Below are 56,769 nucleotides of genomic sequence, written 5' to 3' on the forward strand. Positions count from 1 at the left end.
CCTTGGCCTTGTCCAACTGCCCCTCGGCACAGGCCAGCATCAGATCCAACGCCTGCGCGCCCAACCGCATCATCAACACCTGACATTCCGGATCGCCGAAACGGGCGTTGTATTCCACCAAACGCGCTTGCCCGTCCTTGATCATGAACCCCGCATACAGAACGCCCTGATAGGGTGTGCCGCGCTTGGCCATTTCGGTCACGGTCGGCTCGATGATCTCGCGCATGGCACGGGCGGCAATTTCGTCCGTCAGAACCGGGGCAGGGGAATAGGCGCCCATGCCGCCGGTGTTCAGCCCGGTGTCACCATCCCCCACACGTTTGTGGTCCTGCGCTGTGCCAATAGGCAAGGCCGTCTTGCCGTCGCAAAGGATGAAGTATGATGCCTCTTCGCCCTCCATGAATTCTTCGATCACGACTTCCGCGCCAGCCCCACCAAACACGCCGCCGAACATGTCGTCTATGGCGTCGAGCGCGGTCTGAACGTCCATCGCGACAATCACGCCTTTACCAGCAGCCAGCCCATCGGCCTTGACCACAATTGGGGCACCTTGCTCGCGGATGTAAGCCTTGGCGGCCTCGGCGTCGGTGAAATGCCCGTAGGCCGCTGTCGGCGCGCCCGCCGCGTCGCAGACCGCTTTGGTGAAGGATTTCGAGGCTTCCAGTTTGGCGGCCTCGGCAGAAGGGCCGAAAACCTTGATCCCGGCCTCACGCAAACGATCCGCGACACCTTTTGCCAACGGGGCTTCCGGGCCGACGATCACAAAATCTATGGTGTTTTCCTGTGCGAACGTCACAACCGCGTCACCATCTTCAATATCCAGTTTCGCACAATCCGCGATCTGGGCCATTCCGGCATTTCCCGGCGCAACAATCAAACGGTCGCATTTCGGGTTCTGCATCACCGCCCATGCCAGCGCATGTTCACGCCCACCGCTGCCCAGAATAAGGATGTTCATGGATATTCCCCCGCTTGGCCTTCCGTCACCGGCGTTCTAAGGTCGGGGCGCTGAAATCACAAGGAAAGAGACACCGGCCCCATGTCCGACCTGATCGACGATCCACAGCCCGGCGAAAATGCGCCAGAGTTCACCGTCTCGGAAATCTCCGGCGCGCTGAAGAAAACCATCGAGGGCGCGTTTGGTCGCGTTCGCGTGCGGGGCGAGGTTGGGCGTGTGATGCTGGCACGGTCGGGGCATCTTTACTTCGATGTGAAAGATGATCGGTCTGTTCTGGCCGCTGTCAGCTGGAAGGGGCAGGTCAGCCGCCTGTCGATCAAGCCTGAAGAAGGGATGGAGGTGATCGTCACCGGCAAGCTGACAACCTTTGGCAGTCAGTCGAAGTATCAGTTGAACGTTGATGACGTTGTCGTGGCCGGAGAAGGCGCGTTGATGGCGATGTTGGAAAAGCGAAAGAAAGTGCTGGCCGCCGAGGGACTCTTCGCGCCCGAACGCAAGAAAAAGCTGCCTTTCCTTCCCGAGGTGATCGGCGTCGTGACGTCCCCGTCCGGTGCCGTGATCCGCGATATCCTGCACCGTCTGCGCGACCGGTTCCCGCGCAAGGTGTTGATCTGGCCTGTCGCCGTGCAGGGCGAGGCCTGTGCACCACAGGTCGCCGCCGCAATCGAAGGCTTCAACCGCATGCAACCGGGTGGTGCACTGACGCGACCCGACCTGTTGATCGTTGCGCGCGGTGGTGGCTCGATCGAGGATCTGTGGGGGTTTAATGAGGAAATCGTCGCGCGCGCCGCCGCCGCGTCGGACATTCCCCTGATCTCGGCTGTGGGGCACGAGACGGATACAACTCTGATCGACTATGTCTCAGACCTGCGCGCGCCCACGCCGACGGCAGCTGCCGAACATGCGGTGCCTGTACGGTTGGAATTGCTCGCATGGACTGAGGAACAAGGCACCCGTCTGACCAGATCGCTGGAGCAGGCATTGACGCAACGCGGCCAGCGATTGCGCGATCTGGCGCGCGCCCTGCCACGGGTCGAGACCTTGTTGGACAACCCACGCCAACGGTTGGATACCGTCAGTCACAAACTGCCCGCAGCGCTGCGCAGCATGACCCAGACCCGGCGGGTGAAACTGACAGAAGCGTCAGCAGGTCTGCGCCCGCGTGTTCTGACGGCGCGATTGGCACCGATGCGGGATCGGCTTGGCATGGTGGCGTCGCGATTGGACCCGGATCGTATCACAGACGCCAACAAACGCCGGACGGTCGAGATAACGGGCCTGTCAGCGCGATTGGATCGTGCCTTTCTGGCGAATACGAAGCGGCACGTGGATCGGCTGTCCAGCCTTGAACGGATGCGCCAGACGCTGGGATACACCGAAACGCTGAAGCGCGGCTATGCGGTTGTGCGGGGCGACGGAGATGTGGTGACGACGCAGGTCGCGGCGGCGCAAGCCAAGTCGCTTGAGATCGAGTTTGCGGATGGTCGATTGGCGCTGGATAGGGCAGCGACATCGGCGGTGAAGCCGATCAAACCTGCAACAAAGCCCAAGCCCAAAAAGGACGCCCCCGATCAAGGATCGCTGTTCTAACCGGTAACCATGCTACTTGTTGCGTGAACCGGGACGACCCTGGGGCTTGCCGCCCGGGCCTTTGCCGCCAGGGCCTTTTACCGCCGGACGTTGACCGGGTTTCCCACCGGGCCGCCCACCTTTGAATGCAGGCTTGGCCCCCGGTTTGCTTCCATGCTTGCCGCGCGGGATCTCTTTGCGCGTCCGCATGGGCGCCGGCTTTGCATCTTCCAACCCAAGCTGGTCGCGCACAATGCGCTGGCGGATTTCCTCGACCTCGCCGGGTTTCAATTCGCCCAGTTGGAAGGGGCCGTAGCTGACGCGCAGAAGCCGGTTCACGGTCAGGCCGACCGCTTCCATGGCGCGGCGCACCTCGCGGTTCTTGCCTTCGCGCAGGGTCACGGTCAGCCACGCATTCGCGCCCTGTTGCCGGTCCAGCGACACGGCCATTGGTTGGAACCGCTCACCATCGATGGTCAATCCCTTGCGCACGGGCGCAAGCGTGTCTTCGGTCGGGCGTCCATTCACCCGCACGCGGTATTTGCGCGACCAACCGGTCGAGGGCAGCTCCAGCTTGCGCTTCACGTCGCCATCATTGGTCAGCAGCAGCAGGCCTTCAGAGTTAATGTCGAGCCGCCCAACGCTCATCACCCTTGGCATATCTTCAGGTAAGGCGGCGAAGACTGTATTGCGCCCTTTCTCGTCACGCTCGGTCGTCACAAGGCCGATGGGCTTGTAATACAGCCACATGCGCGGCGGTTCCGGGTCGGTCAAAGGGGCTTCGTCAAACAGGATAGTGTCCTTGGCCGTGACATTCAGGGCGGGGCTGTCGATCACCTTGCCGTTCACGGTCACACGGCCCGCTTCGATCATGCGCTCGGCCTCGCGGCGGCTGGCGATACCGGCACGCGCCAGAACCTTGGCAATGCGGTCGCCTTTCGACGGATCAGCCGTCGCGGCGTCCGGCTTTTTCGGTGCAGGCTTGCGGGCCGGTCTGGGAACGGGGGGGCGTTTCTTGTCAGTCATGCCCCCGCATAGCGCGAGGCGGCGCAAAGGGGAAGCCTTGGCAAGCGTTCCGGTCCGGGGCAAAAGGGGGCATGAGTAGGTTCACAAGCCATATGGATACCGCGCTGGCTGAGGCCCGCGCCGCCGCCAAACGTGGCGAGGTGCCCGTCGGCGCAGTCCTGGTGTCGCCGGAAGGCAAGGTGATCGCGGCGGCGGGCAACCGGACACGCGAGTTGAACGACCCCACGGCCCATGCCGAAATCCTTGCGATCCGCGAAGGCTGTGCGCAGGCCGGATCAGAGCGTCTGCCCGATCACGACCTTTACGTAACGCTAGAGCCTTGCGCGATGTGCGCAACCGCCATGTCGGCGGCGCGCATCCGCCGGGTCTATTACGGTGCGGCGGACCCGAAATCAGGCGGCGTCGCACATGGCGCGCGCATCTTCACACATCCGCAGTGTCACCATATCCCCGAGGTCTATGACGACATCGGCGCGGACGAGGCCGAGCAGATATTGAAGGATTTCTTCGCGTCCCGGCGTTGATCCTCAGATCGTGATCGGCTTCAGAACCTCTGGTTCCACCACATTCACGTCCGGCAGGGCGGCAATCAATTCATCAGCGGATTGTGCCAGGACGGGGAAGGTCTTGTAGTGGCAGGGAATTACGGTCTGGAAATCGAAATACCGTTTCGCCGCATAGGCCACGCGCGCCATATCCATCGTGTAATGCCCCCCGGCGCACAGAATGCCGATATCGGGTTTGTGCAGGTCGCCCATCCACTCCATATCCGCCATGATGTCGGTGTCGCCGGACAGATAGATCACGTGCCCTTCGCCTGCGATCATAAACCCGACCTCGGCACCTGCGCAGAGGGGCCGATCGCCGCCCAGATAATCGAAGCTGGCGGAATGTGATGCGTTCACCATCGTCACCTTGGCTCCGTTCAGGTCGATGGTGCCGCCCTTGCCGAACCCCAGCGTATCGACCTCGCCTTCATTGCCCCAGAAGGTGGCAAGCTCATGGATCGCCGCAATCGGAATGCCTTTCTCGCGTGCAATGGCTAGGGTTGAGGAAGCGTGGTCGCCGTGCCCGTGGGTGATCAGGATGTGAGTCGCGCCAGCGGTGGCCTGGTCCCGGCGATCCTCGGGAAACATCGGGTTACCATCCAGCCATGGATCAACCAGTAAAACCGCGTCTTCAATCTCGATCCGAAAACCGGAATGTCCAAGGAATGTGATTTGCATGGAAAGCCTCCCTTCTCATCGTTTGGGGTCAGAGTAGCACCAAAACCGCCCCTGTCACCTGTGGGACAGCGCCGCAAGCCGTTCACATGGCTTGCGGGCGGGACGGGCGCGCGCTAAACGAACTGGCGAAACACAGACGGGAGCACCCCATGTCGATCGACATCGAAACCGCGCGCAAGGTTGCGCATCTGGCCCGCATCAAGGTCGAAGACGACCGCTTGCCGGAGCTTGCCGAAAACTTCAACGCGATCCTCGGCTTTATCGAGCAGTTGAACGAGGTGGACGTGGACGGGATCGAACCGATGACCTCAGTCACGCCGATGCGTCTGAAGCGGCGCGAAGACGTGGTGACGGATGGCAGCATGCAGGACAAGATACTGTCAAACGCGCCTGACGCACGTGAAGGCTTCTTTGCGGTTCCGAAGGTGGTGGAATAATGGCTGACCTGAACAAACTGACGATTGCGGATGCCCGCGATGCGATGCGCAGGGGCGATCTGACATCTGTCGAACTGACCGAGGCGTGTCTGACCGAGATCGAAGGCGCAGGCGCGCTGGGCGCGTTTGTCCACAAAACGCCCGAACTTGCGCGCGAACAGGCCAAAGCGGCGGACGACCGCATCAAGGCGGGCGATGCGCCTGACATGTGCGGCATCCCGCTGGGGATCAAAGACTTGTTCTGCACCAAGGGCGTGGCGTCACAAGCGGGTAGCCGCATTCTTGAAGGCTTCATCCCGGAATACGAATCGACTGTCAGTCAAAACCTTCTGGACAATGGCACCGTCATGTTGGGCAAGCTCAACATGGATGAATTCGCGATGGGTTCGTCGAACGAGACGAGCGTGTATGGCAATGCAGTGAATCCGTGGAAAATCGACGACCGCAAGCTGACACCGGGCGGAAGTTCGGGCGGGTCGGCGTCGGCTGTGGCCGCTGACCTTTGCCTTGCCGCGACCGGCACCGACACAGGCGGGTCAATCCGCCAGCCTGCCGCCTTTACTGGCATTACCGGGATCAAGCCGACCTATGGGCGATGCTCGCGCTGGGGTGTTGTGGCGTTCGCATCTTCGTTGGATCAGGCTGGTCCGATGACCAAATCGGTGCGCGACGCTGCGATCATGCTGGAAGCGATGTGCAGCCATGATGCGAAAGATTCCACCAGTGCAGACCTGCCAGTGCCGAATTTCGAGGCCATGCTGACCGGTAACATCAAGGGCAAGAAGATCGGTATTCCCAAGGAATATCGCATGGACGGTATGCCGGACGAGATTGAAGCGTTGTGGGCCAAAGGTGCCGACATGCTGCGCGACGCGGGGGCCGAGATTGTTGATATCTCGCTGCCTCACACGAAATATGCTCTGCCCGCCTATTATGTGATTGCACCAGCAGAGGCGTCGTCGAACCTCGCCCGATATGACGGCGTGCGTTATGGCCACCGTGCCAAGCTGGGGCAGGGCGATGGCATTACCGAGATGTATGAGAAAACCCGCGCCGAAGGGTTCGGGGCCGAAGTGCAACGCCGCGTCATGGTTGGCACCTATGTGTTGTCGGCGGGCTTCTATGACGCCTATTACAATCGTGCCCGCAAGGTGCGCGCGCTGATCAAGAAAGACTTCGAAGATGTGTTCGCGCAAGGCATCGACGCAATCCTGACACCCGCGACGCCGTCTGCCGCCTTTGGGCTGGGCGAGATGGAAAACGCCGATCCGGTCAAGATGTATCTGAACGACGTGTTCACCGTGACGGTGAACCTTGCCGGGTTGCCGGGTATTTCGGTACCCGCCGGGCTGGACGCGCAGGGCTTGCCGCTGGGTCTGCAACTGATCGGGCGCCCGTGGGAAGAAGGCGATCTGCTGAATATCGCTCACGAGGTAGAGCAACGTGCCGGATTTGTGGCAAAGCCCCGGAAATGGTGGTAACTCCTGCAAATTATTAACTCCTTGCTGCGAGAAAGAGGGTTCTATGCGGTATATTTTGGGTCTCGTCGCCGTTGCTTCGGTTTCAGCTTGCGCCAGCAATGCCCCTGACAGCCGGTCGCCTGCGAATGTGACACCTGCTGTCGATCCGGTGTCGGGTGCGCCTTTGTCGGCGATGATCGAAGGGAGCTCTGTCACCAGTCAGTCGATTGATGGCAATCAGAATGCCGCTGTCGCGCCCGGCATTTCCGACGAACAGGATTTCAGTGCCGTCGCGGCCCGCGAAAGTATTGAAAGTGACGCCCAGCGTATCGAAAGCTATCAGGCCGCCTATCAACAGGCCGAGGTGGTCGCCGTCCCTGAACGCCCCGAAGGCAGTTCGGTTTCGGTGGTGGAATATGCGTTGTCGACCACCAATACGGTGGGGCAGTCGATCTATTCCCGCTCGGCATTGTCGGGCGACGCGCGGGCAGAACGCAATTGCGCGCGCTATACTTCCGCCGATTTTGCACAAATCGCGTTTCTTGAGGCCGGTGGCCCCAAGCGAGACAGACATGGGTTGGACCCCGATGGTGACGGATTTGCCTGCGGTTGGAACCCGGCCCCCTTCCGCTCCGCCCGTGGTGCGGTCGAGGATACGGCAGTGGTCGAAGATTCTGGCATCAGCAAAGCGGACCTGGAAGCCGTGGGCATCACGACTGATGATACGAGTGATCTTGCCGACCCGGCACCGCTTCCGGGTGAAACCCTTAACATCTCGGGCGAAACCGTCGCGAGCGAATAGGTGCAGATCACATCCCGTCCGTCCCCGAATTTCGGCCCGCGACGGGATGGCCTCGCACCTTCGTTGATCGTTCTTCATTATACCGCCATGGCTGATCCGGCCGAGGCGTTGGATCGTCTTTGCGCGCCTGAACACGAAGTGTCTGCCCATTACCTGATCCACCGCGACGGGCGGGTGTTTCAGTTGGTGGATGAAGATATGCGCGCGTGGCACGCGGGGGCAGGCACGTGGCGCGGGATGGATGACATCAATTCCCGCTCGATCGGGATCGAGATCGACAATGATGGGGTATCCCCGTTCAGCGAACCGCAGTTGGCACAGCTTGAAAAATTGTTGCCCCTGATCATGGAGCGATGGTCGATTCCCATAGAAGGTGTGATCGGGCATAGCGACATGGCACCGGACCGCAAATCCGATCCCGGTCGGCGGTTCCCGTGGTCCCGGCTTGCACGACAAGAGTTGGCCATCTGGCCTGATGGTTCCGAAACCACGCCGGATGAGGCGGAGTTTCTTCAACAGGCGGCTGTTTTCGGTTATCCATCGAATGCCGGGTGCACCGCTGTGCTTGATGCTTTGCGCCAACGCTTCCGCCCGTGGGCTGTTGGGCCGTTGGATAGGCGCGACATGGGAATTGTCGCTGACCTTTCCAAACGCTTCCCCGTTGACGCGCCCACACCCAACGCTTAAGTCGCTTTATGCGCGGATGGCTGGATGACCGCGGGTGACTGTGGGGGCGTGCTCCTGCGTGACGCGAGGAAAGTCCGGACTCCACAAGGCAATGGTGCCGGGTAATGCCCGGCCGGGGAAACCCGAGGGAAAGCGCCACAGAGAACAGACGGCCTGCGCCTGTCGCGGGTCACGGTGAAACGGTGGGGTAAGAGCCCACCGCGCGCTTGGCAACAAGGGCGGCACGGCAAGCCCCACCAGGAGCAATGCCAAATAGGGACCGCACGGGGCTTGCCCCAAAGCCGCCTTGGCTTTTGCAGGTCCGGGTTGGCAGCTTGAGGTGTCTGGTAACAGGCATCCTAGAGGAATGGTCATCCACGGTGGCAACACCTGGACAGAATCCGGCTTACAGGCCGTCCGCGCAATATTTCACGCCGATTGGGCGCCGTCATGCGCGTCGTTTCGGAACGCGCGCGAATTTCCCGATTGCCTGTTGACTCGGGGGCCAATGACGCTAAAAGGCGGGTTCCAGAGATTTACCCGGGCGGGGTGCGCCCACCCGATGAGGAGCTGACGACATGGCGAAGCCGACCACTATCAAAATCCGCCTGAACTCGACCGCGGATACCGGCCACTTCTATGTGACCAAGAAGAATGCTCGCACCATGACCGAAAAAATGGTTGTGAAGAAATACGACCCGGTTGTGCGCAAGCATGTTGAATATAAGGAAGGTAAGATCAAGTAATCTTGATCCCTTTCGATGTTGAATGGGCCGTGCCGGTGGGCGCGGCCTTTTCGTTTATCAGCTTTGGATCTGTCGATACAGCGTGTCGGCAAAGTGGCGATAGGCCGTGGGTCCGGGGTGAAAGCCGTCCGCCGCCATCGTTGCGGGATCCAGCGACATGTTGAATGGCAGATATTCGATACCCAGCGTCTCGGCTTGCTGAGCCAGGGCCGTATCGAACCGCCTTGCCTGCTGTCCCAGAACAAAACGAAGTGGACCGGGCAGCAGGGGAAACTGATCCAGCGGCGGGACACCCGTGACCAGAATGCGCTGGGCGTGATGGCGTTGGCGTAGCCGGGCGTATAGCTGCTCGCGGTGCTTTAACAATCGGCGCAGCGGGGTTTGTCGGGTGATGTCGTTCACGCCCAACACCACGATGGCAATGTCGACTTCGCCCAGATCGTCAGGCCATTCTTCCAGCGTGGAACGTGTTGTTGCGCCGGTTCTGGCGTGCAGCGACCATGTCAGACGGTAATGCGCGGCAAGTTTGTCTGTCAAACGACCCGACAAGGCTTCGCCTTGATGGGACGCACCGACACCGGCGGCTGAAGAATCTCCGATAATAGCAAGACGCAGCGAAGAACCATCGCCAGTCTGTCCCGTGCGAGGCCCCGCAGGTTCCGGCAGGCTGGCCGCTGTTTTGCGAACAAGCAGCGCTTGCGCGATCAGAAGGGGAGCAAGGGCAAGTTTCAGAACTCTGTCAGACATGGGCCTGTTCCAAGCAAAAAGGGCCGGTCCCTCAAGACCGGCCCTTTGTTCGTTTGTTACGCCTGCTTATTCACGGTTGCCCAGGAATTGCAGCAGGAACATGAACAGGTTGATGAAGTCCAGATACAGGTTCAGTGCACCCATGATTGCGGATTTCGCCAGCCATTCGCTGTCCATAGCCTGCGCGTGCGCAATGTAATCCGTCTTGATCTTCTGCGTGTCATAAGCTGTCAGGCCAGCAAAGATCAGAACACCGATTACCGAGATCGCAAAATGAAGCATCGAGCTTCCGATGAAGATGTTGACGATCGACGCCACGATCAGACCAATCAGACCCATGATCAGGAATGCCCCCAATGCGCTTAGGTCGCGCTTGGTGGTGTAGCCATAAAGGCTTAGACCCGCGAAGGCGATTGCGGTGATCAAGAAGGTTTGCACGATCGACACGCCGGTGAAAACAAGGAAGATCGAGCTGATCGACAGCCCCATCAGCGCGGCAAACGCATAGAAGAACAGTTGCGCACCTGACGCGGACAAGCGGTTAATGGCGGCGCCGAAGGCAAACACCATAGCCAGCGGAGCGAACATAACGACCCATTTCAGCGGCGACATATAGATCGCCTGACCCAATCCGGTCAGGTATTTACCTTCGCTTATCGCAGCGGTCGCACCTGTCGGATCGGTGGTTACCGCAAGGCCAGCGATGGCCCAGCTTGCCAAGGCAGTGATCAGAAGACCCACGGACATCAGCCCATAGACCTTGTTCATATGGGCGCGAAGCCCTTCGTCGATTGCGGCGCGGGTGCCTACGCCTGCGCGAACCGTATCATATTGAGCCATTTAGATAGACCTCCAGAAAAACACAACTGGCGAGCCCCAAACGGAAACCGCCCTTGGCCTTAATATCGGCAAGGGCGGACTGTATTTCAAGAGGAATAGGATAACTTGATCGGAAAGATCAGATGTTAGTTCCAGTGCGCCGGAATATCCCAAATGGGGCGGTTCGCTTCGCGATACGCAGCGTCTGGTGTCAGACCGATATCTTTCAACCGGATCGCGTCCAAATTTGCCAGTGCATGACGTTCGCGATGGACCTCCCAGGCGTGGACCAGCCAAGCCAGCGGTGAGAACGCGCGCTTTACGGTAGGGGCATTGGTGCAGATAACAGCAGACATCTCGTCTCTCCTTCTCAGAGGTAAATGGTTGATAGGCGTTGCATCAACGTTCTTGATGTTTATGCTGATCTAGGTTTGATAAGTAAAATGAATGTTTTTGCTATTATGCATCAAGAGGTGTGATATGCCCCGAAATCTTGACCTGACGGCTTTGCGCAGTTTTGTAACCGTTGCGGACGCGGGCGGAGTGACACGTGCGGCGGGGCTTTTGCATCTGACCCAGTCCGCCGTGTCGATGCAGTTGAAACGGCTTGAGGAAAGTTTGGGTCGTCCTTTGTTGGATCGTTCGGGGCGGGGGGTGTCGCTGACTGCCGACGGCGAACAATTGCTGGGATATGCGCGCCGCATGATGCGCCTGAATGACGAGGTTTATGCGCGCCTTACGGATCACGCGTATGAGGGTGAGATCGTCTTGGGGGTTCCCTCCGATGTGGTCTATCCGGCGATCCCCACGGTGTTGAAGCAGTTTCACGCCGAATATCCGAGGATGCGCGTCCACTTGATCTCGTCCTATACAAGCCGTCTGAAATCCATGTTCGCGCGTGGCGAATGTGACATCACCCTGACCACAGAAGAAGAAAAGGACGCCGGTGCCGAAACCCTGGCCGCGCTTCCGCTGGTCTGGGTCGGGGCGCCGAACGGTCAGGCATGGCGTTCAAGACCGCTGCGGCTTGCTTTTGAGCGTAACTGCATTTTCCGCAAGGGCGTTCAAAAAGCCCTGAATGCGGCGAATATTCAGTGGGAGATGGGGGTTGACGGTGATTCTACCCGCACGATCGAGGCATCGTTGTCAGCAGATCTGGCCGTGCACGCCGTGATCGATGGCACCGTTCAGCCGTTTCTAGAGCAGATCGACCACGGAGGAGCATTGCCGGATCTTGCTGTCACCCGGGTGAACATGTATGCGGCGAGCAATTCGGGCGGCCAGGCCATGCAGGACTTGCTGTCGATGATCCGCCGGGCATTTGCCGAACTCTAGGGCGATGGCGGCATGGTGACGACCACCTTGCCCGTCGATTTGCGCTGCCTCAGCAGGTCCAAGGCCTCGCCCGCGCGGTCAAGCGGTAGCGTGTGGCTGACATGGGGTTTGATTCTGCCTTCGCCATACCAGGTCAGCAACTGACGCAGGCTGTCGGTCAAGGGGTCGGGTCGGAACTTCAGATACCCGCCCCAGTAAAAGCCGATCAGAGTGATGTTCTTGACCAGCATGTGATTTGGCCGCACCTCGGGCAGATCGCCACTGGCAAAACCGATCAACAGGATCCGGGCTTCCGGGTTGCAGGCGCGGAAGGCCGCGTTGAACTGGTCGCCGCCGATCGCGTCATAGACCACATCTGCTCCGCCCAACGCCTTGACCTCGTCTCGGATGTCCTGTGTGTCCGTGTCGATCAGATGATCGGCGCCGGCGCGACGGCAGACCTCCAGTTTCTCGGCCCCGCGCGCGCAAGCGACGACCCGCGCACCCATGACCTTGCCAATTTCCACTGCGGTCAGCCCGACCCCACCGGCTGCGCCCAGAACGACCAGTGTTTCGCCCGGTTGCAGCCGTGCTTTGTAGTCCAGCGCCATGTGGCTTGTGCCATAGGCGATCTGGAACGCGGCGGCGTCTTGGAAGCTCATGTTGTCGGGCAGGGGCAGGCATCGGGTCGCATCGAACACACCCTGTTCGGCCAGACCATCGCGGCCAGAAAAGACCACAACCCGTGTCCCTGGCTTGGGACCGTCAGCATCCGGGCCAAGGGCGGTGACGATCCCGGCCGGTTCCATCCCCAGCGAAAAGGGTGGCCGTGGCGTGTCCTGGTATTTACCTTTCGACATCAGCAGATCGGCGAAATTCAAACCACAAGCGCGGATGTCCACCAATGCTTGTCCGGATTGGGGAGTTGGCGTGGCGACGTCAACCAGCTGTGCCGGATGGTCGAAATCTGTGACGAGAAAGGTTTTCATGCGGGCTCCTTTTGGCAACTCCATAGGTGTTTCCGAGCGGAAAATCGAGCAAGATAGTAGAGAATCATCTGCTCGCCTCAGCGTTGTGTAGTTGCAAAATGCAAAACTTGTTGCTAATCTCCTTTTGCGTGTGCTTCCATGTTGACGACTTTCGCTGTGGTGGAGGCGCAAAAAATGCGAATGAATACGTATATCGTATTGGTATTAATAAGTTTTTCATTATTGACGTCGAAGCTGACCAAAAAGACAGGTTGAGTGAACGCGTCGACACATGGTCAGTGGTTGCGTAATTCAATCTAGTAACGAGGAGTGGTTCAATGAAACATCCGGTGGATGTCCATGTTGGTAAACGCGTCCGTCACCGCCGTTGGATGGTGGGGATGACGCAGCAGCAGTTGGCTGAAAAAGTAGGGATCAAATTCCAACAGATCCAGAAATACGAAACCGGCATGAACCGCGTCTCTGCGTCTCGGCTTTGGGATATCGCGGCAGCACTTTCGGTGCCGGTCAGCTTTTTCTTTGAAGGGCTGGAAAGCAAACCCGATGCCGATACCGAAGGTGCCCTGCCGGGCGACATCCTGGCGGATAAAGAAGCTCTGGAACTGGTGCGCAGCTATTACGCCATTCCTGACAATCAACGTCGTCGCCTGTTTGAACTGGCGCGTGTCCTGTCAGACGTGGCCTGAGCTTGACGCCAGACCGGTTGCCCTGTTACCGCGCGGTCAACAAACTGCCGGGGTGACATGGTGACCGATCTGACGTCAGAGACCAAACAGGAATTGCTGCGCGTTGCTGAGGCTTTGGCCGATGCGGCGCGCAAAGCCATCCTGCCCTATTTCCGCGCCGATGGCCTGACTGCTGACAACAAGCTCAGCGAAGGGTTTGATCCGGTCACCGAAGGCGACCGCGCAGCAGAACGCGCGATGCGCGACCTTTTGGCAGTCCTGCGCCCAAAGGATACCGTTCTGGGCGAGGAATTCGGCCTGACCGCAGGGGAAAGCGGTCTGACATGGGTGCTTGACCCGATTGATGGTACCCGCGCCTTTCTGTCGGGCACACCCACATGGGGTGTGTTGATCGCAGTCGGCGATGACAACGGCCCCCAGCTTGGCGTTATTGATCAGCCTTATATTGGGGAACGCTTCATCGGCGGTTTCGGCGAAGCCCGTGTTGACGGGCCGCACGGAACACGCCGTTTGCAGACACGCGCGCCGCGCGATCTGGCGGATGCGATTCTGTTCACGACATTCCCGGAAGTTGGCACGCCGCAGGAAGGCCAAGCGTTTCAACGGCTGTCAAACGAGGTCAAGCTGACGCGGTTCGGTCTGGATTGCTATGCCTATGGGCTGGTGGCCGCAGGACAAATCGACCTTGTGGTCGAGGCCGGCTTGCAGGCGTATGACATCCAAGGCCCGATGGCGGTGATCGAAGCGGCAGGTGGTATTGTCACGAACTGGGAAGGCGGACCCGTGCATCAAGGCGGGCGCGTGGTGGCAGCGGCCAATCGGCAGATCCACGCTGCGGCGCTGGCGTTTCTGTCCTGCCCCTGAACGGCTGATCAAGGGTATTGTAGGGGACCGCCTGTGCGTGGCAAAATGCCCAAGCGCGCGAGTCCTTTGCCCTTTCTGTCGCCGCCAGAGTTGTCTCACCGAAATGGGCGGGAGGAGACAACATGGACTATCTGATCCGCAATGCACGAACCATTTTGACGATGGATGATGACAGCCGCGAGCTATCATCCACCGACATTCGCATTTCGAATGGTGTTATCACCGCCATTGGGCCCCAGCTTGAACAGGATTGCGAAGTGCTGGACGCAAGCCGCGCCGTTGTGACGCCGGGCCTCGTGAACACCCATCATCATCTGTATCAAACCCTGACGCGGGCAGTGCCTGGCGGACAGGACGCGCTTTTGTTTGGCTGGTTGCAAACCCTCTACCCGATTTGGTCGCGCTTCGGCCCGGATGAGATGCGCGTGTCGGCCATGGTGGGTCTGGCCGAACTGGCCTTGTCGGGTTGCACGATGAGCTCGGATCACCTCTATCTCTATCCCGGCGGTGCGCGGCTTGAGGATACGATCGACGGCGCGCGCGAAGTCGGTCTGCGCTTTCATCCCACGCGTGGCGCGATGTCGATCGGGGAAAGCGATGGCGGCCTGCCGCCCGACATGCTGGTCGAGCGCGAAAGCGCAATTCTTGAAGATTGCATCCGGGTGATTGATGCCTTTCACGATCCGTCCGACGGCGCGATGTTGCGGGTGGGCGTGGCACCGTGTTCGCCCTTTTCGGTCAGTCGTGAGTTGATGCGGGACGCGGCCCTTCTGGCGCGTGACAAAGGCGTGATGCTGCACACCCATCTGGCAGAAAACGACGAGGACATCGCCTATAGCCAGGCGCAGTTTGGCTGTCGGCCGGGTCAATATGCCGAAGAACTGGGTTGGGTCGGGGATGATGTCTGGCACGCTCATTGTGTCAAGCTGGACAGCACCGAGATTGACCTGTTCGCCCACACGCGCACCGGGGTCGCGCATTGCCCCTGCTCCAACTGCCGACTTGGATCGGGAATCGCGCCTGTGCGCCAGATGCGCGACGCGGGCGTCAAGGTTGGCTTGGGGGTGGATGGTTCTGCCTCCAACGATCAGGGCAACCTGATGGAGGAAGCGCGTCAAGCCATGCTTTTGCAACGCGTGGCCTTCGGCGCCGACAAGATGAGCGCCCGCGAGGTGTTGCGCATCGCCACCCGCGGCGGGGCCGAGGTTCTTGGGCGTCACGATTGCGGCCAGATCGCCGTGGGCAAGCGTGCGGATATAGCGATCTGGGATGTGTCCGGGCTGGAAAGCGCAGGCAGCTGGGATCCGGCGGCGCTGGTCTTGGCAGGCCCACGTCAGGTCCGCGACCTGTTTGTCGAAGGGCGGCAGATCGTGCGGGATGGGCGGATCACAACGCTTGACCTGCCGCGATTGATCGAAGATCAAAATCGCCTCGCTGCACGGCTTGGTGCGTGACAGGCTGAACTTGCAATTTTGCGATCAGTTCTTTTTCTGTTAAGATCAGCGGTATTTTAATATTTCTCTCACGCGGATATTGCCGCAGAAAGGATGGGCTCACCATGCTTTCCGTAATGAGTGACAAGACATTTTTAGCACTGGCCGCTGCCCTTGGTTACGGGGTCTCGACCATTTTGATGAAGCATTTTTCCTATGGTTACGCATTGTTGCCACTTGCGTTGCTTGTCGCCGTTTTGGCGGGCACCGTAGTTTCTGAAGTTCTGTTGCTTCGTCAAGTTGAACTCGGTCTTGCCTATATCGCGATCATCGCCACCGAATCCCTGCTTGTGCTGACCTATGCCTTTGTCATTGGCGAAGGGCTGTCGCGGCAGGAAATGGCCGGGGCGGCATTTGTTCTGGTCGGGGTAGCTCTGGTCAGCTTCTAAGGCATGTGCCATTGGCCCAGACTGCTTTGATCGCGCGGTCATCCCCCATCATGATGGTGGGAAAGATCGCTTGCCATATATCCTCGGCGCGCGCTGCGCGCTGGGCGATGGCTGGTGTCGAGGCCAAGTCGATTACGGCCAGATCTGCCTCGGACCCCGGTGCGAGCGTGCCGATCTTGTCGGCCATTCGCAGCGCATGTGCAGATCCTTCGGTCGCCAGCCACCAAAGCTGCGCGGGGTGTAGCGGATGGCCACGAAGCTGAGCCACCTCGTAGGCAGCCGCCATTGTGCGCAACATCGAAAAGGACGACCCGCCGCCCGTATCGGTGGCCAACCCGATCCGGTGCCCCTGTTCCATTAGCGAGTTCATATCGAACAGGCCGGACCCGATGAACATGTTTGAGGTTGGGCAATGGATCAGGCTTGCATCGACCTCGCGAATGCGGTCACGTTCGCGATCGGTCAAATGAATGGCATGCCCCAGAAGTGCGCCTGGCCCCAGCAGGCCGTGACGCTCATAGACATCGAGGTAATCCGTGGCGTCTGGAAACAAATCCGCAACCCATGCAATTTCTTCATGCTGTTCGCTGATATGGGTCTGCATCAGCACATCCGGGTTTTCCGCCCACAACCCGCCAAGTGCCGCCAGTTGGTCAGGCGTTGACGTGGGCGCAAACCGGGGCGTGATGACATAGGACAGCCGATCCTGCCCGTGCCAGCGGTTCAGCAATGCCTTGCTGTCGTCATAGGCGCTCTGTGGCGTGTCTTGCAGCGTCTCGGGGGCGTTCCGATCCATGCAGGTCTTGCCACCCAACACCCGCAATCCGCGCTTTTGGGCTGCGGTGAAATAAGCATCAACGCTTTCGGGATGAATGGTGCAATAACTGACTGTTGTTGTGGTGCCCGACGCGGTGACAAGATCGAAGTAAGACCCGGCAATCTCGGCGGCGTGGGCGGGATCGCCGAACCGGCTTTCTTCGGGAAAGGTATAACTGTTCAGCCAGTCAATCAGACGCTTTCCCCATGACGCAATAATTGCGGTTTGCGGGTAATGGACATGCGCATCGACAAAACCGGGTGAAATCAGGGCGTCGCCATAATCCGTCACCTTCGCCTGTGGATACTTCTGGCGCAACTCGTCCGCTGGCCCGGCCTCTTTGATCATGCCGCCTTCGATGGCGACCGCACCGCGTGGTTCGTGTGTCGTGCTATCGGTCAGAGGTGCCTTGAACGGGTCAGCGGTAAACCGGATGGTCTGTCCCAGAAGAAGCTGCATGTCGTGCCTTTCGTAAACGCCATCGGGCAGATTACGGTTGGAAATTTAACGTGGCAACGGGTTTCTTGCTGTTCCATTGCGCTCGACCATGTCCTATGTTCACGCTGACCAATCGGGAGGGCCTCGTGATGCTGGACGATCAACTTAGCGACGATGTGCTCGAAGAAGGGGATTACGAGCTGGACAAAGAGGTGTTCCAGCCGGTTCTGGCCGCGCTTGAAGCGGAAGATGCCGAAGCGTTGGTCCGGGCGCTTGAACCCGTTCACGCCGCCGACATCGCCGATATTATCGAGCAGTTGGGCCATGACGAGCGTGTCGCACTGGTGCGCCTGTATGGTGGCGAACTGGACGGCGAGATTCTGTCGGAACTGGACGAGGGTCTGCGCGAGGAAATCGTCGGCGCGATGTCTCCGACGGTTTTGGCGGATGCGGTTCGCGAACTTGAGACCGACGATGTCGTCGACCTGATCGAAGACCTTGATGAGCCGCAAACTGCGGCGGTTCTGCGCGCGCTTGATGACGATGATCGGGCCGTGGTCGAACAAAGCCTGTCCTATCCCGAGGAATCCGCGGGCCGCCTGATGCAGCGCGAGCTGGTGTTTGTGCCGGAACATTGGGATGTGGGGCAAACCATTGATTTTCTGCGCAATCAGGAAGATTTACCCGAACAATTCTATCACGTCATTCTGGTCGACCCGCGGATGCGCCCGACAGGTTATGTCACGCTGGGGCGTCTGATGGGCAGTGCCCGCAAGGTCAAGATGGTGGACATTGCCGAGGACAGCTTTCGCACCATACCGGTCATGCAGGACGAAGGCGAAGTGGCCTATGCGTTCAATCAGTACCACCTGATCTCGGCCCCGGTGGTCGATGCAGATGACCGCCTTGTGGGCGTGATCACCATCGATGATGCCATGGTCATTCTGGATGAAGAACATGAAGAAGACATCATGCGTCTGGCTGGTGTGGGTGAAAGCAGCCTGTCGGACCGGGTAATTGACACAACCAAGCGGCGCTTCCCGTGGCTGGCGGTGAACCTTGTGACCGCCATTCTGGCGTCACTGGTGGTTGCGCAGTTTGAGGATGTGATTACGCAATTCGTGGCGCTGGCTGTGCTGATGCCGATCGTGGCCTCGATGGGTGGTAATGCGGGCACGCAGTCGCTGACCGTGGCCGTGCGCTCGCTGGCGACGAAAGACCTGACCTCGGCAAACGTCTGGCGCGTGATCCGGCGCGAAGCCGCTGTGGGTCTGATCAACGGGCTGATCTTTGCCGTGGTCATGGGGCTGGTGGGCGTGGCCTGGTTTGGCACCCCGTTGCTGGGCGTCGTGATCGCCATCGCGATGGTCGTTAATCTGGTGGTGGCGGGTCTGGCCGGGGTTATCATCCCGGTTGTGCTGGATCGCCTCGACATTGACCCCGCGCTGGCATCCGGCGCGTTTGTGACAACCGTCACGGATGTCGTGGGCTTCTTTGCCTTCTTGGGACTTGCTGCGGTGATGTTGCTTTGAAAACAGATCAGGACGACTTGAAAACGATCAAGGCGCGTGCGCGCAAGGCGGCCTTTGCCCGTCGGAAAGACGTGCACAGCGAGGCGCGGTCGGCTGCGGGGGTCGCAAATCTTTTGTCGGTTGTGACCGAGCATAAAGGAAAGACGCTGTCGGGTTATGTGCCGATCCGCACCGAAATCACGCCTGTGCCCGTGATGGCCGCGATGGCCACGCATGGGCCGGTCTGCGTGCCGGTGACTGGTCAACTGGGCGAGCCACTGCGCTTTGCGCTTTGGACCCCGGATTGCGAGATGACCGAGGGCGCGTTTGGCGCGTTCATCCCGGCGACACGGCAGTTTGTCGAGCCCGAGGTGTTGATCGTGCCGCTGCTGTCGTTTGACCGCCATGGCGGTCGTTTGGGGTATGGCGGTGGCTTCTACGACCGAACGCTTGAGGGGCTGCGCGCCAAGCGGCCGACACTTGCCATTGGCTATGCCTACAGCGCGCAAGAGGTGGACGCGGTGCCGCTGGAACCCACCGATCAACTGCTTGACGCAATCGTCACAGATGAAGGCGTGCATTGGGTGTGATCCAAACGCTTTGGCTTGCCCTTTTCACCCATTCGACCTAGGGCTTGGGGCATGAAGATACTTTTTCTTGGCGACATTATGGGGCGCGCGGGCCGGCGTGCTGTGACCGAGCGGCTGAAGGGGCTGCGTGAGGCGTGGAAGCTGGACTTCGTGGTTGTGAACAGCGAAAACGCGACCGGTGGGGCAGGCCTGACCGCCGCACACGCGCGCACGATACTGGACGCAGGTGCTGACGTGATCACGCTGGGCGATCATGCGTTCGACCAACGTGAGATGCTGACTTTTTGCGAGCAGGAGCAGCGGATCATCCGCCCACTGAACTATGCCAAAGACGCGCCGGGCACGGGCGCGCGAGTATTCTCGGACGCCCGTGGGCGCAAGATTCTGGTCACGCAGGCTTTGGGGCAGGTGTTCATGAAGCGCCCTTTCGACGATCCGTTTTCGGCGGTGGATGCAGTGCTGAAACGTCATCCCCTTGGCGGCGCGGTGCAGGCTGCCCTGGTCGATATTCACTGCGAAGCCACGTCCGAGAAGATGGGCATGGGCCATTGGTGTGACGGACGTGCCAGCATCGTGGTTGGCACTCACACGCATGTGCCCACAGCCGACGCGCAAATCCTGCCCAAAGGCACAGCGTTTCAGTCTGATGCCGGCATGTGCGGCGATTATGACAGCGTGATCGGAATGCAGAAAGAAGAACCGATGCGCCGGTTCATCACGGGCATGTCGAAAAGTCGCTTCACCCCAGCGGCGGGCGAGGCGACGTTGTCAGGCCTCTATGTCGAAACCGACGACCGCACCGGCAAGGCCACGCGAGTTCAGATGATCCGCGAGGGTGGACGGTTGGCTCAATCGACACCTTCCGACCTTGGCTGATCCGAACTTCTTCCGGTATTGAACTGTGAAACGTGCAATCAACCCTTAACACACGTGCTGCATTCAGCGAAAAACCGCGCTTGCTCACCGGACGCGCTCCGGGCAAGACTGCACTGACGAACCGAACAGGGACAGCGAATGGGCCTATTTGATTTTGGCGATATGACGTTGGCGGTGCTTTCACTGCTGGTCGTGGCTGGCATGTTCGTGATGTTCTTGCGCGAAACCTTCCCGACCGAGGTCGTCGCCATTGGCGGTGTCGCCATCATGCTGGTCCTGGGCATTCTGGACTATGAACAGGGCTTGAAGGTGTTGTCGAACCCTGCTCCGTGGACAATCGCCGGCATGTTCATCGTCATGGGTGCGCTGGTGCGCACGGGTGCGCTTCATTGGTTTACACAGATCGCTGAGCGCCGGGCCGAGAAACGGCCGGTTCTGGCGTTATCTGCCCTGATGGGGTTCGTGGTGATTGCCTCGGCTTTTGTGTCCAATACGCCCGTCGTTGTGGTGATGATCCCGGTCTTTGTGCAACTTGCCAAGAAAATCGGCTCCTCGGCGTCGAAACTTCTGATACCACTCAGCTATGGTGCCATTCTGGGCGGCACGTTGACCCTGATCGGGACATCGACAAACCTGTTGGTTGACGGTGTGGCGCGTGCTAACGGATTGACGGCCTTCACGATTTTCGAGGTTACACCGCTGGGCATCGCATTGGTGGCCTGGGGCATGATCTATATTTACTTCATTGCGCCGAAGATCCTGCCTGATCGCGACAGCATGGCATCGCTTTTGTCCGACCGGTCCCGCAAGAAGTTCTTTACCGAGGCGGTGGTCCCGCCCGAAAGCAACCTGATCGGGCGCGAAGTGAACGGGGTGCAGTTGTTCAAGCGCGATGGCGTCCGGCTGGTTGACGTTGTGCGGGGCGATGCCTCGCTTCGACGCAATCTGGACGAGGTGACACTGCAAGTCGGCGACCGTGTTGTTCTGCGCACGGCAATGACTGAGCTTTTGAGCCTGCAACGCGACAAAAGCCTGAAACGCGTGGATCAGGTGTCTGCGGTCGAAACCACGACCGTCGAGGTTCTGATTACCCCCGATTGCGGCATGGTTGGAAAGCAGTTGGGTCGGATGCGTCTGCGTCGTCGCTATGGCGTCTATCCTCTTGCCGTGCATCGCAAGAACCAGAATATCGGCCGCCAACTGGATGACCTGGTGGTGCGAGTCGGGGATACGCTGCTGCTGGAAGGCGCGCCCGAGGATATTCACCGGCTGGCGCAGGATATGAACCTGCTGGATGTCTCGAAACCGTCTGCACGCGAATATCGACGTGGTCACGCGCCGATTGCCATCGGGGCGCTGGTGGGTCTGGTTGTATTGGCGGGTATTGGCGTGGCACCGATTTTCTATCTGACCGTGCTTGCCGTGGCGGTGGTTCTGCTGACGCGCTGCATTGACGCGGATGAGGCGTTCGGGGCCGTTGACGGGAGTCTTCTGGTGCTGATTTTTTCGATGCTGGCGATTGGCGCAGGGCTGGAAAACTCGGGCGCGGTGAGCCTGATCGCGGAAAATGTGGCACCGCTTCTTGGTAATTTGCATCCGTTCCTGATCGTCTGGGCGATTTATTTGCTGACATCGGTCCTGACCGAGCTTGTGTCAAACAACGCGGTCGCGGTTGTTGTGACGCCAATTGCCATCGGCCTCGCCAATGCTTTGGGACTGGATCCGCGACCCTTGGTGGTGGCCGTAATGGTGGCCGCCTCGGCCAGTTTTGCAACACCGATCGGATACCAGACCAACACGCTGGTCTATGGTCCGGGCGGCTACAAGTTTTCAGATTTCCTGAAGGTCGGAATTCCGCTGAACTTGTCGGTGGGGCTGCTTGCTTCGGCCCTGATCCCGTTCATCTGGCCGCTCTAGGCGTTCCGGCACGGATCACAGCGGCCAGAACACCAGAATGGCGGGGATCGAGACCGCGACGACCAGAACTTCCAACGGCAGCCCCATCCGCCAATAATCGCCAAAACGATAGCCACCGGGGCCAAGGATCAACGTGTTGTTCTTGTGACCAATCGGGGTCAGGAAGGCGCAGCTTGCCGCCACCGCGACGGCCATCAAAAAGGGATCCGGGTTCTTGCCAAGCGCCTGTGCCATCTGAATACCAACCGGGGCGGCAACGATGGTGGTGGCGGTGTTGTTCAACACATCAGACAGGGTCATCGTGACAATCATCAAAACGGTCAACACAGCCCAGGCCGGCATCCCCTGCGTGATTCCCACCAATGCGTTCGCGATCAGTTCAGTGCCGCCGGATGTTTCCAGTGCCGCGCCCAGCGGGATCATCGACCCCAGCAGGACAACTACGGGCCATTCGATATGGGTATAGAGTTCGGACAGCGGCACAATCTTGGTCAGGGTGTAGCCCACGACCACAAGGCCCAGCGCCACGGGCAGATAGATCAGACCAAAGCTGGCCGCCGCCACGGCCCCACCAAACAACCCGATGGCCATCCAGACCTTGTCGTCCTGCGTCACTTTCAGCCCGCGTTCGGCAAGGGGCAGGCCGCCCAACCATTCGGTGACATCGGATTCGGACCCCTGCGGGACCAGCAAAAGAAGAATGTCGCCAGCGCGCACTTCGGTTTTGCGAACTTGCTTGGCGATCCGTTTCCCGGCGCGTGAAATCCCCAACAACACCGAGCGTTGCCGCCAATTCAGCCCGATGGACTGGGCGGTCTTGCCAACGATACGGGCATTGACCGGCACGACAATTTCGACCTTCGACAAGCCATCGCCTTCGGCCCGCAGCTTTTCCTCGCGCTCGGCATCTGTGAACGTCAGGCTCAGGGCGGCGCGAAACTCGTCCAGCGCTTCTGGCCGGGCTTCCAGCACCAGGGCATCGCCAGCTTCAAGTTTCGTGGCGCGCTGGGTGCCATATCGGCGCTTGCCACCGCGCACCAAGCCAAGGATCGCGACATCGTTCTTCTCGGCTGCTTCATCCAGATCTTTCAGACGTTTGCCGATATGTTTCGACTCCTCTGGAACCGTCAATTCTGCGACGTAGAGGCCGAAGTTCTCCATCGGATCCGATCCGTTTTCCACTGTCTCAGCCTGGGGGATCAGTCGCCAGCCGACCAAGGCAACGAAGATCAGACCCGCGGCGGCGGTAACGGCCCCGACCGGGGCGAAATCGAACATATGAAACGGTTCGCCCAGCGCCTCGCCCCGGATCGAGGCGATGATGATGTTGGGTGGGGTGCCGATCAGCGTCACCATGCCACCCAGAATGGTGGCAAAGGACAGGGGCATCAGGCTCAACCCCGGTGGGCGGCCTGCCTTACGGGCGGTCTGCACATCCACGGGCATCAACAACGCCAAGGCGGCAACGTTGTTCATAAACGCAGACAGAACCCCCCCGATTGCACCCATCAGCGCGATATGCGCCCCCAGCGAGCGTGAAGCATCCACCATCGTGCGAGTGATCAGGAACACTGCGCCAGATCGCACCAGCCCCGCCGACACCACCAGCACCAGTGCCACGATCAGTGTGGCCGGATGTCCGAAGCCGGAAAACGCGTCCTTTGTCGGGACGACCCCCAACACGACGCCCAGCATAAGGGCGGTGAAGGCCACAAGGTCATAGCGATATCGGCCCCACAGCAGCATGCCGAAAACCGCGCCGAAAAGCGAAAAGAGGATGATCTGATCTGTTGTCATGCCTCAAGGCTTACCGCCTGTAAGTGGAAACGTCACCCGTAGATTACGGGGAAAAGAGTGGCCACCAACAACAGTGCCATCGTCAGGTTGAACGACCGAAGACGTGTCGGATTGGTCAGGATCACCCGTATTTTCTGCCCCAGAACCGTCCACACCGAGACCGAGGGCAGGTTGACGATGCCGAAAATCATGGCAACCAGAACCACCGCCGCCATATCGCGCGAGGGCGCATAGACACTGATCGCGGTCAGGGCCATCGCCCAGCCCTTGGGGTTTGGGGTTGACCCACTGGAAGGCGGCGGCTTGCAGAAAACTCATCGGTATGCCGCTTGCTTTGCCGGTGCCGGGCTGCGAGGCGTTCGCGATCTTCCATGCCAGCCACAGCAGATAGACCACGCTGCCGGTTTTCAGGATGGTGTAACTGACGGGATAGAGGTCAAACAGCGTCATCAGCCCCGCGCCCACCAGCACAATCATGAAGGTAAACCCGATGCCGATGCCCAGCATGTGCGGGATCGTGCGCTGAAACCCGAAATTGGCACCCGACGCCATCAGCATCAGGTTGTTCGGCCCCGGCGTGATCGAGGACACGAAGGCAAAGGCCACGAAGGCTGAAAGAAGCTCGATCGTCATAGCGGCAATTATCCGGGATTTTGGCGGCGAATGATTGCATTATTGTGCTGAATGACGCTAGCTGTGCAATTAATGGCGAAAATTGATGGTTTGAATCAGAAAATATTGCAGGAATTGTCACGGGATGGCCGGTTGCCCAACACCGAATTGGCCGACCGCGTCGGGCTTTCGCCGTCGGCCTGCCTGCGCCGTGTGCAAGAGCTTGAGCGACAGGGCGTGATCAAGGGCTATCGTGCAGTGCTGGACCCGGTCGCGCTGGGCAAGGGTTTTGTCGCCTATGTGACGGTCGGCCTGTCCGATCACACCACGGCGGCACAAGAAGGCTTCGAACGGTCTGTCGCGCTGTATGACGAGGTGCGGGAATGTCACAATATCACTGGAACTGTGGAATATTTACTGAGGGTCGAAGCCGAAGACCTGATCGCCTATAAACGGTTTCACACTGACAAGCTGGGCACGCTGCCGCAGGTGCATCAGATCGTCACCCATGTGGTGATGGGGTCGCCCAAGGATGAACGCGCCTAGATATCTTGCCAGCAACGCCCTTGCGGCCCCCCCGACCCCTGCTGTAATGAACCGCGCAACATATCCATACCTGACTTAATTCGGAGGACGCCATGGCTGGCCACTCAAAATGGGCAAACATTCAGCATCGCAAGGGGCGTCAGGACGCCGCGCGCTCGAAGCTGTTTTCAAAACTTGCCAAAGAAATCACCGTGGCCGCCAAGATGGGCGACCCGGATCCTGAAAAGAACCCGCGCCTGCGTTTGGCGGTGAAAGAAGCGAAATCGCAGTCGGTGCCGAAAGACGTGATCGACCGCGCAATCAAGAAATCCCAAGGCGGAGACGCCGAAAACTATGATGAAATCCGGTATGAAGGCTATGGCCCGAACGGCGTGGCGGTCATTGTCGAAACCATGACCGACAACAGGAACCGGACCGCGTCGACCGTGCGCTCGACATTCTCGAAAAACGGCGGCAATCTTGGGGAAACCGGGTCGGTCGGGTTCATGTTCGACCGCAAGGGCGAAGTCACCTATCCGTTGGATGTGGGCGATGCAGACACCGTGATGGAAGCGGCGATTGAAGCTGGTGCCGAAGATTGCGAAACCACCGAAGACGGACATCGCATCGTGTGCGCTGATACCGATCTGAACGAGGTTTCAAACGCGCTGGAAGCCGCGCTGGGCGAAAGCGAATCGACCAAGCTGATCTGGCAGCCGAACATGACCACTGAACTGGATCTTGAAGGCATGCAAAAGCTGATGAAGCTGGTGGACGCGTTGGAGGATGACGACGATGTGCAGCGCGTCACAACCAATTTCGAGGCTACGGACGAGGTTCTGGCCCAGCTCTGACACGGTTCGAAATGCCTGACGACAAGACCCCGGCCCGGAACACCGTGTCGGGGTCTATTGTCTTTCAGGGGAAACTCGGGTCAGGTCGCGGAATGGCAGAACTGACCGTTACCGCGCAAAGACCCATGCACGGCATTCTTTGGATGCTGGCGGCTGGGGTGTTCTTCGTTCTTTTGAACGGGTTGGTAAAGTATGTCGGGCAGACGCTGCCGTCTTCACAAGCGGCATTTTTGCGCTATCTGTTTGGGCTTGCCTTCGTGCTGCCTGCTCTGGGTCAGTTGAAACGCGCGCGGTTCTCGAAGACCATGTGGCGGCTCTTTGCCCTGCGCGGGCTTGTGCACACCGGTGCGGTGCTGTGCTGGTTCTACGCCATGACCCAGATCACGGTGGCCGAGGTTGTGGCGATGAACTACCTCAACCCGATCTATGTGATGTTGGGCGCGGCGCTATTGCTCGGCGAAGGATTCTCGACCCGTCGGATGATCGCCGTCGTGTTTGCCTTTCTCGGGGTGCTGATCATTTTGCGTCCCGGTGTGCGCGAACTGGGCGCAGGTCATCTGGCCATGGTGTTTACCGCCATCTTTCTTGGTGTGTCTTACTTGATCGCCAAACGCCTGTCGCAAGAGGCATCGGCCGCCGTGGTGGTGGCAATCATGTCGATCACGGTAACGATCGGGCTGGCGCCTGCCGCCTGGTTGGTCTGGGTGCCGCCAAACGCCAATCAACTGGCATGGCTGGTCCTGATCGCGTTTTGCGCAACCGCCGGACACTATGCCATGTCGCGCGCCTTTGCCGAAGCACCTGTTTCCGTGACGCAGCCCGTGACCTTCCTGCAAATCATCTGGGCCACAGCGATGGGGGCTTGGCTGTTTTCCGAACCCTTGGATATCTGGGTGGTTTCGGGTGCTGGCGTCATCATCGCCGCCGTCAGCTATATCACGTGGCGCGAGGCGATGTTGAACCGGCGTGTGACGCCCAACCCCAATGCAGCGAAGTCATGAAAAAGGGCGCCATGACTGGCTCCCCCTTTCCATGCTCCAATCAACCGTTAGTCTGACCAGCTAACGCCGGTCAGGTCATTGGCCTGCGTGGGGGCGTTTTCCCAAAGCCCGTTTATCTTCGCGTTGGCAACACCGGTTTTGGCCAGTTGGAACAAAAACCCATTCACGTAGTCATCCGCGATCATCTGCTGCGCTTCTTTGTTCAACCCTGACCGCATGGCGGGGTCCGACGTCACCGACAGTTTCTCAATCAGCGCCTGGAAGTCCGCATTGTCATACTGGAAATAGTAGTCAGGCCGCGCATAGATGTTGATATCGGCAGGTTCAGTGTGGCTGACGATGGTGAGGTCGAAATCCTTGCCTTTGAACACCTGTTCGATCCATTGCGCCCATTCAAGGTTGGATATCTCTGTGTTGATCCCGACCGCACGAAGTTGGGCGGCAATAATCTCACCCCCGCGCCGCGCATAGGATGGCGGCGGCAACATCAGACGCAGGGTCAGACCCTCGGCCCCGGCTTCGGCCAGAAGCGTCTTGGACAGCTCGGGGTCATAGGACGATTGGCCGGTGAGGTCGACGTAATCCGGGTGGTGTGGGGCAAAATGGCTGCCGATCGGGGTGCCGTAACCAAACATCGCGCCGTCGATAATGTCTTGCCTGTTGATGGCGTGGGCGATTGCCTTGCGGACGCGCACATCGGCCAGAGGGCCGGACTTATTGTTCATCGACAGGATCGTTTCGCCCTCGGTCGAGCCAACGATGACGTTGAACCGGGGGTCAGCCTCGAATTGCGACAGTGTTTCAGTGGCCGGAAAGTTCGGGAAGGCATCCACATCTTCGGCCATCATTGCCGCGAAAGCGGCGTTTGGGTCCGAGATGAATTTGAACGTAGCGGTCGCCAGCGCGGGCGCATCGCCCCAATAGGCATCGTTGCGCGCGACAGATACATGATCGCCTTTGGCCCATTCGACAAAGGTGAATGGGCCTGTGCCCACAGGTGCCGTGGCGGCGTTGTCAATGCTTTCAGGTGCCACAATGACAGCATCGCCCCACGCCATGTTGAACGGGAAATTACCGTTGGGGGCGGACAGTTTGACCTCGACCGTCAGGGGATCGGGGGCGGTGACAGCTTCGATATCCGCAAACAGGGCCTTTTGGGCGTTTGTAGACTCTTCGGCGCGGGCACGATCCAGAGAGAAGATGACGTCTTCGGCATCCATTGTTGTGCCGTCGTGGAACGTCACGCCATCACGCAGCTTGAACGTATAGGTCAAGCCATTTTCGCTGACCGACCATTCGCTGGCAAGACCGGGTTGGACAGAACCGTCGGGACCAAACCGGGTCAGACCTTCGAAGATGTTGGCATAAACCACTTCGTCAATCGCCGCAGCCGCCCCGGCAGTCGGGTCTAGGTTGGGCGGTTCAAGCACCATGCCAAGCGTGATCGAGTCGCTTCCGGCCAGCGCGGTTGTGGCCATCATGGCCCACGCGGCGGTGGTGAGTTTAAGGTTGGTCATGGTCGGTCCTCCTTAGCCCAAGACACGGGACTGGCATCATGAAACGCGCGAATCTGTGTCAGTGCAAGGGGAGAGACGCTGCGGCAACTCCCCTTTGAAATTCTGCGATGCAGCATTATAGTGTCGTTGCGAAGAGGATCAGGGGAGGAGAAACCATGAGCGCTTCAGCAAAGATCAACGTGCCGACTCCGTCGGATATTCGTGCCCGAAAAGGCGGCACACCCCTGGTCTGTTTGACGGCCTATGCAACCCCGACAGCGCAGATGATGGACACATATTGCGACATTGTTCTGGTGGGCGACAGCGTAGGTATGGTCGTGCATGGCCTACCCGACACGCTTGGCGTCACAATGGAGATGATGGAACTTCACGGTGCCGCTGTGAAACGCGGATTGACGCAGGCCATGATGGTCGTAGACATGCCGTTCGGATCCTATGAAGAAAGCCCGGAACAGGCCTTTCGCAACGCCGCGCGCCTGATGCGCGTCACCGGCGCGGCGGCCGTGAAGCTGGAAGGTGGCGTGGCAATGGCAGACACGATCCGGTTTTTGACCAGCCGGTCCATCCCGGTGATGGCACATGTGGGGCTGACCCCGCAGGCCATCAACACGTTGGGTGGCTATAAGGTGCAGGGGCGCGGTGAAGACCGCGCGCGGGTGGTTGCGGACGCGAAGGCCGTGGAAGCGGCAGGTGCGTTCTCGGTCGTGCTTGAGAAAGTGCCTGAAAGCCTGTCAGATGAGATCACCGAGACACTTTCCATCCCCACCATTGGCATCGGGGCGTCCGCTGGATGCGACGGTCAAATCCTAGTTGTGGACGACATGCTGGGCTTGTTCACGGCGTTCAAGCCTAAATTTGCCAAACGATATGCGACGCTGGGCAGGGACGGCGAGGTCGCGATCGCGCAGTATGCCAAAGACGTGCGGAATCGCAGCTTCCCAGCGCCCGAGCATGTGTTCGCCGATGAGGTCACAACGAAATGAAGATCATTCGCAACAAGGACGATTTGCGCACCCTGCGTCGCAGTTGGATATTCAAGGGTGAACGCGTGGCCGTGGTGCCAACCATGGGCGCCCTGCATGCGGGTCATTTGTCGTTGGTAGAGATCGCGAAACAGCACGCCGACCGCGTGATCGTTACGATCTTCGTGAACCCGAGGCAGTTCAATAACCCGGATGATCTGGACAAATATCCGCGCACAGAGGATGAAGACGCGACCCGGCTCGCCCCGTTTCGTGTCGATGCGCTCTATGTTCCCACCCCGGATCAGATATATCCCAATGGCTTTGCCACCAATGTCCATATCTCAGGTCTGACCGAGGATCTGGAAGGTGCGCACCGCCCCGGTCACTTCGACGGTGTAGCGACTGTGGTAGCAAAGCTCTTTCTTCAGACACGCGCTGATGTGGCGTGTTTCGGAGAGAAGGACTATCAGCAATTGTTGCTGGTGCGTCGCTTGTCCGAAGATCTGGACATTGAAACCGACGTGTTGGGGTGCGAGACCATCCGTGAAGAGGATGGGTTGGCCATGTCATCGCGCAACGTGCGTATGTCGCCGTCCGAGCGCGCGATCGCACCCGTCTTGAAGGCCGAATTGGACCGGGCGGCGCGTGCAATCCGGCGCGGTGCTGACATACGTGTCGTTCTGGACAGTGCGAAGGCGCAGATCAAGCGCGCAGGCTTCAATGCGGTCGAGTATCTGGAACTGCGCGATGCGGCGCACCTGACCAGTGTATCCAACCTTGATCGTCCGGCACGCCTGCTTGTCGCGGCGATGCTTGGCGATGTCAGGTTGATTGATAATATTCCGATCTGACTACGAGGCGCTGCGCCTGCGGCTTCGCGATGCCGGTGGCTCACGTTGTGAGCCTCAAGGGCTTTGCCCCTCTGCGCTTCGCGCATTCACCCCAGGATATTTTCAGCCAGAAGAAACAAATCGCTGCGTCTTCTGGCCAGAAATATCCCCGCCGGAGGCATGGAATCTATCGAATGAGCAAAGTGCGCCTTCCCCGACTGAAGACGCGCAATCTGGTGGGAGGGTCATCCGATCAACTCCTTCAGCACGAGTGCCATCACGCCTGCGCTGTCGGTCATGTCGTCCACGCCAACCCATTCGTCGGGCTGATGGGCGAGGTCGAGGATGCCGGGGCCGTATGCGATGCAGTTTTTCAGCTTACCAATCCGGTCGATATGTTTTTGGTCATAGGTGCCGGGTGACACCACGTAGATGGGCTGCTGACCCAGCACTTTTTCGATCGCAGCGGCGGTAGTTGTGACCACCGGTGCGTCCTTATCGGTCATTGTCGGGATGACCTCGTGCATATCGCGGATTTCGTAATCGAAACTGGGGCGCTCGGAGCGGATGGTTTCGAGCATCTGCGTGACTTCGGCTTTTACCTCGGCAATATCTTCTTCCATCAGGAATCGGCGGTCGATGACGATGCGGCAGCGGTCGGCCACACACGGGGCGGGCAGCCCAGTGTAGTCGGTGGCCTGTTCGGACTCTCCGCCGTGGATCGAATTGATGTTTAGCGTGGATTGCTTTGCGCCTTCCGGGACGACGGGCATGTCGGTGTTTTTGGTGGCAAGAAGCGGGTAAAGGTAGGTCTCTATTTCTTCCAGCACCGCACCCATGTGTCGGATGGCGCTGTCGCCAAGAAAGGGCATTGATCCATGGGCGATGCGCCCTTTGGTTTCGATCTCGGCCCACCAGACGCCGCGATGACCAAGACAGATCCGGTCTTTGTTCAGTGGTTCCGGGATGATCACATGTTGCACACGGTCCGGATCGAAATATCCCTTCTCTGCCAGATAAGCGACGCCGCCGTAGCCGCCGCTTTCTTCGTCTGCCGTGGCACTGATTTCGACCGCACCTTTGTGATCAGGGAAAAGCGCGACGAAGGCTTCGGCGGCGATGATTGAGGCCGCCAGCCCGCCTTTCATGTCACATGCGCCGCGCCCATAGATGCGGCCATCCACCAACTCACCTCCAAACGGTTCTTTGGTCCAGCCGTGTCCGACCTCGACCACGTCATGGTGGCTGTTGAAATGAACGCAGTCGCCTGCATCTGCGCCCTCATGTCGCGCGATGACGTTCCACCGGGGATATACATCGCTGTCGCCCGGAGTGCCTTCGGCGCGGATCAGGTCAACTTGCCATCCCTGCTGGCCCATACGTTCCGCGAGATAGATGCAGATTGCGCGATAGTCGCGTCCAGGCGGGTTCAGGGTCGGGATGCGGATCAGGTCTTGTGTCAGGGTGATCAGATCGTCGCGGCGACGGGCAATTTCAGCGAGCAGGGGATCTTTTTGGTGAGCCATATGCGAAACTTATGCAGCTTGCGCCGCGCAGGCAATGGGGGTCGGCGCCACATGCCAATTTCACCCAAAACGCGAGCGAAAACGCTGTTGCGGGTCTTTAAATCGCGCTAAACTCGGCCTAATTGTAATGTTATAGTGATTAACTTTATCCCGCAAAGCCGCATGGTCTTTTTGGGATTTGGTGGAGCCAAGGAGGGCACATGTCCAGTTTTGACAAGCAGATTCGCGAAAGCCAGGCGCAGGTTCAGGAAGCGCAGTCCAAGATTTCCGAACTGACTTCGCGGATTGAAACCGCGCGGGCCAAGGCGGCGGCTGGCGAAGATATCTCGATCGATATCGAGAATGCGACGCTTGAGGATGTGCATTCCCACACCGAAGCGATGAACGCGAATATCGCCGAGCTGATCATGGGGCTGGACGATGTGACCTCGGGCTTTTCGCAGGATTTCGATCAGATGCGGTCGAAAACCGGGTGGGAGTCCTTTGTCGGGATATTCTCGAAGGGTAAGTCGGAAAGCATGCGGCAGGAACGGATGCGCACCGCGTCGATCGACGACAAGTTGCAAGAGTTGATCGCGCAGTCGGACAGCATCGTGAACCTGCTGGAAGGCCAGTTGGCGATGCTCAATGAGCAGAAAGAAAAGGTGGGCGCCAATCTGACAGCCACGTTGGATGAACGCGAAATGACCGTGGGAGAGCTGGAAGCTCTGCGCGCCGACATTCTGGCGATGGACCCCAGGATTATCGAGCTTGAGGGCAAAATCGCCAACGAACAGGACGCCGCCAAGCGCACGCAGCTTGAGACTGAGCTGGCCGATCTGAACAGCCAATACAACGCCATGGTGCAGGACGAGCAGGTGAAGCTCGCCAAGTCGCAGACGCTGGAGCGGTATATCGAGAAGGGCAAGACCTGGGTCGATTCACTGCAAAACCAAGCGGCAACGCAGATGGTGTTGATCAACAAGTTGCAGACAGACACCAAGCAACGTGTGGTGCTGTATGACGCGCTGACCAAGTCGTTGAAAACCGCGCAGCAGCAGGACGTGGCGCACCGGATCAACGAGATCGGGGTCGAGACAGACAAAGAAGCGCAAGCCGCGATGGCTGCGATTGGGACCGCGACGAACCAGCGGATGGCGGACATGATGGAAGCCCACGAGGACCAGATGGTCTTTGCCCGCGACGTGCTGGAGGCCAAGGCCAAGGCAGATGAGCGCTTTGCCCGCCGCTTTGCCGAGATTGTCGAGAAGCATGACAAGAATCTGTATGGGCAGTGATCTGTGTATCTTTTTGAACGCGCCAAGTCTTGGAGGCAGCTTACGGCGAAAGCGTCCTTAGCTTCCCTCCTCTTGGTTGTTTACTAAGTCTATTCTCCTCGGACGGCGTTGGGCATTGGCATAATTACAATGATCACTGTTTTGGGTTCTGCCACACTATTATTGGGTTCAAAACAGGAGAAAGCCAGTTCGGATGAGTGAGCGAAGCAATGCGGAGGCTGAACTGTTGTATTAACGTGTTGCCCGGTCGTTAGACCGGGCAGCGCCCGACCCGCCCCACGGGAGGGCGCTTCGCACCCACCCAGGGTCAGGCGCCGCCCTCCTTGGTTTGAATGGAAACTATGACGAACGACATCAAAACCTCTGAACGCACCTCTGCCGGTTTCGCCCCCCGCGACCATGCCGAACTGACGGACACGCAGATCACGCGGCGATATTTCTCGAAGTTCGAGAAGATCACGGCGCATCTGGCCCGTGTCGCTGGGCAGATGGAGGTTGAAGGCAAGCTCACCCGTGATGAGGTGGACGTGTTGGCGCGCTACCTCATCAAACTAGGCCTTAGCTTCAAGGCGCTGGCGAACAAGTATCATATGTCCGACAAGGCCTATGGGCTTGGCGCTGCGACGCTGACGTTTGATCGGCGCGATAGCGGGTTTCCGGTTCATGCCGAACTGCTCCAGATGGCGTCGGACGCGGCACAGGCGGGAACGCATCTGAAAGGCATGGCGTCGGTCGAGGATCTGAAAAGCCAGATGGTCAGCCAGATTGTGGGCGACCTGACCGTGCCGAAGGATTTGCAATATTCACTGTCCCAGCGGCTTTACTATGAAGAGCTTGCGAAGGGCGATTTGTTCTGGCCACAGATGCACCCGGACGTGATCTGGCGAAGGAACAAAGGCGAAGGGCGTGATGTGCGTCGCGTCTATCTGGCCCACTGGGCGGTCTATGACAGCGAAGTCAACCTGCCCACCATATATCTGATGGAGCTTGAGGATACGGGCCGCACAGCCCTGCCCAAAGATGAACGCCGCTGGCCGCAGGTGCAGTCGCATCTGATGGCGCAAAGCATGGCGGGGCTGAAGCTCGTGACCATCGCGACCGGGTTCGACAAGGACTTCGATGATCTGCACCCAAAGCGCCTGCGCCGGTTCCATGTGGGGCCGATGTATAGCCATACATTTACCCAGCAGACCGGCCCGCTGCGCGAGGTCTTGGCCGAGGCGAAAAGCCCGCCCGGCGAAGACTGGGCCTTGGCATGGACGGTCGAGGAACTGAAAAGCCAAAGCGTCAAGGAAGAGAAATCCGGCTGGTTCGGCACGGTGGAACGCGAGATTTTTGCGCTGGACCCGTTTGCAGGTTCCGGCTCGAACATCGGGGCCACCCGAATGGAACGCGCCATTATCATGCCCGCGCGGCCCTTTCAGGTGCTGGCCGAAAAGAACCCCGCCGGGTTCCACGACGTGCGTAAATTTGTTGTCAGCCCCGGTGGCCGGGTGCTGAGTTACCGTTGATTTAGGAGTGCTTGATGTCTTTACCCGCTGATTTGATGGAGCTTCGCGAAGAAGAAATCCGTGCACATTACACGGCGGCTGCCGGGCATCTTAACGGGTTTGACCACACGCCAAGGATTGCCAAACCCAAGCAAGCCGCGCCCGCGCCTGAACGCAGCCCGGGAATTGCCCGCCCGCGTCGGTTTCGCGCCACGACACCGGGGCTTGTGACGCGTTCGACGGCACGGCCCGAAGGGGTGCATTTGGCGGACCGAATTGAAAGCGCAGACGGAGATGACCCGCTCATCTCTCCGCTTCAGGCGACCGTGCTGCATGGGCTGCGTCGCGCGATTGCGGTTGCATTGGCGGTGGGCGAGGGGTTCGCCGAGCAAACCGAACTGGCCGCCCTGCGTCGCGCCAATCTGGAAGGGCGTTTGGGCGCTGACAAGAAAACTGCATTCTCGGAACTTCTGACCGCCGAGGCGCTGATCGTCTTGCATGTGTTCGCCAATGCGACCTCGTTCCTGTTGGCCGATCACGCAAGCGAGGCGTCGATTGAAGTCGGCGCGGTCGAGGAAATCCTGACCGACAATGCGCCGCTTGCGCTGAAGGGCGCGTTGTGGGAGCTGGATCAGGAACTTGCCACCTTTGTCACGTCCGAAGACAAGCTGGTCGCGACCGTCTTGGCCTTTGTCGAACAACTGATGGAAAAGGTCGCCCTGCGCGCCCAGACCGCGTCGCATCTTGGCCCCTTCACGTCCGCCAATTACCGGGTCGAGGCGGACGACCTGACGATTTCCGGCTTCACCCCCGCCCGCGCGTATCGCGGGTCCAAGATCACGATGACGTTCAAGAAACCCAACGAAGTCGTCGGCAACCACATCGCGAAATATCAGGCGATGAAACTGGCCAAGATGCTGATGGCTTATGATTTCGACCGCAAACTGAACCCGTTTGCCGAACTCGGCGGCTTCATTTTCACTTTCATGGGTGACGGAAAGCCCGGCACCGGGAAAACGACGCTGATCCAGATGATGGCCGGGCTGGTCAATGATTATTGCGCTGTGGCGGGTTATCCGTTCCGCTACCAGAATTTCGGCATCGACAATATCGACAGCTATCAGGGCAAGTCGGGCCAGAACGCCAAGGCGTTCATCAACAACGTGCTCGACCCCAACGTGATTGGCTTTGGCACGATTGATGACATCGACCAGATCGCGGGCAAGCGGGGGGATCGTCAGTCCAGCGCGGGTCAGCAAGAGGTCACGGCAGTCCTGATGGAAAGCTTTGCGGGGGCCAATACGGTCGTGCGCGGCAACTGCACCTTCGGTATGTTCTCGAACTATCCCGAGAATGTGGATGATGCCCTGCGCCAACGTGCCGGCGCCCGGTTTCTGGTCGACGGACCCCAAACGCGCGAGGACTATATCGACATCCTGCATCTTCTCATGGGCAAGAACCATGACATCCCGCTGGGTGACCACGACCTTTACGCGGCGCAGGAGATCAAATCCGCCGTCGCGCGCAGTTTCGAAGCCCATTCCCACCCGCAAGAGGATGGTCTGCTCGAGGTCTTCGACCGGGTACGCGACAAGATCGGTGAGTTGGACAGCATCGCCAAGATGGGCACCTATCTGAAAGCCATTCAGGAGGTGGATGAGCGGTTCACCGGGCGGTCGATCAAGAACATCACCGACGCGGTGAAAGTCCGCGCGATGGACTTTGAGCTGCCGGATGAGTGGATGGAACACCCCGAGCTGTTCCTGGTGAAGGATTACGACACCAAGAAGGCGATGATCGCCGAGCTACGCGTGCCCATCACCACCGAGATGGTGATCCAGGAAATCAACCGCTACGCCGATTCAGAATTCCGCTATGCCGACAAGTCAGACGAAGCCGCCATCGAGGCGATGGTGCGTGACTTCGGCCGTCAGGAAGAGGCGAAGAAGCGGTATTTGGAGGGGAAATGAGTACCGAGCCACATTGGGCTTCTGGCCCAGCTGAAGTATTGCGACACGGAATGGATTTGCTTCTGAAGGATTCAGATACGAATCGCAGGCTTGCTATGATCAGCATCGACAATTCTGTCGAGCTGATGATGCAAACCTATGTCAGCCTTCCCAAACGTATATATGGACTCGATATCAGCCGTAAGAAACGGGAAGAAATCTGCGCTGATTTTCCTCGCCTACTTGATGGACTAGAAGAACACGCTTCCCAAAAGATCATCGGCATAGATCTGGGCCTAATCGAGTGGTTTCACAGGTTGCGAAATGAACTCTATCATCAAGGTAATGGGCTAACGGTTGAACGGCTGAAAGTGGAAGCCTATTCGGAACTAGCTTCGAAGCTTTTTGAAAGCTTGTTTGAGACCAAACTAGCGTTGAGCGCCCCTCAGTCTGCGACTTTGTTAGGTCGTTTTCTTGATGCGTGGATTCGAATAGAAAAAATCGCAATCGGGCGGAATGCGCTTCGTGGTTACAATCCAATGAAGTTTGCTGTCGAACTTGTCGAGAAAGAACCCGGTTTTACACAGTCCGATGCCGAACGGTTAATGGACCTAAGGAATCTTCGAAACCAGCTTGTTCACGGGCAACTTGATCCAGGAGTAGAACTTACGCCACAGGTTATGGATGAAGCCGAGAGTTTTGCCGCCAGATTTGAGAGGCTTAAGAAATGAAACGCCTCATCCAACGCGGCCTCATGTTTGGCAATTTGATCCGGGTCGATAGTCCGGCGCTGATCGAGCGGTATAACCGCGCGCTCAAGGGGCTGGCGGGCAAGCAGACGAAGCTCACAGAATTCCACATCGACATCTCCGGCTTCTCGCCCGAGATCGGCGAGGAATTCAAAGACCCGCTCTACCTCAACCCAAATGGCTGCAACCGGCAGTTCATCATTCTGACAGTGGACCAGAAGACCGCGCCGCTGCTGAACGCCATGTTCTCGACCTCGCGCGGGATTTTGCGGCAGTTCATTGCGGACAACGAGGCGAAGCTTTTTGCGCTGACCGCCCATGACGCAGTGGCGGGCGAGCTGATGAATTCGGTCTTTGATGTGTCCGATCCGGCCCGCCTGTTCGACATTCGCAAGATCACAATCGAGGCCGACACAACCCAAAGCCACGTCAAAAACGCGCGCGAGTTGGCCGAGAAGATCGACCATTTCCAGACCGCGCCGAACGCGTGGTATGACGATGATCTGATCGCCGAAATGATTGATCTGGCCCGCGAAACCGGCGACGTGACGCGCGTTCCGGTCGATCTGGGCGTGCAGGAATACGAGCAGGGGAATTTCTGGACGGCGCATTTCGGCGGGCTTTACATTTTCCGCGATGTGGAAAACCCCGCCGTGGTCGTGTCGGGCGACAAGACGCGGTTGGCCGTGCCGCCGCCCGGCAAGGTTCTTGACACGACCGACGCAAACCGTCTCGCGGGGTTCCTCAGCCGCAACGACCTTGTCGGACCTGTCGTTCAGGAACGTGGCGACGGCGGGGCGGCAATCCTGCGCCAGAAGATGGAATTTATTCTGGTCGATGCCGCCACCAGCGCGGGCCTCGATCTGGGCGACATGTCCTCGCGCACCTTGCGCCATGTGGCACAGCGCATGGGTGCGCATCTGCCCGACGCGTTTCGCGGGTTGGCCGCCATGGTGCGCTGGGCTGAAGCGGGGGGGCAATGGCCGCGGATCGACAGCCGCCACCCGGCCTATTTCTATACCCTGCGCGCGCGCCCCGATCATCCCGACCGCGATCTGATCAACCGGCTGCTGTCCGAACTGGCGCCGATGGATTTCCGGCAGCTGTTTATCTGCCACAAAGAGCTTTTCTATGCCGCCTATGCCACATGGCCCGACGAAAAGCGTGAGTTTGTGGCAGAATTCCTGCATCGTGATTATATGGCGAATAAGGCCGGTGCGCGCGAGGCGTTGTTCGGCGGGCGCAAAGACCCGATGAAAATGCCGCGCATCACGCGTGGACGGACGCAAGAAGATATGATCGAGATCGTCGGTCCGTGGGGCGCCGTGAACAGGAGGTAACGATGGGATTGGTGCGACTTGTCATATTTGGGTTTATCGGGCTTAGCATCGTCTATGTGCTGGTCAGCCTATATTCCCGTTCGATCCGGCTGGAAAAGCTGGAAGACCAGTGGGCCGAAGAACATCCCGATGGCGATGAAACCGACCGCGAGGCGTGGTTGCGCGAAGGGATGGAGGACTACAAGAAAAGTTTCCGGCCCAAGCTGATCCTGCTTGTCTATGTCATCCCCGCGCTTTTTGTCCTGATGTCTGTCATTTTAATCAACTGAGGTCCCCCATGCGCCGCATTCGTCTTATCATCCGCAGTCTGATTTTCCTGATCCTGTTCGGCGTGCTGCACTATGTCCTGCCACAACACGACGTGGTGCGGGTCGTGAACACCTATCAGGAACGGCAGGATCTTGGGGACTGGACCCGGATATTCTGGTCTAAGCCGGATGATCAATCTGCAAACCTGATCAACCGCGATGTTCAGTTTGTTCAGACGGTGAAAAAGAAAACCTACCTTCTGGGTTTCGTGCGCCGCGATGCGGAAGAGGTCATGGTTTATCGCAACGAAGACACGGGCTGGGGTTGGCCGTTCTATTTCAAGTTTGACACCGCGAGCTTGCAGACCGAAGTGGACGATCTGCGATCTACGCCGGAAAACCCCAAATGGGCGGTGCTAACCCATTATGGTTGGCGCAATGAGCTGATTTCGGCGTTTCCGAACGCGGTTGCCATCCGCCCGGTGGCAGGCCCGGATGTGACCATTATTCCTTGGTTCAACATCATGTTCTTCGTTGTGCTGGCTGTCATCATCGGGTTCATCCGTGCGTTGTGGCGGCAGTTCCGCGAACGCTCGATCGATCCGGTGTTGGAGGATGCGGGCGAGGCGTGGGACGCCGTTGACGCCCGCGCAGACGAGACACGGGGTCGGTTTTCGCGCTGGTTGGGATCCTGGCGTAAGAAGTGACGAACACTAGAAAAGTGTCGCGTGGAGGGTCCGACGCGGCGCTTTTCTTTCCAGATCAGGTTATTCGCCGTAGGGCACCCAAATGGTCTTCACCTCGGTCGCCTGGGCCAGAAATTCACGGCCTTCGCCTGCTGCCCCGAACCAGTCCCGCGCCTGGGCGTTGTTGACCCATGTGCGTTTCAGGTTGCCCGCGCTTTCTATTTCGACAAGGGCAGAAACGTCTGACCCTGACTGCGCCCAAACAGCGTCCACACCAAGGTGGCCCGCGAGGGGTGAGGCAAGCTCTGCATGACTACCTGTAACGATATTCACCACGCCTGCGGGAACGTCTGACGTGTCAAGCACCTGATAGAAATCGGTCGCGGCCAGCGGAAACGGCTCGCTTGCGGCCAGCACCACGCGGTTGCCCATGGCGATGGCCGGGGCCATCAGCGAGACGAGGCCAAGAAGGGGGGCGTCGTCCGGGCAGAAGCCGCCGATCACGCCGACCGGCTCGTTCATCGCCAGTGCCACGCCACGCATGGGGATGGGCTTCGCAGCCCCATCATATTTATCCGCCCATGCGGCATAGGTGAACAGACGACTGACGGCGGCTTCAACCTCTTTCGACCCATTGCGGCCACCCATCATGGCGTCGATCCGGGCAGCGAATTCGTCCGCGCGAGCCGAGAGGTTCTCGCCGATGTAATAAAGGATCTGTGCGCGCAGATGTCCGGTGGTCTTGGACCAACCTGCCGCCGTGTGTGCGGCCTCGACCGCGTTGCGAATGTCTTTGCGATTAGCGATCCCGACATGTCCCAGCAGCGCGCCCTGTTTGGACCAGACCGCTTTCGAATAGCCGCCGTCGGGACGTGCCTGCTTGCCGCCGATATAGAACTTGGCAGTGCGATCCAGCGCGCCGACCGTTGCTTCTTTCGGGGCGGGGAAGGCAGCGATGGGTTTCAAGGGCTGCGACTTGCCCCGCGGCTTGGTATAGGCGTGAAGCCCTTCCCATCCGCCTTCACGCCCAAAGCCGCTTTCGCGCACGCCACCAAAACCGGCGGCTGCGTCGAACATGTTGGTTCCGTTCACCCAAACCACGCCCGCCGCCAGCTTTGGCGCAATATCGAGGGTCAGGTTCACATTCTCGCTCCACACTGTGGCGGCCAGTCCGTAACGGGTGTTGTTGGCAATCTCGACCGCCTCGGTTGGGGTGCGGAAGGTAGTGGCGACCAGGACGGGCCCGAAGATTTCTTCTTGCATCAGCATTGAGGCCGACGACAGCCCGGTGATCAGTGTGGGCGGATAGAAACATCCCGGCGTGGGGATCGGGCAGGGGGCTTGGTAAAGCTCGCCGTCGCCAGCACCGGCATCGACCAACTCGGTGATGCGCTTGTGCTGCACCGGGTCGACCACGGCCCCCACGTCGATGGATTTGTCCAGCGGGTCGCCCATCCGCAGCTTGTCCATCCGCGCACGCAACTTGGCATAGAACCGGTCGGCGATACCTTCCTGCACGATCAGGCGCGAGCCAGCGCAGCAGACCTGCCCCTGATTGAACCAGATGGCGTCGACCAGCCCTTCTACGGCTGAATCCAGATCGGCGTCGTCAAACACGATATAGGGCGACTTGCCTCCCAATTCCAACGTCAGCGACTTGCCGGATCCCGCCGTTTCGCGCCGGATCACCCGGCCCACTTCGGTCGAGCCGGTGAAGGCGATCTTGTCGATATCCTCATGCGTCACAATCGCTTCGCCCACGCGGCCATCGCCGGTGACGATGTTGACGACGCCTTTGGGCAGTCCGGCTTCGTCGCAGATTTGCGCAAACAGAAGCGCGGTCAGCGATGTGTATTCGGCGGGTTTCAGAACCACGGTGTTGCCCATCGCAATCGCGGGTGCGATTTTCCATGACAGCATCAGCAGCGGGAAGTTCCACGGGATGATCTGGCCGCAGACGCCCAAAGCCTCGCGGTCGGGCAATTCGGCGTCTTGCAATTGCGCCATGCCTGCGTGGTAATAGAAATGCCGCGCGACCAGCGGGATGTCGATATCGCGGCTTTCGCGGATGGGTTTACCATTATCCAGCGTTTCCAGCACCGCAAACAGCCGCGAGTGCTTTTGCACCAGTCGCGCGAGCGCATAGAGGTATTTTGCCCTCTCATGGCCCGACAGTGCGGCCCATTTGCGCTGCGCCCTGCGCGCGGCCGACACAGCAGCGTCCACATCGTCGGATGTGGCCTGCGTGACCTGCGCCAAAACCTCGCCGGTCGCGGGGTTCCTGCTGTCGAAAAGATCTCCGGGCGCTGTCATCTTACCACCGACATAAAGGCCGAACTGTCGGTCGCGCTCGGCAATCCACGCCAGCGCTTCCCGGGCGCTTTCCGGGGCGGGGCCGTATTCCATCGTGTCGAAGATTTCTTTCACAGTCATGTCTAACTCCTCAGCCCATCGGGTGGCGGTAGGTGGCCGAGTAATGTCCGGTCACGTGGTGTTCCAGCTGACGCTCGATATCGCCAAGAAGCGAGCTGGCACCGAAGCGGAACAGGTCGGGTGTTAGCCAATCGTCGCCCAGTTCTTCCTTGATCAGCGCCAGATAGGTGATCGCGTCCTTGGCTTTCGAGATGCCACCTGCGGGCTTGTAACCAACGCGGTAGCCCGTCGCCTCGTAATAATCGCGGATCGCGCGGATCATCACCAGACTGACGGGAAGCGTCGCGTTCACGCTTTCCTTGCCGGTGGAGGTCTTGATGAAATCTGCGCCCGCCATCATGCAAACCAACGAAGCCCGCGCAACATTGCGCAAGCTGCCCAACTCTCCGGTCGCGAGGATGGCTTTTACATGCGCCGCGCCGCATGCCTCGCGGAAGTCACGCATTTCGTCATACAGCGCCTGCCAGTTGCCGGTCAGGACGTGGCGGCGCGAAATGACGATGTCGATCTCGGACGCCCCGACGCGCACGCTTTCGCGAATTTCTTCGACGCGCAGGTGATAGGGGCTGAGGCCCGCGGGAAACCCCGTTGAAACTGCTGCGACCGGCAGGGTGACGCCCATATGATCAAGCGTCTCGACCGCGGGTGCGATCATGTCATGATAAACACAGACCGCGCCGGTGGTGATTTCGTCAACGCCCAGCGACGACAAGATTTCGGATCGCACCGGGTGGGCGGCCTTGGCGCACAGGCGACGCACACGCCCCGCAGTGTCATCACCTGACAGAGTGGTCAGGTCGATCATTGTGATCGCTTTCAACAGCCACGCGGCTTGATGTTCCTTTTTGACGCTGCGCCGCCCCGGAAGGGTCGCACATCGACGTTCAATCGCAGAAGTGTTGGCCTGAGCGGCGCGCACCCAGTTCATGTCAAGGTCCATACCCGGATTGCGGGAATGGGTCACTTGGGGCAACTGTGTCGTGTCCCGATCCCTTTGCGAGGTGCGGGCTGATCTCTGTTCACTTTGCACGGATTTCCCTCGGATTTGTCCAGTGGGTTGTGTTTGCCCAAGGTTCGCACGGGTGTTCAGGATTGGCAATATTTCGGTGGGGGAAGACGTGGCCTGACGATTCTCCGCCGTATTGACGAAACCTGCCGCCATATTCACGGTTTTGCAGGGGGCGGCGCGGCGATTTGATCTCTCGACATGCTGAAAAACGACAATCTTGCAAGGAGTTGTTTCTCCTGACAAGTTGCGCTTAGGATGCTTTATCGGTGATTGCCGGAGGGCTGAGTCTCTCGCGGAACGATTGAGTTCCGTTCAAAGCATCATCCCACAAAAAACTGGTAAGGGAGAACCTTCATGAACATTTCAATCAAAGCGGCCCTTTTGTGCTCGGCATTTGCGATTGCAAGCCCAGCCTTGGCTGCGGGCACCCACCCGGTCACGGGCGAGGCGCTGGCGGACAACCAGACCTATACCTATCGCATGCTCGATGACGTGAAGTCGTTCGACCCGCAAATCAACACGGATGTTGAAGGCTCGCACATTCTGCGCGATCTGTTCGAAGGTCTCGTGAACTCGGACCCGCAAGGTAACTCGGTCCCCGGTGCAGCGGAAAGCTGGGAAGTGTCGGAAGATGGTCTGACCTATACGTTCAAGCTGCGCGATGCCAAGTGGTCGAATGGCGACCCTGTTACCGCCGGTGATTTCGTCTATGCTTGGCGCCGTCTGGCAGATCCGGCCACCGCATCAGAATATGCGTGGTACATGGAACTGATGGGCGTTGAAAATGCCACCAAGATCGTCGCCGGTGAAATGGCACCTGACACGCTGGGTGTGACGGCCCTTGATGACAAGACCCTTGAGGTCAAGATCGACGCGCCGCGCCCCTATTTCCCCGGTATGCTGACACACGCATCGACCTTTCCGGTCAATCAGAGCGTGCTGGAGGCTCATGGCAACGAATGGACCAAACCCGGCAATCTTGTTGGCAACGGTGCCTATGTCCTGACCGATTACGTGCCCGGTGTGAAAGTTACGCGCGAACGTAACCCAATGTATTGGGATAACGACAACACGATCCTTGATACGGTTGTTGCACTGGTTATCAATGATGAAAATATCGCGTTGACCCGTTACGATGCCGGCGAAGTTGACAAGACCGAGGTCCCCGCAGGCCAATATCCTGCCCTGAAGGAAAAACTGCCGGACGAGACCTATTCGACGCCGCGGTCGTGTTCCTATATCTACATGTTCAACTTGCGTGAAAACGGTCCCGAGGCGCTGAAAGATGTGCGTGTTCGCAAGGCGCTGTCATATGCGTTGAATCGTGATGTGATCGTCGACAGCATCCTGAAAGGCGGTCAGTACCCGTCTTACAACTGGACCCACCAGAAAACCGCTGGCTTCGAAATGCCGAACATCGACTATGCGACATGGACGCAGGACGAGCGTATGGCAAAGGCCAAAGAGCTTCTGGAAGAAGCAGGCTATGGCCCCGGCGGCAAGCCGCTTGAACTGACGCTGAACTACAACACGTCCGAGGCGCACAAGAAGATCGCAATCGCTGCCACCCAGATGTGGAAGCAGACTTTGGGTGCCAATATCACTCTGGCCAATTTCGAATGGAAAGTGCACCTGGATAAACTGCGCAATGGTGACTTCGGCATGGCGCGGTATGCGTGGTGTGGTGACTATAACGAACCGTCGACCTATACGGATCTGTTCACCTCGACCTCGGGGCACAACAACGGCAAATACAACAACCCCGAATATGATGCGCTGGCAAAAGCTGCGAAAACTTCGGCTAACCCGGCCGAAGAATACAAGCAGATGGAGCAGTTGCTGGCCGACGATATGCCGATCGTCCCGGTGTATCAGTACACCAATGTGATCATGGTGAAGCCGGACCTGAAGGGCTTCCCCTTTGACGACCTGATGAACAACATCTATTCCCGCACGATGTATAAAGTGGCTGAATAAGCGACCTGTTCTTACCAAACTGGGGCGGGTCCGGGAAACCGGGCCGCCCACCTAAAAGCGGGGCTTCCAAATGCTGGGTTTTGTTCTTCGTCGTATTGCGATGGCCGTTCCAGTCATCCTGATCCTGATCGTTTTCTCGTTCGTCTTGATGCGCGCAGCGCCGGGTGGTCCGTTCACAAAAGAACGCGCATTACCACCAGTGGTGTTAGAGAACATCAACGCCAAATATGGGCTGGATGATCCGTTTCTCGTGCAGATCGGCACCTATCTGAAAAACATCCTGTTCCATTTCGATTTCGGACCCAGCTTTGTCTATCAGGACAGAACGGTGAACCAGATCATTGCCGACGGGTTTCCGGTTACGTTGACCTACGGGTTCTGGACCTTTGTTTTTGCCGTTTTGGTTGGGGGTGCTCTGGGTATTGTGGCTGCGTTGAAGCAGAACACCTGGATCGACTATCTGGCGGTCGGGTTCTCGATCGGAGCGCAGGCCCTGCCCAATTTCATCATGGCGCCCATTCTCGTGCTCGTCTTCACGCTCTGGCTGGGCTGGTTGCCCGGTGGCGGCTGGTGGGGCGGGCCGAACGACCCGAATTCCTATACCTCCTACCTTGTGATGCCGGTCATTGCGCTCGCGACCTCTTACCTTGCGTCGATTGCACGACTTACGCGATCTTCAATGCTGGAGGTGATGAACTCCAACTTTATTCGAACGGCGCGGGCCAAGGGATTGCCGGATCGGACGATCATCCTGCGTCACACGCTGAAACCGGCGCTGATCCCCGTGATTTCGTATCTTGGACCGGCTTTTGTTGGCATGATCACCGGGTCGGTGGTTGTTGATATGTTTCTGTCCACCGGTGGGATCGGTAAAGATTTCGTGCAGGCCGCGCTGAACCGCGACTATTCCGTGATCATGGGGATTACGATCCTTGTCGGCATGCTGACGATCCTGTTCAACTTGGTCGTTGACGTGCTCTACGCATGGATCGATCCACGGATTCGGTACTAGGGGACGGACGCATGGCACATGTAACAAACGTTGAAACCGCCGAAGTCATCAAGGGCCGTTCGCTTTGGCAAGACGCGCGGGCGCGGTTCTTTCGCAACAAGGCAGCGGTCGTATCGCTAATCATCCTTGTCCTTGTCTCGCTGTTTGCGCTGTTTGGCGGGATGTTGACCCCTTGGTCAAATGAAGAGATTGACTGGAACCTGATGGGCGATGTGCGCACCCTTGGTGGCCCGTCGTTCGAGACGAAACACTATTTCGGACTGGACCCGCTGGGCCGTGACCTGTTTGCGCGCGTGGTGCAGGGCACGCAGATTTCGTTGATGATCGGTATCGTCGGCGCGCTGATCTCGGTCGTTGTCGGCACGCTTTACGGCGCGACGGCGGGCTTTATTGGCGGGCGTCTGGACAATATCATGATGCGGATCGTCGATATCCTGATGGCGATCCCCTATATGTTTGTGCTGATCCTGCTGTTGGTGGTGTTTGGACGGTCGATCTTCATGCTGTTCGTTGGCATCGGGTTGATCTCGTGGCTGGACATGGCGCGGATTGCGCGGGGGCAAACGCTTTCCATCAAGAACAAGGAATTTGTCGAGGCTGCGATCGCCACGGGTGTGTCCACCCCCAAGATCATCATCCGCCATATCGTGCCGAACCTGCTGGGCGTGGTCATCGTCTATGCGACGCTTCTGGTGCCGTCGATGATCATGTTCGAAAGCTTCATCTCGTTCCTTGGGCTGGGCGTGCAGGAACCCCTGACCAGCTGGGGGGCGCTTATCAACGAAGGGGCAGGTCAGATGCGCTATGGCACCCTTTGGATGCTGGGCTTCCCGCTGTTCTTCTTCCTGATCTCACTGTTTGCTTTCTTTTTCTTTGGTGACGGCCTGCGCGATGCGCTGGACCCGAAAGACCGGTAGGGGCTAGCGATATGGCACTTCTTGAGGTACGCGATCTGAGCGTCCATTTCGACACCCCTGACGGCACCGTAACCGCCGTGGACGGGATCAGTTTCGACCTGACGGCGGGCGAAACACTGGGTGTGGTCGGGGAAAGCGGGTCCGGCAAAAGTCAGACCGTCTTTGCCATCATGGGCCTGTTGGCGCGCAATGGTCAGGCCACCGGTTCCGTGAGGCTGGCGGGCGAAGAAATTCTGAACATCCCGACCGGTAAGCTGAACAAGATCAGGGCCGAGAAAATCGCGATGATCTTTCAGGATCCGATGACCTGCCTGAACCCGTTCATGCGGGTGTCCGATCAGATGGCCGAGGTGTTGACCCACCACAAAGGCATCTCGAAATCCGAGGCTGTGCGCCAGTCCGTCGACATGCTCGATGCCGTGCGCATCCCCGAAGCGAAAAAGCGGGTCAATATGTATCCGCACGAGTTTTCGGGCGGGATGCGTCAGCGGGTGATGATCGCGATGTCGCTTCTGTGCAAGCCCGACATTCTGATAGCGGACGAACCGACGACGGCGTTGGACGTGACCGTGCAGGCGCAGATCATGAAACTGCTTGAAGACCTGCAATCTGAATTCGGGATGTCCATTATCCTGATCACCCACGACCTGGGTGTGGTCGCAGGATCGTGCAGGGAAACGCTGGTCATGTATGGCGGACAGCAGATGGAATATGGCACCACCGTGGGGCTGTTCGAAATGCCGACCCATCCCTACACGATGGGGCTGTTGAAAGCTGTGCCGCGTCTGGATATCGAAAGCGAGCGTCTGGCAACCATTCCGGGCAGTCCGCCCAACATGATGAACATGCCTGCGGGCTGCCCGTTCTCGCCGCGCTGCGAGTTTGCCATTGAAAAATGCGCCACGATCCGTCCGACACTGGACGGCGTTGCTGGTCGCAAAGTGCGCCGACGCGCCTGTCTTAGACCCCTGGAGGAGCTTGTATGAACGCCCAATCGCCTCTGCTGTCTGTCCGCGACCTGAAAGTCTGGTTCGACATCAAAGCCAAAGGCGCGATGCCTTGGACAGCGCCGGACAAGCTGAAAGCCGTGGATGGTGTCGATTTCGATCTGATGCCGGGGGAAACCCTTGGGATCGTTGGTGAAAGTGGCTGTGGCAAGTCCACATTGGCGCGCGCCATCATGCGGATGGTTCCGGCCGAGGCCGGCACGGTTCTTTGGCTGGGTGACGACCTGCTATCCCTCAACAAGCAAGGTATGCGTGCGCACCGCAAAGAGATGCAGATGATCTTTCAGGATCCACTGGCATCGCTGAACCCGCGCATGACCATCGGCCAGATCGTGGCTGAACCGCTCAAGACCCACTATCCGAGTGTTTCGAAATCCGAGGTGAAGGCTCGCGTGCGCGAGGTGTTGGATCGCGTGGGTATCCTGCCCAACATGATCAACCGTTACCCGCACGAGTTCTCGGGTGGGCAATGTCAGCGGATCGGGATCGCCCGCGCGCTGATCCTGAAGCCGCAGTTGATCATCTGCGATGAACCCGTTTCGGCGCTGGATGTGTCCATTCAGGCGCAAGTGATCAATCTGCTGATGGAAATTCAGGAAGATATGGGGTTAAGCCTGATTTTCATCGCGCATGATCTGTCTGTCGTGAAGCACATATCAACCCGCGTGATGGTGCTTTATCTTGGCAATGTCGTTGAAATCAGCGAGGCCGAGCAGTTGTATCGAGCGCCCGGCCATCCCTATACGCAGGCGCTGATTTCGGCGGTTCCGATACCGGACCCGAAGGCTTACGCTGATAAAGAGGTGCTTATTCTGGATGCGGATCTGCCGTCGCCACTGAACCCGCCTTCAGGCTGTGTGTTTCGCACCCGCTGTCCGCTGGCGAAACCTGTCTGTGCGGAGATCAAGCCGCCGCTGACGGACCGGGGCAATGGGCAGCAGGTCGCCTGCCACGTCATCTGACAAGATCCGAGCACACCATCCGGATACCCCGACAAACGCCGGGATTTGATGATCCGCTTGTGTCGGGAGGTTGATCTCATACAGCTTGGCGATGACCGTCTCAGGCCGACGATACCGTCAGTGTAACCGGTAGCTGGCCTGTTCCGGCGACAACTGGTCGGTTTGACCGGTCCTGAAAAGGTTCGGACATGTAAGTGACCCTGCTTGAAAGTCTTGAGCCACATCAAAGACAGGCCGTCTTCGCAGGTGCAGAAACGCGGCAGGAGGAGTTGTCGGCCCGACCTGTCGGGAGAGTTATGCGTGAAGGACCAAACAGCATGGACAAAAGCCCACTCAGCCCTCTTTTCGACCCACGGTCTGTGGCCGTGTTCGGGGCCAGCCCGTCCGGCAGTTCCGTCGGTGGGTTGGCCTATGCCAACCTGATCTCTGGTGGTTTTGACGGAGCGATTTATCCGATCAATCCCAAGTACAAAAAAATTGGTGAAACTGAATGTTACCGCAACATAGCGGCCATATCGAAAGAGGTTGATCTGGCCGTCATAGCGACCCCCGCACGCACGGTTCCTGGCATCATGCGCGATTGTGCGGCGACAGGTGTGAAAGCGGCGATTATCCTGTCGGCGGGGTTCAGTGATGGCGATCAGAAGGGCCGAGCCTATGAATCGCAAGTCATGCACGAAGCTCGCAAAGGCGGCATCCGGGTCCTTGGGCCGAACTGCGTTGGTCTGGTGCGGCCGTGGCTTGGGTTGAATGCAACGTTTCTAAAGTCGCAAGCCCCCAAGGGTCGCCTTGCGATGGTGTCGCAATCCGGGGCCTTGATCTCGGCCATTGCGGATTGGGCCGGACCGCACCATTCGGGATTTTCGGCGATGGTGTCTTTGGGCAGTTCGCTGGATGTCGATATCGGCGACACTCTGGATTATCTGGTGAACGATCCGAAAACCGATGCGATCCTGCTGTATATAGAAGGCGTGAAAGATGCGCCGAATTTCATGTCGGCGATGCGCCGGGCGGCACGCTTGAAACCCGTGATCGTTTTGAAATCGGGCCGCCATGCCGTCAGCGCGAGGGCAGCACACACCCATACCGGCGCATTGATCGGCTCGGACGAGGTGTTCGACGCAGCGCTGGAGCGCGTCGGTGCGGTGCGGGTCAACACGTTGGGGCAATTGTTCGCCGCCGCCGAGCTTTTGGCGAATACCAAGAAAACTTCCGGAGACCGGTTGTGCATCATAACCAATGGCGGCGGTGCAGGTGTGCTGGCCGCAGACCGTGCAGGAGATTTGGGCATAAGCCTTCCGCCTTTGTCAGAACCGACGCGTAAGGCTCTGGACAAGATACTGCCCGCGTTCTGGAGCCATGCGAACCCCGTCGACATTCTGGGCGATGCGACCCCTGATGCCTATGGCGCGGCGGTCAAGGCCGCGATTGCCGACGCCGAAGTTGACGGCGTTCTGGTGCTGTTGACGCCGCAAGCCATGACCGACGCCACGGTTGCCGCGCAAGCCGTGAAAGATGCCTTGCCGAAGCGCAACAGTAAGCCCGTTCTTGCTTGTTGGATGGGGGAAGATGTGGTTGCGGAAGGACGCATATTGCTGTCCGAAGCCGGAGTTTCCGTGTTTGAGACGCCCGAACGGGCTGTTGAAGGCTTCTCATACCTCGCCCAACATCACCGCAACCGAAAGCTGTCACTGGAAGTTCCCCGTGCGCGGGCTTTTGAACAGGGACTTGATCTGGATGGCGCGCGGATGATCATTGCCAACGCGCTGGCCGCTGGGCGAAGCATTTTGTCGGATACCGAAAGCAAGGCGCTGCTCAGCGCATTCAACATCCCGGTGAACCTGACCTTTGAAGCCAAGACCGCCAACGAGGCGCTGATCGCGGCAGAAACGGTTCGCTTTCCCGTCGCGATGAAAATCTCGTCGCCCGATGTTTCGCACAAGACCGATGTGGGCGGCGTGAAGATAAACGTGGCCCATGCCGCGTCCGTAACGCGCGCGTTTCACGAAATCATTGGCAGCGTAAAGAGCGCGATGCCTGATGCGAAAATCTCGGGCGTCACGGTCGAGGCGATGTCGCATCTGCGCCAAGCCCGCGAGCTAGTGATCGGGGCCAGTCGTGATCCGGTGTTTGGTCCAACAATCTTGTTCGGGGCTGGCGGCACGATGGTTGAGGTGATGAAAGACAGCGCGGTTGCCCTGCCGCCGCTGAATTCGGTCTTGTCGGAACGCCTTATAAATCGCACACGCGTATCAAAGGCGCTGGAAAGTTTCCGTGACTATGACCCGGTCGACAGGGCGGCGCTGGTGGATGTGCTCAAGCGGATTTCGATCATCGTCAGCGAATTGCCCGAGATCATTGAACTGGACATCAACCCGCTGTTTGCCGGGCCGGATGGCGTCTTGGCAGTGGATGCGCGCATTACCGTGGCGCGCCCGCCGTCCAATGATGGTCGCTATGATCACATGGCGATCCATCCCTATCCGCGCCACCTTGCACGGCAGACTTTCCTGCGTGATGGCACCCCCCTGACCATCCGTCCGATCCGGCCAGAGGATGCCGAGCATGAAAAGCAATTCATGCGCGATCTGTCGAATGAAGCAAAGATGATGCGGTTCATGGGATCGGTGAATGAACTCAGCCCCGAGTTGTTGGCGCAGTTCACCCAGATCGACTATCGCCGCGAAATGGCGCTTGTTGCGATGGCCGAGATTGATGGTCAGTCGGTTCAGGTCGGTGTGGCGCGTTATGTGATCAACCCGGATTGGAAAAGCTGTGAATTTGCCGTCGTTGTGTCGGACCGCATCCAAAGTCAGGGGCTGGGCACGAAGCTGATGAAAGGTTTGTTCAAGGCCGCGCAGGATCATGGGCTTCATGTCATCGAAGGCACGGTTCTGCGCAAGAACACCCCGATGCTGCGTTTGATGAAAGATCTGGGGTTCACGCAACGCCCGGACCCGGATGACCATGATGTGGTGATCGTCGAACGCGAGCTTTAGATCGAGGTTCAGGAGAGGAGACCGAATGCTGTCAATCATATCGCACCCAGAGTGCCGAGAACACGATGCTGGCCCCCTGCATCCAGAAAGCAAGGCGCGGCTGGATGCGATCAACAACCAGTTGATCATGTCCGGTATGGATTACGTTGTGCGACATCGCGATGCGCCACTGGTCGAGCGGGCGCAGTTGGAGCGGGTGCATGACTGCGAGTATCTGGACCGTGTCTATGCGCTGGCGCCGGGGCAGGGGATGCAAAGCGTTGAAGTCGATGGCGACACGGTAATGAGCCCGGGGACGTTGCGTGCCGCGGAACGCGCCGCCGGTGCGGGCGTGCTGGGGGTTGATCTGGTGATGTCGAGCGAGGCCAACCCGGTGTTTTGCATGATCCGTCCGCCCGGCCACCACGCTGAACGCGACAAGGCGATGGGGTTTTGTCTGTTCAACAATATCGCGGTGGCTGCCGCTCACGCGATTGAGGCGCACGGGCTAAAACGCGTTGCGATCGTTGATTTCGATGTGCATCACGGAAATGGAACCGAAGAGATATTCAAAACGGAAGAACGTGTCCTGTTCTGTTCCAGCTTTCAGCACCCGTTCTATCCCTTCACGGGGCACGAAAAGGAAACCGACAACCTCGTCGACATTCCCCTGTCAGCGGGTGCCGGTAGCGCGGAATTTCGCGAGGCTGTCAGCGCCCATTGGCTGCCGCACCTCAGGGATTTCAAACCCGAGTTTGTATTTATCTCGGCTGGTTTCGACGCCCATATCGCGGATGACATGTCCAGCGTGCAGTTGACCGATGCCGACTATGAATGGGTCACGCGTGAATTGAAGGCCGTCGCTGACGAGTTTGCCGAAGGACGGATCGTTTCAATGCTGGAAGGCGGATACGAACCGGACGTTCTGGGCCGGTCCGTGGTGAAGCATCTGAACGTGTTGTTGGGCTGATCAGGCGAACCGCGCCGGGCTGAGTGATGCAACCGTATCCTGTCCCAGTTCGGATGGGGAACCTGCAACAATATCGGCCAACAACTGCGACGCGGCGGGGCTGGTCTGAAACCCGTATCCGCCTTGCCCGGCGAACCACAGAAAGTTCGCGTCTCGCGGTGAAGGACCGATGACCAGATTGCGGTCGGGTGCGAAACTGCGCAAACCCGCCCAATTCGATATCATCCGTGTGACGGGTTCCGTCACCAGTTCTTCGTAGCGGGCCAGACCCTCGGCCAAGACCATATCGTCTGCCCACGCGTCGTGCGGGTCGACGGGGTCGGCATCAGCAGGGGATACGATCAGGGCGCCAGCATCGGGTTTGGCATACCAACTTTCGCCCGCGCCCATGAACATCGGCCAACGCGACACGTCGCAGTCCTCCGGTGCCGGAATGCGGGCCATCGACCGGCGAAAGGGCTGGATGCCAAGCGGCGCAATCCCAGCCACCGCGGCAATCTGATCAGCCCAGGCCCCCGCTGCGTTGACCAGCGTTCTGGCGGCGAAAGTGCCTTTCGGGGTCGTGACCTCCCATCCGGTTGCCAAGCGGGTGATGTGCTGGACGCGCGCCCCGGTGATGACCTCACCGTTCGCGCGAATCTCGCGGGCGAAGTTCTGGATCAAGAGGTCGGTGTCGATGTCCCATGCGTCCGCGTGATACCCCGCGCCAACCATGGTCCTGGCTTTCAGGATCGGCACCAACGCACAGGCCTCCTCGACCGAGATACGCTCTATCATCATAGAGGTCAGATCATGCGCCAGAGCGGCTTCTTGCCCTTGTTTCGCAACGATCATCAGACCACGTGGGCTAAGCACCCCGCCGTTTTCGGTTTCATGATACCGACGCGATGCGCGGTTCAGTTCAATCACGCTGGGCGCGCCATAGCTTTCTTCGAACATCGCCGCAGACCGGCCCGAGGCGTGATAGGCAAGGGCAGCCTCTGCCTCTAACAGCGTAACGCGGCCAATATGGGACAGTCGCGCGCCAGCCGACACGCCAGCGATGCCGCCGCCAATGACGATGAAATCCTGCATCTATTGCTCCCGTGAAACATCGTTTGCCGCGACACTGGCATGATGCGAGCCAAAGCGAAAGCCTTTGCCGGGTGTGCGGCCGGGGCAACCCAAATAGAAAAGACCCCGCCCGCAGGCGAGGTCTGATGGTTTGAAATCTCCTCGGATCAACTGGAGGGGATTTCGCCTTCGATACCTTCGACATAGAAGTTCATGCCAGCAAGGGTGCCGTCATCTGCTGTCTCGCCTTCGGCCAGCCAAGGCGAGCCGTCTTGCTTGTTCAGCGGGCCGGTGAAGGCGTGGTATTCGCCTGATGCCAGCGCGTCGCGCAGGGCTTCGGCTTCCGCTTTCACGTCGGCAGGAACAGCGTCCGTGATCTCGCCAATGCCGACCATGCCTGCGCCGATCCCGGCCCAGGTCGAAGCGCTTTCCCAGGTGCCGTCCATGACTGCCTTGGTCCGCTCGATGTAATACGGGCCCCAGTTGTCGATGATCGACGAGACGCGCGGCATCGGCGCATAGTCTGCCATGTCAGATGCCTGACCGAAGGTGATGATGTTCCCGGCTTCTTGCGCTGCGGCTTGCGGCGCGGTCGAATCCGTATGTTGCAGGATGACGTCAGCACCCTGTTCGATCAGAGCTTTGGCGGCGTCTGCTTCTTTGGCCGGATCAAACCATGTGTAGGCCCAGATGATCTTGAACTGGACGTCAGGGTTTACCTTTTTGGCGTGAATATAGGCCGAGTTGATACCCCGGATCACTTCCGGGATCGGGAACGAGGCAATGTAGCCGACGATGTTCGACTTGGTCATCTTGCCCGCGATGTGACCCTGAACTGCGCGACCTTCATAAAAGCGGGCCGAGTAGACCGACACGTTTGGCGCGGTTTTATAGCCGGTTGCGTGTTCGAATTTGACGTCCGGGAACTTCTCCGCCACCGCAATGGTTGCGTCCATGTAGCCAAACGAAGTGGTGAAGATCAGGTCCGCGCCAGACAGCGCCATTTGCGTGATCGCGCGTTCGGCGTCCGCGCCTTCCGGGACGCTTTCCTGATAGATCGTTTCGACCTGGTCGCCGAACTCTTCTTCCACGGCCAAGCGGCCCTGATTGTGTTCATAGGTCCAGCCGCCGTCGCCGACGGGGCCGACGAAGATAAAGCCGACCTTGGTCTTGTCCTGAGCCTGGGCCACCCCGGCCAAACTTGCGGCCAAGGCCACCCCGGCCAATAGTGATTTTACTGCACGCATATCATTCTCCCTTGATGGATTGAGCAGATTTCGGTTTTTCGTTTTCGCGGTCATCGGTGCTCTCGGCAGCCTCGCGAATGCGTCGTTGAATGTTGGTTTCGCTTTCCAAAAGTGCGGCGGTCACGATGGCCGATGGGACGGCAATAACCCCAAGGCCGATGAAAAGCACGATGGTGGTGAAAATCTTGCCGCCGGGCGTGATCGGGAACATATCACCATAGCCCACAGTCGTGAAACTGGCGACCGCCCACCACAGGCTGTCAGGGATCGAGGCAAAGACCTCGGGCTGGGCGTCGTGTTCGAATATATAGATGCCGACCGCCGAGACATAGAGCATCAGGCCGGCGATCACGCCGAAGACCAAAAGTTCACCCCGGACCTGCCGGAAGGCGACCACAAGACGTTCCATCGCGTGTGACCCACGAAACAGCTTCAGCAACCGCACCAGCCGCAACAGGCGGAACGTACGGACCACCAGCCATTGCGGGGTCAGAAGCGCGATCGCAGGCGCGATGCTAAGAAGGTCGATGATGCCCCAGAAGCTGAACGCATAGCGCAGCGGACGCGGGGCAGTGGTCAGACGCACCAGATATTCGATCGAAAAGATGACCAACAGGAAAATTTCGAAACTGAGCAGGAAGTTTCGCAAATATCCCGGCAGTTGTGGCATGGTTTCAAGCGCGATGGCGATCGCTGAGGCGACGATCAGGACGTCCATGACACGGCCAACATTCACGCCGCCCAAGGGCTTGTGCCCATCAAGGATCTCGTGAATATCGGGATTGATCATCTGGGAAACCTAGTGCGTTGCGTGGAAGATGCGCCCAAGTGATCCGGGCGCGCCATGTTGGCCACGCAAAGAGATAACCACAAGCACGAGAATTGTCACGACATAGGGGCTCATCGCCAGGATCTCGACAGGGATCGCGGCACCGGCGGCTTGTAGATTAAGTTGAAGCACCGTGATGCCACCGAATAGATATGCCCCAAGCAGCACGCGCCATGGCCGCCAGCTGGCGAACACAACGATGGCAAGGGCAATCCAGCCCGCGCCCGCTGTCATGCCTTCGACCCATTGCGGAACCCTGACAAGGCTGACATATGCTCCGCCCAGTCCGGCACACGCGCCACCGAAGGCGATGGCCATCAGCCGCACACGAATGACCTTGTAGCCAAGCGCGTGGGCTGCGTCGTGGTTTTCGCCGACACCGCGCAGGATCAAGCCCGCGCGGGTTCGCGTCAGCACATACCACGTGGCGGCCACGATGATCAGGCTGACATAGACCATGGGATCATGTCGAAACAGGATCGGTCCAAGCACTGGAAGATCGCCCAGCAACGGGATGTCCCACTTGGCCATGCTGGGCGCTTTCATTCCTTCGTAGGGCTTGCCGATCAGCGATGACAGGCCAAGTCCGAACAAGGTTAGCCCCAGCCCCGTGGCGACTTGATTGGACATCAGGTAAAGCACCAGGACGCCGAATAACATCGACAGTGC

Annotated in this window: 52 protein-coding genes, 1 other RNA gene and 1 pseudogene (2 of these 54 cut by a window edge); 36 read left to right on the plus strand and 18 right to left on the minus strand. The window is 58.9% G+C overall.

Going from position 1 to position 56,769, the window contains the following annotated elements; genetic code table 11:
- On the minus strand, positions 1–958 hold the 5' portion of the coding sequence (purD, locus tag BMY55_RS03415; RefSeq protein ID WP_091428288.1) for a phosphoribosylamine--glycine ligase. 305 nt of this gene lie to the left of the window's left edge; 958 of the gene's 1,263 nt are visible here — the first part of the coding sequence; its start codon is at positions 956–958; its stop codon lies beyond the left edge, outside the window.
- Positions 959–1,039: 81 nt separating this feature from the next.
- Between purD and xseA the strand changes: the two genes are divergently transcribed.
- Entirely contained in the window at positions 1,040–2,548 is a 1,509-nt protein-coding gene (gene xseA / locus BMY55_RS03420) for an exodeoxyribonuclease VII large subunit (RefSeq protein WP_091428289.1), read from the plus strand.
- Positions 2,549–2,560: 12 nt separating this feature from the next.
- On the opposite strand, the gene BMY55_RS03425 is transcribed toward xseA, so the two are convergent.
- A complete protein-coding gene (locus tag BMY55_RS03425) occupies positions 2,561–3,553 on the minus strand; it encodes a pseudouridine synthase (RefSeq protein WP_091428290.1) in 993 nt (330 codons plus the stop codon).
- Positions 3,554–3,624: 71 nt separating this feature from the next.
- Here BMY55_RS03425 and BMY55_RS03430 point away from each other — a divergent pair, with 71 nt between their 5' ends.
- Positions 3,625–4,077 (plus strand): nucleoside deaminase, encoded by a 453-nt coding sequence (locus tag BMY55_RS03430; RefSeq protein WP_245744639.1) that lies wholly within the window; start codon positions 3,625–3,627, stop codon positions 4,075–4,077.
- A 3-nt stretch (positions 4,078–4,080) separates the two neighbouring features.
- Here BMY55_RS03430 and BMY55_RS03435 read toward each other — a convergent pair whose 3' ends face one another.
- The gene (locus tag BMY55_RS03435; protein ID WP_091428292.1) at positions 4,081–4,779 is read right to left on the minus strand and encodes a metal-dependent hydrolase; all 699 of its coding nucleotides are present in this window, start codon (positions 4,777–4,779) and stop codon (positions 4,081–4,083) included.
- Between the two features lie 149 nt (positions 4,780–4,928).
- Here BMY55_RS03435 and gatC point away from each other — a divergent pair, with 149 nt between their 5' ends.
- From gatC to rpmG, 6 genes are all read left to right on the plus strand, one after another.
- Positions 4,929–5,216, plus strand: a complete 288-nt coding sequence (gene gatC, locus BMY55_RS03440) for an Asp-tRNA(Asn)/Glu-tRNA(Gln) amidotransferase subunit GatC (RefSeq protein WP_091428293.1) — start codon at positions 4,929–4,931, stop codon at positions 5,214–5,216.
- Positions 5,216–6,697: an Asp-tRNA(Asn)/Glu-tRNA(Gln) amidotransferase subunit GatA gene (gene gatA, locus BMY55_RS03445; protein WP_091428294.1), complete on the plus strand. Its 1,482-nt coding sequence runs from the start codon at positions 5,216–5,218 to the stop codon at positions 6,695–6,697. The genes gatC and gatA overlap by 1 nt, the downstream gene beginning before the upstream one ends.
- Positions 6,698–6,740: 43 nt before the next feature.
- The gene (locus BMY55_RS03450) at positions 6,741–7,478 is read left to right on the plus strand and encodes a hypothetical protein (protein WP_177179280.1); all 738 of its coding nucleotides are present in this window, start codon (positions 6,741–6,743) and stop codon (positions 7,476–7,478) included.
- Complete coding sequence (locus tag BMY55_RS03455) at positions 7,479–8,165, plus strand: N-acetylmuramoyl-L-alanine amidase (protein WP_281242417.1); 687 nt, start codon at positions 7,479–7,481, stop codon at positions 8,163–8,165. It abuts the gene before it with no gap.
- A gap of 12 nt (positions 8,166–8,177) precedes the next feature.
- Positions 8,178–8,569: RNase P RNA component class A (gene rnpB / locus BMY55_RS03460), an RNA gene on the plus strand.
- Positions 8,570–8,722: 153 nt separating this feature from the next.
- Positions 8,723–8,890 (plus strand): 50S ribosomal protein L33, encoded by a 168-nt coding sequence (gene rpmG / locus BMY55_RS03465; RefSeq protein ID WP_008034579.1) that lies wholly within the window; start codon positions 8,723–8,725, stop codon positions 8,888–8,890.
- A 57-nt stretch (positions 8,891–8,947) separates the two neighbouring features.
- Here the strand turns inward: rpmG and BMY55_RS03470 are convergent, their stop codons facing one another.
- The 3 genes from BMY55_RS03470 to BMY55_RS03480 form a co-directional block, all read right to left on the minus strand.
- Complete coding sequence (locus BMY55_RS03470) at positions 8,948–9,637, minus strand: SGNH/GDSL hydrolase family protein (RefSeq protein WP_091428295.1); 690 nt, start codon at positions 9,635–9,637, stop codon at positions 8,948–8,950.
- Positions 9,638–9,703: 66 nt separating this feature from the next.
- Entirely contained in the window at positions 9,704–10,477 is a 774-nt protein-coding gene (locus BMY55_RS03475) for a Bax inhibitor-1/YccA family protein (protein ID WP_091428297.1), read from the minus strand.
- Between the two features lie 125 nt (positions 10,478–10,602).
- Positions 10,603–10,812, minus strand: a complete 210-nt coding sequence (locus BMY55_RS03480; RefSeq protein ID WP_091428299.1) for a DUF1127 domain-containing protein — start codon at positions 10,810–10,812, stop codon at positions 10,603–10,605.
- Positions 10,813–10,936: 124 nt separating this feature from the next.
- On the opposite strand from BMY55_RS03480, the gene BMY55_RS03485 reads away from it, so the two are divergent.
- The gene (locus tag BMY55_RS03485; protein WP_091428300.1) at positions 10,937–11,791 is read left to right on the plus strand and encodes a LysR family transcriptional regulator; all 855 of its coding nucleotides are present in this window, start codon (positions 10,937–10,939) and stop codon (positions 11,789–11,791) included.
- Here BMY55_RS03485 and BMY55_RS03490 read toward each other — a convergent pair.
- Positions 11,788–12,759, minus strand: coding sequence for an NADPH:quinone oxidoreductase family protein (locus tag BMY55_RS03490; RefSeq protein WP_091431986.1), 972 nt, complete (start codon positions 12,757–12,759; stop codon positions 11,788–11,790). The genes BMY55_RS03485 and BMY55_RS03490 overlap by 4 nt on opposite strands.
- Positions 12,760–13,076: 317 nt before the next feature.
- Here BMY55_RS03490 and BMY55_RS03495 point away from each other — a divergent pair, with 317 nt between their 5' ends.
- The 4 genes from BMY55_RS03495 to BMY55_RS03510 all read left to right on the plus strand — a co-directional run bounded on the left by BMY55_RS03495 (position 13,077) and on the right by BMY55_RS03510 (position 16,191).
- Positions 13,077–13,445 carry a helix-turn-helix domain-containing protein gene (locus tag BMY55_RS03495; RefSeq protein ID WP_091428302.1) on the plus strand — a complete coding sequence of 123 codons (369 nt, stop codon included), beginning with the start codon at positions 13,077–13,079 and terminating at the stop codon, positions 13,443–13,445.
- 57 nt (positions 13,446–13,502) lie between these two features.
- On the plus strand, positions 13,503–14,309 hold the full coding sequence (locus tag BMY55_RS03500; protein ID WP_091428304.1) for an inositol monophosphatase family protein: 807 nt from the start codon (positions 13,503–13,505) through the stop codon (positions 14,307–14,309).
- A 122-nt stretch (positions 14,310–14,431) separates the two neighbouring features.
- Positions 14,432–15,763, plus strand: a complete 1,332-nt coding sequence (locus BMY55_RS03505) for an 8-oxoguanine deaminase (protein WP_091428306.1) — start codon at positions 14,432–14,434, stop codon at positions 15,761–15,763.
- A gap of 116 nt (positions 15,764–15,879) precedes the next feature.
- Complete coding sequence (locus BMY55_RS03510; RefSeq protein ID WP_245744640.1) at positions 15,880–16,191, plus strand: 5-aminolevulinate synthase; 312 nt, start codon at positions 15,880–15,882, stop codon at positions 16,189–16,191.
- Here the strand turns inward: BMY55_RS03510 and guaD are convergent.
- Entirely contained in the window at positions 16,181–17,467 is a 1,287-nt protein-coding gene (gene guaD, locus BMY55_RS03515; RefSeq protein WP_091428309.1) for a guanine deaminase, read from the minus strand. The genes BMY55_RS03510 and guaD overlap by 11 nt on opposite strands.
- Positions 17,468–17,595: 128 nt before the next feature.
- Here guaD and mgtE point away from each other — a divergent pair, with 128 nt between their 5' ends.
- From mgtE to BMY55_RS03535, 4 genes are all read left to right on the plus strand, one after another.
- Positions 17,596–18,978 (plus strand): magnesium transporter, encoded by a 1,383-nt coding sequence (mgtE, locus tag BMY55_RS03520; protein WP_091431988.1) that lies wholly within the window; start codon positions 17,596–17,598, stop codon positions 18,976–18,978.
- A 17-nt stretch (positions 18,979–18,995) separates the two neighbouring features.
- The gene (locus BMY55_RS03525) at positions 18,996–19,547 is read left to right on the plus strand and encodes a 5-formyltetrahydrofolate cyclo-ligase (protein ID WP_091431990.1); all 552 of its coding nucleotides are present in this window, start codon (positions 18,996–18,998) and stop codon (positions 19,545–19,547) included.
- A 51-nt stretch (positions 19,548–19,598) separates the two neighbouring features.
- On the plus strand, positions 19,599–20,423 hold the full coding sequence (locus BMY55_RS03530; protein ID WP_091428311.1) for a TIGR00282 family metallophosphoesterase: 825 nt from the start codon (positions 19,599–19,601) through the stop codon (positions 20,421–20,423).
- 138 nt (positions 20,424–20,561) lie between these two features.
- Positions 20,562–22,340, plus strand: coding sequence for an SLC13 family permease (locus BMY55_RS03535; RefSeq protein WP_091428313.1), 1,779 nt, complete (start codon positions 20,562–20,564; stop codon positions 22,338–22,340).
- Positions 22,341–22,355: 15 nt separating this feature from the next.
- On the opposite strand, the gene BMY55_RS03540 is transcribed toward BMY55_RS03535, so the two are convergent.
- Both BMY55_RS03540 and BMY55_RS03545 read right to left on the minus strand, forming a co-directional pair.
- Positions 22,356–24,137: an SLC13 family permease gene (locus BMY55_RS03540; RefSeq protein ID WP_091428314.1), complete on the minus strand. Its 1,782-nt coding sequence runs from the start codon at positions 24,135–24,137 to the stop codon at positions 22,356–22,358.
- 32 nt (positions 24,138–24,169) lie between these two features.
- Positions 24,170–24,770, minus strand: a pseudogene (locus tag BMY55_RS03545) (LysE family translocator).
- A 72-nt stretch (positions 24,771–24,842) separates the two neighbouring features.
- Between BMY55_RS03545 and BMY55_RS03550 the strand changes: the two are divergent.
- From BMY55_RS03550 to BMY55_RS03560, 3 genes are all read left to right on the plus strand, one after another.
- Positions 24,843–25,295 (plus strand): Lrp/AsnC family transcriptional regulator, encoded by a 453-nt coding sequence (locus tag BMY55_RS03550; protein WP_091428316.1) that lies wholly within the window; start codon positions 24,843–24,845, stop codon positions 25,293–25,295.
- Positions 25,296–25,387: 92 nt separating this feature from the next.
- Complete coding sequence (locus tag BMY55_RS03555; protein ID WP_091428318.1) at positions 25,388–26,128, plus strand: YebC/PmpR family DNA-binding transcriptional regulator; 741 nt, start codon at positions 25,388–25,390, stop codon at positions 26,126–26,128.
- Between the two features lie 92 nt (positions 26,129–26,220).
- The gene (locus BMY55_RS03560) at positions 26,221–27,129 is read left to right on the plus strand and encodes a DMT family transporter (protein WP_091428319.1); all 909 of its coding nucleotides are present in this window, start codon (positions 26,221–26,223) and stop codon (positions 27,127–27,129) included.
- A gap of 47 nt (positions 27,130–27,176) precedes the next feature.
- Here BMY55_RS03560 and BMY55_RS03565 read toward each other — a convergent pair whose 3' ends face one another.
- Entirely contained in the window at positions 27,177–28,646 is a 1,470-nt protein-coding gene (locus tag BMY55_RS03565) for an ABC transporter substrate-binding protein (RefSeq protein WP_091428321.1), read from the minus strand.
- Positions 28,647–28,801: 155 nt separating this feature from the next.
- On the opposite strand from BMY55_RS03565, the gene panB reads away from it, so the two are divergent.
- Complete coding sequence (gene panB, locus BMY55_RS03570; protein WP_091428323.1) at positions 28,802–29,629, plus strand: 3-methyl-2-oxobutanoate hydroxymethyltransferase; 828 nt, start codon at positions 28,802–28,804, stop codon at positions 29,627–29,629.
- Entirely contained in the window at positions 29,626–30,462 is an 837-nt protein-coding gene (panC, locus tag BMY55_RS03575) for a pantoate--beta-alanine ligase (protein ID WP_091428325.1), read from the plus strand. Before panB ends, panC begins: the two co-directional genes overlap by 4 nt.
- A gap of 224 nt (positions 30,463–30,686) precedes the next feature.
- Here panC and BMY55_RS03580 read toward each other — a convergent pair whose 3' ends face one another.
- Positions 30,687–31,967, minus strand: coding sequence for an acetylornithine deacetylase/succinyl-diaminopimelate desuccinylase family protein (locus tag BMY55_RS03580; RefSeq protein ID WP_091428326.1), 1,281 nt, complete (start codon positions 31,965–31,967; stop codon positions 30,687–30,689).
- A 200-nt stretch (positions 31,968–32,167) separates the two neighbouring features.
- On the opposite strand from BMY55_RS03580, the gene BMY55_RS03585 reads away from it, so the two are divergent.
- The 7 genes from BMY55_RS03585 to BMY55_RS03615 all read left to right on the plus strand — a co-directional run bounded on the left by BMY55_RS03585 (position 32,168) and on the right by BMY55_RS03615 (position 39,727).
- On the plus strand, positions 32,168–33,244 hold the full coding sequence (locus BMY55_RS03585; protein WP_091428328.1) for a coiled-coil domain-containing protein: 1,077 nt from the start codon (positions 32,168–32,170) through the stop codon (positions 33,242–33,244).
- A 341-nt stretch (positions 33,245–33,585) separates the two neighbouring features.
- Positions 33,586–34,755 (plus strand): hypothetical protein, encoded by a 1,170-nt coding sequence (locus BMY55_RS03590; protein ID WP_091428330.1) that lies wholly within the window; start codon positions 33,586–33,588, stop codon positions 34,753–34,755.
- Positions 34,756–34,769: 14 nt separating this feature from the next.
- Complete coding sequence (locus BMY55_RS03595) at positions 34,770–36,704, plus strand: AAA family ATPase (RefSeq protein WP_091428331.1); 1,935 nt, start codon at positions 34,770–34,772, stop codon at positions 36,702–36,704.
- Positions 36,705–36,754: 50 nt separating this feature from the next.
- Positions 36,755–37,414, plus strand: coding sequence for a hypothetical protein (locus tag BMY55_RS03600; protein WP_091428334.1), 660 nt, complete (start codon positions 36,755–36,757; stop codon positions 37,412–37,414).
- Entirely contained in the window at positions 37,411–38,772 is a 1,362-nt protein-coding gene (locus BMY55_RS03605) for a DUF6638 family protein (RefSeq protein ID WP_091428335.1), read from the plus strand. Before BMY55_RS03600 ends, BMY55_RS03605 begins: the two co-directional genes overlap by 4 nt.
- Before the next feature lie 2 nt (positions 38,773–38,774).
- A complete protein-coding gene (locus BMY55_RS03610; protein WP_091428337.1) occupies positions 38,775–39,041 on the plus strand; it encodes a hypothetical protein in 267 nt (88 codons plus the stop codon).
- Between the two features lie 8 nt (positions 39,042–39,049).
- A complete protein-coding gene (locus tag BMY55_RS03615) occupies positions 39,050–39,727 on the plus strand; it encodes a DUF1523 family protein (RefSeq protein ID WP_091428339.1) in 678 nt (225 codons plus the stop codon).
- A 60-nt stretch (positions 39,728–39,787) separates the two neighbouring features.
- Here the strand turns inward: BMY55_RS03615 and BMY55_RS03620 are convergent, their stop codons facing one another.
- Together BMY55_RS03620 and deoC are read right to left on the minus strand one after the other, a co-directional pair.
- The gene (locus BMY55_RS03620; protein ID WP_091428342.1) at positions 39,788–42,139 is read right to left on the minus strand and encodes an aldehyde dehydrogenase family protein; all 2,352 of its coding nucleotides are present in this window, start codon (positions 42,137–42,139) and stop codon (positions 39,788–39,790) included.
- Between the two features lie 10 nt (positions 42,140–42,149).
- Positions 42,150–43,301, minus strand: coding sequence for a deoxyribose-phosphate aldolase (gene deoC / locus BMY55_RS03625; protein WP_245744641.1), 1,152 nt, complete (start codon positions 43,299–43,301; stop codon positions 42,150–42,152).
- Positions 43,302–43,502: 201 nt separating this feature from the next.
- Here deoC and BMY55_RS03630 point away from each other — a divergent pair, with 201 nt between their 5' ends.
- The 7 genes from BMY55_RS03630 (at position 43,503) to BMY55_RS03660 (ending at position 52,971) form a co-directional block, all read left to right on the plus strand.
- Complete coding sequence (locus BMY55_RS03630) at positions 43,503–45,125, plus strand: peptide ABC transporter substrate-binding protein (RefSeq protein ID WP_091428348.1); 1,623 nt, start codon at positions 43,503–43,505, stop codon at positions 45,123–45,125.
- 70 nt (positions 45,126–45,195) lie between these two features.
- Entirely contained in the window at positions 45,196–46,137 is a 942-nt protein-coding gene (gene oppB, locus BMY55_RS03635; RefSeq protein WP_091428350.1) for an oligopeptide ABC transporter permease OppB, read from the plus strand.
- Between the two features lie 11 nt (positions 46,138–46,148).
- Positions 46,149–47,054, plus strand: coding sequence for an ABC transporter permease subunit (locus BMY55_RS03640; protein WP_091428352.1), 906 nt, complete (start codon positions 46,149–46,151; stop codon positions 47,052–47,054).
- An 11-nt stretch (positions 47,055–47,065) separates the two neighbouring features.
- Entirely contained in the window at positions 47,066–48,040 is a 975-nt protein-coding gene (locus BMY55_RS03645) for an oligopeptide/dipeptide ABC transporter ATP-binding protein (RefSeq protein WP_091428355.1), read from the plus strand.
- Positions 48,037–49,023, plus strand: coding sequence for an oligopeptide/dipeptide ABC transporter ATP-binding protein (locus BMY55_RS03650; protein ID WP_091428357.1), 987 nt, complete (start codon positions 48,037–48,039; stop codon positions 49,021–49,023). The genes BMY55_RS03645 and BMY55_RS03650 overlap by 4 nt, the downstream gene beginning before the upstream one ends.
- 317 nt (positions 49,024–49,340) lie before the next feature.
- Complete coding sequence (locus BMY55_RS03655; RefSeq protein WP_091431992.1) at positions 49,341–52,022, plus strand: bifunctional acetate--CoA ligase family protein/GNAT family N-acetyltransferase; 2,682 nt, start codon at positions 49,341–49,343, stop codon at positions 52,020–52,022.
- A gap of 25 nt (positions 52,023–52,047) precedes the next feature.
- Entirely contained in the window at positions 52,048–52,971 is a 924-nt protein-coding gene (locus tag BMY55_RS03660; RefSeq protein WP_091428359.1) for a histone deacetylase family protein, read from the plus strand.
- Here the strand turns inward: BMY55_RS03660 and BMY55_RS03665 are convergent, their stop codons facing one another.
- From BMY55_RS03665 to BMY55_RS03680, 4 genes are all read right to left on the minus strand, one after another.
- On the minus strand, positions 52,972–54,045 hold the full coding sequence (locus BMY55_RS03665; protein ID WP_091428361.1) for an NAD(P)/FAD-dependent oxidoreductase: 1,074 nt from the start codon (positions 54,043–54,045) through the stop codon (positions 52,972–52,974).
- A gap of 146 nt (positions 54,046–54,191) precedes the next feature.
- Positions 54,192–55,271, minus strand: coding sequence for a BMP family ABC transporter substrate-binding protein (locus tag BMY55_RS03670; RefSeq protein ID WP_091428363.1), 1,080 nt, complete (start codon positions 55,269–55,271; stop codon positions 54,192–54,194).
- 1 nt (position 55,272) lies between these two features.
- Entirely contained in the window at positions 55,273–56,061 is a 789-nt protein-coding gene (locus tag BMY55_RS03675) for an ion transporter (protein ID WP_091428365.1), read from the minus strand.
- A 9-nt stretch (positions 56,062–56,070) separates the two neighbouring features.
- Positions 56,071–56,769, minus strand: partial view of an ABC transporter permease gene (locus BMY55_RS03680; RefSeq protein ID WP_091428368.1) — the 3' portion only. The gene runs 225 nt beyond the window's last position; 699 of the gene's 924 nt are visible here — the last part of the coding sequence; its start codon lies beyond the right edge, outside the window; its stop codon occupies positions 56,071–56,073.

The organism is Aliiroseovarius sediminilitoris (assembly GCF_900109955.1).
GTDB classification, from domain to species: Bacteria; Pseudomonadota; Alphaproteobacteria; order Rhodobacterales; family Rhodobacteraceae; genus Aliiroseovarius; species Aliiroseovarius sediminilitoris.

What these genes read in the sequence shown, in the direction of transcription:
- xseA (WP_091428289.1), top strand. Translation starts at nt 1,040, where the DNA reads ATGTCCGACCTGATCGACGATCCACAGCCCGGCGAAAATGCGCCAGAG.
- BMY55_RS03425 (WP_091428290.1), bottom strand. Translation starts at nt 3,553, where the DNA reads ATGACTGACAAGAAACGCCCCCCCGTTCCCAGACCGGCCCGCAAGCCT.
- BMY55_RS03430 (WP_245744639.1), top strand. Translation starts at nt 3,625, where the DNA reads ATGAGTAGGTTCACAAGCCATATGGATACCGCGCTGGCTGAGGCCCGC.
- BMY55_RS03435 (WP_091428292.1), bottom strand. Translation starts at nt 4,779, where the DNA reads ATGCAAATCACATTCCTTGGACATTCCGGTTTTCGGATCGAGATTGAA.
- gatC (WP_091428293.1), top strand. Translation starts at nt 4,929, where the DNA reads ATGTCGATCGACATCGAAACCGCGCGCAAGGTTGCGCATCTGGCCCGC.
- gatA (WP_091428294.1), top strand. Translation starts at nt 5,216, where the DNA reads ATGGCTGACCTGAACAAACTGACGATTGCGGATGCCCGCGATGCGATG.
- BMY55_RS03450 (WP_177179280.1), top strand. Translation starts at nt 6,741, where the DNA reads ATGCGGTATATTTTGGGTCTCGTCGCCGTTGCTTCGGTTTCAGCTTGC.
- rpmG (WP_008034579.1), top strand. Translation starts at nt 8,723, where the DNA reads ATGGCGAAGCCGACCACTATCAAAATCCGCCTGAACTCGACCGCGGAT.
- BMY55_RS03470 (WP_091428295.1), bottom strand. Translation starts at nt 9,637, where the DNA reads ATGTCTGACAGAGTTCTGAAACTTGCCCTTGCTCCCCTTCTGATCGCG.
- BMY55_RS03475 (WP_091428297.1), bottom strand. Translation starts at nt 10,477, where the DNA reads ATGGCTCAATATGATACGGTTCGCGCAGGCGTAGGCACCCGCGCCGCA.
- BMY55_RS03480 (WP_091428299.1), bottom strand. Translation starts at nt 10,812, where the DNA reads ATGTCTGCTGTTATCTGCACCAATGCCCCTACCGTAAAGCGCGCGTTC.
- BMY55_RS03485 (WP_091428300.1), top strand. Translation starts at nt 10,937, where the DNA reads ATGCCCCGAAATCTTGACCTGACGGCTTTGCGCAGTTTTGTAACCGTT.
- BMY55_RS03490 (WP_091431986.1), bottom strand. Translation starts at nt 12,759, where the DNA reads ATGAAAACCTTTCTCGTCACAGATTTCGACCATCCGGCACAGCTGGTT.
- BMY55_RS03495 (WP_091428302.1), top strand. Translation starts at nt 13,077, where the DNA reads ATGAAACATCCGGTGGATGTCCATGTTGGTAAACGCGTCCGTCACCGC.
- BMY55_RS03500 (WP_091428304.1), top strand. Translation starts at nt 13,503, where the DNA reads ATGGTGACCGATCTGACGTCAGAGACCAAACAGGAATTGCTGCGCGTT.
- BMY55_RS03505 (WP_091428306.1), top strand. Translation starts at nt 14,432, where the DNA reads ATGGACTATCTGATCCGCAATGCACGAACCATTTTGACGATGGATGAT.
- BMY55_RS03510 (WP_245744640.1), top strand. Translation starts at nt 15,880, where the DNA reads ATGAGTGACAAGACATTTTTAGCACTGGCCGCTGCCCTTGGTTACGGG.
- guaD (WP_091428309.1), bottom strand. Translation starts at nt 17,467, where the DNA reads ATGCAGCTTCTTCTGGGACAGACCATCCGGTTTACCGCTGACCCGTTC.
- mgtE (WP_091431988.1), top strand. Translation starts at nt 17,596, where the DNA reads ATGCTGGACGATCAACTTAGCGACGATGTGCTCGAAGAAGGGGATTAC.
- BMY55_RS03530 (WP_091428311.1), top strand. Translation starts at nt 19,599, where the DNA reads ATGAAGATACTTTTTCTTGGCGACATTATGGGGCGCGCGGGCCGGCGT.
- BMY55_RS03535 (WP_091428313.1), top strand. Translation starts at nt 20,562, where the DNA reads ATGGGCCTATTTGATTTTGGCGATATGACGTTGGCGGTGCTTTCACTG.
- BMY55_RS03540 (WP_091428314.1), bottom strand. Translation starts at nt 24,137, where the DNA reads ATGACAACAGATCAGATCATCCTCTTTTCGCTTTTCGGCGCGGTTTTC.
- BMY55_RS03550 (WP_091428316.1), top strand. Translation starts at nt 24,843, where the DNA reads ATGGCGAAAATTGATGGTTTGAATCAGAAAATATTGCAGGAATTGTCA.
- BMY55_RS03555 (WP_091428318.1), top strand. Translation starts at nt 25,388, where the DNA reads ATGGCTGGCCACTCAAAATGGGCAAACATTCAGCATCGCAAGGGGCGT.
- BMY55_RS03560 (WP_091428319.1), top strand. Translation starts at nt 26,221, where the DNA reads ATGGCAGAACTGACCGTTACCGCGCAAAGACCCATGCACGGCATTCTT.
- BMY55_RS03565 (WP_091428321.1), bottom strand. Translation starts at nt 28,646, where the DNA reads ATGACCAACCTTAAACTCACCACCGCCGCGTGGGCCATGATGGCCACA.
- panB (WP_091428323.1), top strand. Translation starts at nt 28,802, where the DNA reads ATGAGCGCTTCAGCAAAGATCAACGTGCCGACTCCGTCGGATATTCGT.
- panC (WP_091428325.1), top strand. Translation starts at nt 29,626, where the DNA reads ATGAAGATCATTCGCAACAAGGACGATTTGCGCACCCTGCGTCGCAGT.
- BMY55_RS03580 (WP_091428326.1), bottom strand. Translation starts at nt 31,967, where the DNA reads ATGGCTCACCAAAAAGATCCCCTGCTCGCTGAAATTGCCCGTCGCCGC.
- BMY55_RS03585 (WP_091428328.1), top strand. Translation starts at nt 32,168, where the DNA reads ATGTCCAGTTTTGACAAGCAGATTCGCGAAAGCCAGGCGCAGGTTCAG.
- BMY55_RS03590 (WP_091428330.1), top strand. Translation starts at nt 33,586, where the DNA reads ATGACGAACGACATCAAAACCTCTGAACGCACCTCTGCCGGTTTCGCC.
- BMY55_RS03595 (WP_091428331.1), top strand. Translation starts at nt 34,770, where the DNA reads ATGTCTTTACCCGCTGATTTGATGGAGCTTCGCGAAGAAGAAATCCGT.
- BMY55_RS03600 (WP_091428334.1), top strand. Translation starts at nt 36,755, where the DNA reads ATGGATTTGCTTCTGAAGGATTCAGATACGAATCGCAGGCTTGCTATG.
- BMY55_RS03605 (WP_091428335.1), top strand. Translation starts at nt 37,411, where the DNA reads ATGAAACGCCTCATCCAACGCGGCCTCATGTTTGGCAATTTGATCCGG.
- BMY55_RS03610 (WP_091428337.1), top strand. Translation starts at nt 38,775, where the DNA reads ATGGGATTGGTGCGACTTGTCATATTTGGGTTTATCGGGCTTAGCATC.
- BMY55_RS03615 (WP_091428339.1), top strand. Translation starts at nt 39,050, where the DNA reads ATGCGCCGCATTCGTCTTATCATCCGCAGTCTGATTTTCCTGATCCTG.
- BMY55_RS03620 (WP_091428342.1), bottom strand. Translation starts at nt 42,139, where the DNA reads ATGACTGTGAAAGAAATCTTCGACACGATGGAATACGGCCCCGCCCCG.
- deoC (WP_245744641.1), bottom strand. Translation starts at nt 43,301, where the DNA reads ATGGCGGCAGGTTTCGTCAATACGGCGGAGAATCGTCAGGCCACGTCT.
- BMY55_RS03630 (WP_091428348.1), top strand. Translation starts at nt 43,503, where the DNA reads ATGAACATTTCAATCAAAGCGGCCCTTTTGTGCTCGGCATTTGCGATT.
- oppB (WP_091428350.1), top strand. Translation starts at nt 45,196, where the DNA reads ATGCTGGGTTTTGTTCTTCGTCGTATTGCGATGGCCGTTCCAGTCATC.
- BMY55_RS03640 (WP_091428352.1), top strand. Translation starts at nt 46,149, where the DNA reads ATGGCACATGTAACAAACGTTGAAACCGCCGAAGTCATCAAGGGCCGT.
- BMY55_RS03645 (WP_091428355.1), top strand. Translation starts at nt 47,066, where the DNA reads ATGGCACTTCTTGAGGTACGCGATCTGAGCGTCCATTTCGACACCCCT.
- BMY55_RS03650 (WP_091428357.1), top strand. Translation starts at nt 48,037, where the DNA reads ATGAACGCCCAATCGCCTCTGCTGTCTGTCCGCGACCTGAAAGTCTGG.
- BMY55_RS03655 (WP_091431992.1), top strand. Translation starts at nt 49,341, where the DNA reads ATGGACAAAAGCCCACTCAGCCCTCTTTTCGACCCACGGTCTGTGGCC.
- BMY55_RS03660 (WP_091428359.1), top strand. Translation starts at nt 52,048, where the DNA reads ATGCTGTCAATCATATCGCACCCAGAGTGCCGAGAACACGATGCTGGC.
- BMY55_RS03665 (WP_091428361.1), bottom strand. Translation starts at nt 54,045, where the DNA reads ATGCAGGATTTCATCGTCATTGGCGGCGGCATCGCTGGCGTGTCGGCT.
- BMY55_RS03670 (WP_091428363.1), bottom strand. Translation starts at nt 55,271, where the DNA reads ATGCGTGCAGTAAAATCACTATTGGCCGGGGTGGCCTTGGCCGCAAGT.
- BMY55_RS03675 (WP_091428365.1), bottom strand. Translation starts at nt 56,061, where the DNA reads ATGATCAATCCCGATATTCACGAGATCCTTGATGGGCACAAGCCCTTG.